Below are 48,768 nucleotides of genomic sequence, written 5' to 3'. Positions count from 1 at the left end.
TAATGCTTGATAATCTCCAGTGCTGGCTTTTCGTTGCAGCCATAGGTTGATTGTGTTTCGACTGATTTGAAAAACTTGCGCTGCTTCCGTTTTGTTCATCCCGTCTAACTCTATTGCCTGAATTACCTTCTGGCGTAAGTCGTAACTGTAAGGTTTTGGCATGAGCTTTCCTTGAGCTGAACGCTTCATCTGTATCTAGTTTTACTTTACTCACTAATTATACTGTTTGTCCTAACCGCCTTGGCGCTTGCTATACCATCTCCCGATTGCCAATTTAAACACAGGAGCGTCAACCGCAAAGGATTTTTCACTAAATCTTGAATCCGTTCTTTACCTGATTCTTTTAACGCAGTACATAACTGCTTTCCAGTTTCAGGAATAGCAGCGAACCATTTCTGAATAAATCTCTCTACCTGTTCTGGATAAGAAAAATCTAAACTGCGATAGATATCAAAATCATCAAGTGCATTAATGGTTCCATCCCACAAATTAACCCGACAGGTCAGCACAATTCGCACTTGAGAAATTAACCCCCCTCCACGAAATTGTCGTGCAATCTCCGTTAGAGGATTAGATGCGGACATTTCATCTAACCCATCTAACAACAGCCAGACATTCTTTTGATTAAACAGAGCAACAAAATCATCCTTCAGTTGCTTAGTGGCTTCAGCTTTACCTATTTTCTCAGCTACCTGAGTCAACCAAGACTCGAACAGATAAGATTTTAGTTCCTGACCTCGCAAATCTGCTAAAGATACCCAAATGACAATCGACTGGTCAATCTCACGAGATACCCAATCAGCAATCTGCTGTAATAGTGTTGTCTTTCCTGCTCCTGGTTCGCCAATAATCGCAATTCGCTTACCTTGACTTTTAGGCGTGTTTTTCTGTTTGAGAACTTCATCTAGAAAAACATTATGCTCAAATGTTTTGGTGATTTCTGTTTCTTTGTACAGTTCTGACCCCCGTTCTGGAGAAATATCACCTTGAGGCTTGGATGGTTTTTTGCGCTCAACTAATCCTAGTGGCACATAAACATCATCAACTTGCAGGGCGACTCCTTCAGTTGATGTCAGAGGATTTGTAGTTAGCTTGCGCCGTTCTACCAGTATTTCACGGCAGATTTTACGCCAGTCATCGGGAGTTAACTTTGTCCCATCCTCCCCTTGAGACGACTGTAGTCAAAACGTGAAGTTATTAGTTTGATTATTTATCTGTCCTTGGTTTACAACCCCGATTTTTTCTGCTAGCTGCGTCAGATTTTGAATGGTTGGCTGTTGAGACTTGAGGGTATTTTCGATTTCTTGAATTTTTTGAGTGAGTTTTGGTTCTGCTTTTGCTGCTGCTTCCACTTCCACAACTGCTTGAGCGATTTCTGGATCTTGTTCTGCTGCTGCTTTGAGTTCTAGCACTGCTTGACCATAATCTAAACGCTGCGGTTCATTTCCCTCTACAGCATTGGTGAGTAATGGCGATTTATTCTTCTGGCGGAGCTTTTCTATTAACTTACCACCTAGCGTCCATGTAGCATCACCAAGGTTTTCGCCGATTTTCTCCTGTGCTTTAGTCCAAAGTGTAGTTGCGATCGCAGTAGCAACAGCAGTCAGTGTTACAGTTACCATAAATTCACTACAAATTGAGTTGATGTAGAGATTGTTTCAATTGACACAAATGGTATCACGAAAAAGCTAGGCATCTGAAAAACCCAAATTTTTGCCAGTACCCTTTAACCCGCGCAGGCGGGTTTTGTCTGTGTAGCCGCGACTTCTAGTCGCCAGGATACTAATACCAATTCAATTAATGATTGCAGATTATGAATTATTAATTAGATGCTGCCTTCTCTGCAACATTACGAATTATTTCCTCCAGCGTTTGCAATAACTCTTGCTCGTTATAAGGTTTAGAAAAGTAAGCTCTAGCACCCAATTGCATCGCCAACTGCCGATGTTTGTTACTACTACGAGAAGTCAGCATGGCAACTGGAATATTTTTTGTATCAACGTCGGAATTCACCTTACCTAAAAATCCATAACCATCTAAACGAGGCATTTCAATATCACAAATTACCGCCTCAACCCTCAATCCGCTATGGAGTTTTTCTAAAGCATCTTGACCATCTTTCGCTTGCTCTACTTGATACCCGCCTTTTTCCAGAGTTAAAGCTAAGAAGCGGCGAACATTAATTGAATCATCTACAATTAAAATTGTGCCTTTCTGTTTAACCGATGCTGCTGATATTTTCTCTTCATCAAATATCAGGAATGGTGTTTTTAACCTTGCCGATGGTAATTGAGTACCTCTATGAGTTCGCCGATTTGTAGCAATCCAATACAGCAACTCATTAACATTAACTAGTGGCACTACTCGACCATCACCATAAATTGTGCAATTACTGAAGCCTTCAGGTAAAGGTATATTTCCCTCAACTTGACGTACAGCAACTTCTTGTTCACCCCAGCAACGGTCTATTTGGATTGCTACTAACTGATTATTGCCTTTGACTACTAACACGCTGTTACTATTAATTGCTGCCGGAATCTCCAACTCTGGGCTATCATAACGCAAGCAATTAAACTCTAAATAACGAGTCAGGCGAATTAGTGGCAACATATTTCCTTGCCAATTCAGAACTTCGCTACCTGCCATTTGCAAAACTTGCTCGTCTTGGAGTAAAGATATTTCTGAAATGACATCTGTAGGAAATGCCAATAGAATCTTGTTGATTTCTACCAGCAGAACTCGTGCAACAGAAAGTGTAAATGGCACTGATAGGGTAAAGGTAGTACCAACTCCGGGTTCCGTATCAACTTTGACATCTCCTCGAATTAATTTGAGGTTGTTACGAACTACATCCATACCGACACCGCGACCAGATAATGCTGTCACTTGCTCGGAGGTGGTAAAACCTGCTTCAAAAATGAGTGATAATAGTTCTTCATCACTAGCATTAGCCAGTAGAGAAGCATCTAATCCCATCGCTAAAGCGCGGGTGCGAATTTTCTCTAGAGAAATGCCCCAACCATCATCACGGATCGTAATCAGAGTGCGATTACTGCGGTGGGTAGCTTTAATTTCAATTAATCCTTGTTCTGGTTTACCCAGAAGGCGACGGGTGGCAGAGTCTTCGATACCGTGATCGAAGGCATTTCTTAATAGGTGCATTAAAGGTTCGTTTAATGCTTCTAAAATGCTGCGTTCAATTAAAGTATTACCACCTTCAATTTTTAACTGGACATTTTTTCCATACTCGACATTTAAATCGCGCAAAGCTCTCGGAAAACGTTCGACTAAATCAGATAGTGGCCGCATCCTAATGTGATTTAGTTTAGTCTGTAACTGTTTCGATGTTTTGTTGAGTTTACGAGCAATTTGGTCGGTATCATCAACACTGAGTTGCACATCAGTTGTGACTTCCTGAACTTGAACAATGGTTTCCATAACTTCCTGCGATCGCAGGTTTAAATCGTTATAGCGATCCATTTCTAAGGCATCAAATCCCCTATCTGTCTCTTGTGTTTGATGACCATTTTCAGCTTGCACCCTCACCCCAGCAGCTTGAGTGGAAATTTTGTCGTAAGCTATACGTAAATCCTGATTTTCGCGGTCGAGAACTTGGACTCGCTGGTTGAGGTTACGAACGAGTTTACGTAATCTTTCTAGTTGCGAGTTTAAGCCATTGCGCTGAACAATCAACTCACCAAATAAATCATTAATTTGCTCTAGTTGTTTGCTAGGAACTCGGACAGTATTTTCATGGATTTCCCGATCTTTAGCAACGCCAACTTGCTCTCCTTTATTTTCGGCAAATCTGCCCTCTGGAGGATTATTTTCTTTAGCAAATATTGTATTATGTTCAGTAACATTGACACCATTTACCTCATCAGCAAATTCTGCGTCTACAAACGTAAAATTAGTTGCAATTGCTTCATCTTTAATCCAAGTTTCTGGAGTGATTTCGGCTTGCCAAACAGATGTGTCAATCATATCTGGGTTAGCTGTATGTGTGGCAATCAACTTTGGTATTACTTCTGCTGGTAATAATGGCTGCGATCGCGTGTAATTACCCAACTCAATTTCTGTAGGTAAATTATCTAGTTGATTTGTCAATATCAAAGCTTGCGATCGCCGCCATGCTTGCAATGCTAACTGAGCAATTTCGGGAATGCGATTGCTGCTCACAGCTTCTAATTGCTGCGTTACTGACTCACAAAGCTTGGTAAAAGCTGCCAACTGAAGCATTTCCCCTAAACCGCCCAATTCAGCCGCCATGATGACTATTTCTTCATGCAAACCGGGCTGTTCGCTATCTGCCAATATAGATTCTAGACGCTGTAAACACCCTTCTACTTCTGTGCCAAATAGCAAAGGGATAACGTCTTGCCCATCCTCTGGGGATAGCATGGTGGAAGCATCTTCCGGGGTGGGGTCGCCCAAGCGATCGTGCAACTCATCAAAAATTGGATAACAAAAGGTTGCTAACCACGCATCTTCAACAACATTGCCTTCTGCAAGCAATTCAACAATCTGACGTAGCCAATCAACTCCAGATAGCAATAAACTTTGCAACTGAGTATCAATTTCTAAAGAATTTTTTTTAGTTTTTAAAACTTTAAAAGAATCTTCTAGACGATGAGATAAATCACTTAGCGATCTAAATCCCATCATCCCCGCGCCACCTTTGATAGAATGAGCAGCCCGGAGTGCAGCATTAATTTTATCCAAATCGATGCGGTTAGTAGTATCGATTTCCAACAATACCCCTTCTAAGGTATTTAAATAATCAATTGCTTCTTCCAGAAACTGCATCTGGATTTCTAATTCTTTGTCTTGTAACATAGTTTTTATCCTTAGTCATTGGTCATTAGTCATTGGTCATTAGTCATTGGTCATTAGCCATTAGTTAAAAGACTTCCAAATAAAAAATATCCAAAAACTACTCTCTCTTCCTCATTCCTCTGTGTTCTCTGCGTCTCTGTGGTTCGTTGGGTAATTTATTTCTTGGAAGTCCTTAAAAGACAAAAGACAAAGGAAAAATAACAAATGACAAACTTAACTAACCTTGAAAGTCTCGACAGTCTCTTGCAACTGTTGGGAAATCTCCACAGTTTGTTGCAGAGATTCGGAAACTTGGCGAGAAGAATCGCTGGTGCGTTGTGATATGGCAGCGATATCTTTCATCAACTGGCTGACACTTTGCGATGTTTCTACTTGAGATGCAGTTGCAGTGGAAATTGACTGCACTAGGAAATCAATTTGACACGATACATCCAAAATTTCACCCAGACTTTGTTTAGCCTCCTCTACGATGCGGGTACCTTCCACCACTTGGGTAGTGCCTATTTCCATTGCTTGCACTACTTCACTGGTTTCTCGTTGGATATTTTCAACAATTTGTTCAATTTCCTGGGTTGCTGCGGCACTTCGGACTGCTAATTCGCCGACTTCTTCAGCTACGACGGCAAAACCTTGACCTTCTTCACCTGCACGCGCTGCTTCAATGCCAGCGTTAATGGCAAGCAAGTTGGTTTGGATGGCAATTTGGTTAATTAAGGAGACTACACGAGAAATTTGTTGCGAAGACTCTCCCAAGCGTTTCACTTTTTTAGCAGTTTCACCAACGGTTTCGCGCAAAGACAGAATATTTTGCACTGTCAAATCCATTGCGTGTTCACTCTTGGTAGCAGTGTGAGCGGCGTGGTTAGCAACAAAGGCAGCTTTTTCGGCGTTTTCGGCTACGGCTTGCATCGATTGCGTCATTTGGTCAACAGCATCAAGAGTGTGGTTGATTTCAGCAGCTTGTGTAAGTGCTTCCTCTGCGAGATGGCGGATGGCTCCTTCGTTAGAGCCAATAGCACTATTCACATGGGTAGCAGCTTCTTGAACTTGGGTAACAATATCGCGCAGGCTTTCGACAATGGAGTTGAAAAAGTCGGCAACAGTGCCTATTTCCCCGGCTGTCACGTCTGCACGTACTGTTAAGTCGCCTCTGGCTGCACCTTCTACGTCGTTGAGCAATTGTAAAAGTTGCAGTTGCAGTGTTTCGTTTTGCTGCCGTTCGTCCTCAGAACCGATGACTGCAACATTCCTAGATTGCCCTTCAACGTCTAGTTCCTGTTCCTTTAAGACCTGCAATTGTTCGGCTATAAGGTTGATATTTGCACTCAATAACCCTAATTCGTCTTCTCTTTCGATTTCCAGACGGGTATTGAATTTACCTTGACCTAACTTCGCTAATGCCGCACTCGCATTGAGAATTGGCTGTGTAGTAACTTTAGCTAACCGAGATGCGATCGCACCGACAATCAATGCTGTCAGTGCTGTACCAATGCTGAAAATCCACAATAATTGTCTTTGTGGCTCAAATACAGTTGCGGTGTCTGTAGATAAAAGTACCTGCCAGTTTAAATCAGGTAAGCCATCTACCGTACTCGCTGGTACATAGCTAACTAGTTCTTGTTTTTTCTGAGTTTTAGGAACTTCTATAAAACTATCTAGCTTTTTGGCTGCCAACAGTTTCGGTAAATTAGAATACTCTCCCTTTGCCTCTTTCCCCAATAATGCCTGTTGTGGACTCAATAAAACTTTTCCCGAAGCATCGAGCAAATGGTATTGTTGTCCCTTGCCTAGGTAGTTTTTAATTACTTGCTCTAAAGATTTTACGGGCATACGTGCTTGTACCACGCCAATAGTTTGGCCCGTCCTTGTCTCTTTCACAGGTGCAGCTAGATAAATACTGACGACACCAGTATTTTTTGCTGCTTCCGGTTTGCTAATTATAGGAGTATCTTTTTGTAAAACGTTTTGAAAATAGGTACGATCTTTTTGATTGTCCAGGGGTTCGCCTGTAGATTGCACAATCAAGTTACCTTGGCGATCAAAAACAGCGACACTGTCATAAGCTTTGTAAACTTCAACAATGCGATTTAGAACTGCTTGCTTATCTAGAGTACTGACACCACTTTGCGAATTTGCCAAAAAAGGCAAACTTGATATTACCTGAATATCTCCGTAGCGTCCCAGCATGAAGCGGTTAACTTTATCACTTAAACCCGTTACTTCAGCTTGTTGAGATTGAGTAATTTGTTTAGTAACCGACTTATTGACAAAACCAAAAGCGATCGCGCCGATGGTCAATACTGGTATTGTACCGATTGCGATCGCGAAAATAGTCGCTTTCTTAACCAATCCCAGCCTTATAAAATAGCCAATAGCCTGATTCAAAGAAGAATTATTAGCAGTTTCAGTAGCCAGCTTAGTTGGTAGCTTTACGACAGTTCCAATACCTTTTTGAGATGAAATCAGTGATGCTCGATTTGGAGCGCTATTACCTTGATTCGTGTTGGTTTTATTAAACATAAAAGTAGTTCTCCTAAGTATGTGAATAAGAATACTAAAAATATTTTTTTTAGTAGTACACCCTAATCACTGCGGAGAATAGAAGACTGTACAATTGCCTGTCCATCTAATACCAGTAATATTTGTTCCTCTTGCACACCGCACCCACATAAATAAGGAACTAAACTGGATGCCACTTGTCCTATAGGAGAATGAATATCATCAACGATGAACTTGGTTGTACCTTTTATTTCTTGCACAACTAAGCCTAACACCAATGATTCCACTTGAATAACGATCACATTGTATTGTCGCAGTCGATAATCTAAAGATTCTAAATTGAGCATTCTTGGCAAATCAACAACCCAAATTATCCGACTCCGCCAATTCATTAATCCTAAAATGCAGGGCGGCATATTGGGCATCGAAGTAATAGATTCAACAGGCACAATAATTGCTTCTTGTGTATGCCTCATTGACAAAACAGCAGTAGTTTGTTGATTTAGCTGAAACTTTAGATAACCATCTGCCAAGTTATTTAAAGTTGGTTTTGAAGAAAGAGTAACGTTTGTACTAGTCATTGATTCAAATTACCACTGATTTAATAGTACGTAGGAGAAGTTCGCGGGTGTAAGGTTTAGTTATATAAGCATCTGCACCTTGCCTCATTGCCCACAAACGATCAATTTCTTGATTTTTTGAACTACAAACCACAATCGGCACTTTTGCAGTAATCGGATTTCTTCTCAAAGAACGACACAATTCAAATCCACTCATTTCTGGCATTACGACATCAGTAACGATCGCATCAGGTTTTTGTAACACCGCTTTTTCTAAACCCTCTTTTGCACCACTTGCTTTAATTACGTTGTAACCACTTTCTTTCAAATAATGGCTCATTAATTCCAATTCACTGGGAGAATCTTCGACAATTAGAATTGTGCCAAGCAAAGTCAGGCTCACTATTAAATCTCCTAAAAAATTAAATTAAACATATTTTGTTATTTTTATTTGCCTTGTTGAAATCAATCAAGATGCTTAAAAACCATTTTTAGCAATTCTGACTGGGTAAAAGGCTTAGTTAAATATCCTGATGATCTGACGATTTTAGCCTTTGCCCTGTCAATAAATCCCGTTCTACCAGTCACCATAATGATTGGTGTATTTTTAAAAGTTGAATGTTTTCTTAACAAAGAACATAGCTTATAACCATCTAAGCTTGGCATTTCCACATCTAGCAAAATCAGATCAGGTTTACTCCGCAGAATTTGCATTAAAGCTTTTACCGGATCGTTAATCATCACAACAGAAAATGTGTTTTCATCCAGAAAGTGTTTAATGGAATTCAAAACTGTTTGGCTATCATCAATGCAGGCAATTGTATATAGTTTTTTACCAACAGGTGGCTGAGTAGTTTTATTTTTTTCAGGAAGCTCAAAATTGATTGGTATCGGCAATTTTTGCCCAATTTTTATTTGCATCTGTGGCTTAAGTTGAGACAGTTGTGTTGTAGACAAAACTTGGGAACCCCCACCAGCCGGAATTGATGACTGGATATTTTGCCGATTTCTTAACTGCTTTTGGCAGTGTTCAACAAGTAATCGCAAGTCTAAGCGACAGAATTTTGGTAGTTCATCCAAAGAGCTTTCTGGACTGAATTCATAGCTACCTTCTTTTAAACATAGAAATGATTCCATTACTTCTTTTGCCAATTCATCTATCAGGCTTCCTGCCTGCACAGAAGTAATATAGCCCTGATTGACTAACCAACAAATAGCTTGGTAATCTGCATTTGGTATTGATTGATGTTCGTTCTTCGTCTCAAACATTAGCCGCATCTGCACGCGGGTGGCGCTGTTGAGAGCAGGAATTTGCTGGCTCAAACGCCGTAAGTGACTGTCAAGACGCTCAAACAGTTTATCTGAATAGGAGGCATAAGTAAGTTTACCGTCCTCTAGATAGATTGACCAAGAAACTATCCCGGTAAATACGCTTAAGCAACCTGTAGCACGCCGACTGGTTAATTGTGCCAACAGAGATAGCGGATGTAGTTTCTGGAACAACCTGTAGCTACCTATAGGAGTTGTGCTCATTTTCCTTTTACTTCAGCTAAATTCGATACGTGTAAGCTAAATTTGTGCAAAGTTATTCCACAATTGAAATCAAGTAAAAAGCATCAAATTTATGTATTTTAAAGTACATCGTTTGATATCTAGCTTTGTGGTGAAACTTAACGACAGTAACGTTATTTTCAGATGAGCAAATCTTAGTAAATTCGTAAATTGTGATTAATTTACTTACTTTTACTGAGATTTATAAACATCTTTCGAGAAATAAGACATAAAAATGTCAAGGCTAGATGAAGCCACTTTCCATTGAGTAACCCCAATATGACCACAGGAATAATACTGATTTTGTAAAGGTTAATATATTTGAACTTCTGTATTTACACTTAAATAAAATTTAGTCTTCAACTAGGTAAACACAATATGCAGCCACTTTGCATTGACTAACTTCAACTTGACCACAGCAATAATACTGATTTAGTTACAAGAATAAATTTATTTTTGAATATTCACACTTAAAAAGGTAGATTAAGCAGAATGCAAAACTTATCTTTTGTAGGATGTTTTACCGCCGAGAGTACGGTAGTAAAAACGCTCCAAATGGTGCGTTGCTTCTTTAACGCCCTCTATCGAAGAATGGAACTTATGTCATCGAAATAAGTAGGTAGGCATGATAAAACTGATATACAGCAGAATTTAGAATCCAGGAGCAAAGCCGGAGACGCTCCGCTTCTGGTTAGAATGGGCTACGTTCCGTTGCGCTAACAGAGCCAACGAAAATTGGAAGTTATATCATGTTCGGCAAATCACTTATAATATGTCATTGCGAATGCAACGAAGTGGAATGAAGCAATCGCAAAGGTTTGGGATTGCCGCGCTACGTTCGCAATGACATAAGTATTAAGTCGAACATGATATTATCTCTACGTTTCTGGAACTAGGAAAACATATTTTTATTTAAGTAACATTAAAATAGGCTGGTAAATATGCTTGAAGTTTTAACTCAAGTATCATTACCAGCCTAGATAAGGCAATTCAATTTGTTCAAAGTGCGGATGAAAGGACTTGAACCTTCACTCCTTTCGGAACTAGAACCTAAATCTAGCGCGTCTGCCAATTTCGCCACATCCGCATCAGTTTATTATCATACCATAAGAAATTATTTTTGGGAATAGGGAATGAGGGAGTAGGGGGAGAAGAATAACAATGCCCAATTCCCAATTCCCAATTCCCAATTCCCATTTACATGACTGCAACACGAGGCAGACGATGCTTGAAGCCACAGAGAATTTCCCAGGAAATAGTATTTAATTGTTCTGCCCAATCGTCTGCTGAAATTTGTTCTTTTCCCTGTTCCCCTAGTAAGGTGACTACTTCCCCTTCTTGGATATTAGGTATAGCACTCACATCCAGCATCAACTGATCCATTGTAATTGTCCCGATTTGCGGCACCCGCTGACCGCGAATTAACACCTGCATTTTGTTGGAAAGACTGCGAGGCACACCGTCAGCGTAGCCAATTCCGACGACGGCGAGGCGAAGTTCACGCGGGGCAATAAATTGATGACCGTAGCTAACAGCTGTTCCTGCGGCAATTGTTTTAACTTGGGTGACTCGTGCTTTAAGCTGCAAAACTGGCTTGAGGTCGATCGCATTTTGTAAATGGGTTGCTGGGTAGAGTCCGTAAACAGCTAAACCTACTCGCACAATATCGTAGTGCAATGCTGAATCTGTGAGTGTGGCGGCTGAGTTTGCCAAGTGCAAGCAGGGTGGTTGAATTCCCATTGCTTTGATTTGAGCGATCGCTTGCTCAAATCGTCTATGCTGTTCTTCCATTACCGTCGTATCAGGATCATCTGCTGTTGCCAAATGAGAATAAATACTGGCAATAGATAGATGTGGTAAGCGCTGGACTAACTGCACAAATTCACCGGCTTGCTGCCAATTAGTTCCCAACCTAGACATTCCTGTGTCTAATTTGATATGTACGGGCACTGGAGAACCATAATTCATCGATTCTAAAGTGTCGGAAAATACCAAAGCTTGTTTAGGGCTACTGAGTGTGGGCTGAAGTTTCCATTCTGCGATCGCATGAATCTGCTCTGTTGTATGAGTTGCCCCTAAAATCAAAATGGGCGCTTGAATCCCGCCTTCTCGCAATTGAATAGCTTCTGGAACTGTAGCGACTCCCAGCCAACTAGCTCCCGATTCGATTACAGTTTGGGCAACTGTCACCGCACCATGTCCATAAGCATCAGCTTTTACTACTGCCATCAACTGGGTACGCGGCGATAAAAACTGCACCAATTGCTGTACGTTATACGACAACGCCCCTAAATCAATTTCTACCCAAGCTCGTTGCGAAAACCACGCGTAGGTGTCGCACTGCTGATTAGTAATTACACCAGGGATTTGTTTGCGACTTAACATTTGTACTTACTCCTATCCCACCACAGCTATACTTTCAAGTTATTTATCTGTACACGCTCCTAAAAGCGAGATCAGATCAGATTAACTAGGAAGTTTAACCTTCATATTGGAATTGATACAAGATGTTGCGGTATTAAAGTAAAAATTAAGATTTGTGACTTAAAAGTGAAGAGTTAATGGAATTTAAGACTTATGCAAAAATTTTCTAAAACGAATGACACTAAAATAAGCGCAAACCCTTAAAATAATTATCTTTTGACCTTAAAAGTTCCATCCAAAGGAGCATGCCATTCAGCTAAAAACCATCTATCCAGATGAAAACATCGTTTTTTGCATTAAGCTACGGTAAGTTTTTCTTGCGTTTGGTTAGAAATTTTACTTCCTAACTCCTAACTTTTCATTCATAACTTAATTTCCGAATTCTTCCGAAAGTATAATTTATTATCATCTCCCTTGCAGGATGTATTTGTGTTAACATTTATGTAAAGCTAACACCCTGAGCGCAGATAAATGGGGAAGGTTTTAGTCTTAAACGCCTCTTACGAACCTCTCAATATAACGAGCTGGCGTCGCGCTGTCGTTCTGTTGATTAAGGGCAAAGCAGAACGCGTGGAACACAACGGTAAATTCCTTTACTCGGATTTCCCGTTGCCGACCGTGATCCGGTTGCGTCACTATGTACGTGTTCCTTATAAAGAAATTCCTCTGACTCGCCGAAATATATTGCACCGTGATGGTCATGCCTGTCAATATTGTGGCTACACAGGGGATGAGTTGACACTAGACCATGTAATACCGCGATCGCGCGGCGGAGGCGATAGCTGGGAAAACATTGTTACCGCTTGTGTCCGTTGCAATGTCAAAAAAGGCAGCCGGACTCCCCACGAAGCTCATATGCCTTTGCGTCATCCCCCTCGTCAACCTTATAGCAGCCTCTATTTCGAGGTGAGCAAACATCTTAAGAGTGGGCTGCATACAGAGTGGCAAAAGTATGTTATAGGTCTTTGAGCAAAAAAGTAGAGGGGTGCAAGGTCTTGCGCCCCTACAGTAAGATGTTTTTTTACTGAAAGTCCTTAAATTAGCAGAATTTTCAAAGGGGGGTATAAAACACGTATTATTCACCAAAAATAATTGTTAATTGCTCAATAGTCACAATAATGAGAATATTGAGCATAAGAATATTTCAAATATCAAGGACTAAGCCTAAAGTATAAAATAGAAAATATACCTTAAGTCAGAGAAAAATCCCGCTGATTAAATTTATGGAAGAGAGAAAAAACTCCTAAAACAGAATTATGCTGCCAGAGACAGCCTAATATACTAAACTTGCTTATTTAAAACCCCTGTACTCCTTTTAATGGAATTTAGTTGATTGTTGAGCGCTATTATTGATAAAAAATATACTTAGATATATAGTGCAATGTCTTGAGATTTTTGCGAAGATCATAATAATGTGGCTAAATTCAGTGAATTGCTGCTCGTAGTATTTCTGAATTAAAGGAGCCTCACACTTTAAAAAAGTTCCTATGTACTTGAATTCTCCCGTTACTCAATTTGAGAGTTTGTCGTTAAGCAAAGAGCCAAACCCAGAGGAACCTGAAATCGAGAAAGCGCCAGTGGAAGTTACCTTTAAGAGTCCGTCATTACCGCCATCGGTAGGTGAAGGAGCTATATATCTCAATCACCGTGGTAATTCTCTGGCACAACAAAAGTCAGAAGAACTGCAAAAAACCCTTCTGGCACATCGACATGATCGCCAACTGGTAATTCTGCAAGATTTTCCTGACCCTGATGCCCTTTCCTGCGCCTGGACTTACCAGTTAATTGCCCAGCAGTATGATATCAAATGTGAAATCATTTATGCTGGGGCATTAAGCCATCAAGAAAATATTGCCTTGGTGAGGCTGACTAATTTACCGATCCAACGCTGGACACCGCAAACCTTAAAAACCAAAGATTTGTCGTGTTATCAAGGTTTTGTATTAATTGATAATCAGGGAACCACTTCACAACTACTGTCATCGGTGCAGCAGGCTGGAATTCCCCTAGTGGTACTTATCGACCATCACAGTATACAAGGTGATCTGCAATCAGAGTTTGAGGATATCCGTCCTTATGTAAGAGCGACGGCAACAATTTTTACTCAATACCTGCAAACGGGATTATTAACATTAGATACCAGCATAAATCAACACGTCAAATGCGCTACTGCTTTGATGCATGGCTTGCGATCGGATACAAATCGGTTAATGCAAGCGCAAGAAGAAGACTTTATGGCAGCTGCGTATTTAAGCCGATTTTATGACGCTCAACTGCTAAACGCCATTTTACAAGCGAACCGTTCCAAGCGGGTAATGGATGTGATCGAGCGATCGCTCAAAAATCGTATCGTCCAAAATAACTTTTCCATTGCTGGGGTTGGTTACTTACGCTACGAAGACCGTGACGCCATCCCCCAAGCGGCTGATTTTCTCGTTACCGAAGAAAACGTTCACACCGCCGTAGTTTACGGTATTGTTCACGATGAAGACGAAGAACTAGAAATAGTCATTGGCTCCCTGAGAACCAGCAAACTCACCCTTGACCCCGATGAATTCATCAAAGAAGCCTTTGGACAAGATAGCGCAGGGCGCTTTTTTGGCGGTGGAAGGACAAGCGCAGGCGGCTTTGAAATTCCAATGGGCTTCTTATCCGGCAGCAACGAAAATTCCGCATACGCGAAAATGAAATGGGAAGTATTTGACACTCAAATTAAGCAAAAACTGCTGAGGTTGGTTAATCCGAGAGACAACCCCATTCAGTCGGAGTAGAGGGAACTCAAGGAGACGCGGAGAACTCCTAACTAATGCAGCAGTCAAAGTGTTTGTTCAGATAGCATCCTTTCCCGATTTTTGATAAAAGTCGGGAATTCGGGTTTTATGACGAAGGCTGAACTAAATCAAAGTTAACTTGCGCCTACCTATTTATTTGTGAAGAAGGAGCGCCATGAAGTTTATAAAACTCTAAATCTTGCAAACTCTGTATGAGCAAGAGTTTTATGCTTGGGTAGAGCAGACAGCAGAGCTTATCGCTGCGGGTCATGTTATCGCAGCACCAAAAGATGACCAATTAAAGCTTTATCTGACACAGCATTTGATTTATTGCGGTCTTATCGGCTTAGTCATAATTTGGCCATTCCTGATAGTCTCATTGCAGCTACAGCAATAGTGTGGAAGTACCCGTTTATCACAAAAAACCAACGGGATTACAGATTTATTCAAGGTTTAAACCTGTTGCCATATCCATAACTAGAATACCTAACGCCGCGTTGCACCGGACAGATCCCATATCAATGAATACGTAATAATGATTAAAATTAGGATAGGTTCATTGACAGCAGACGTAAATCCTAACTAAGCACGGGCTACGCCCTGTTACGCTAATAAAACTAAAAGTATGGAACTATATTTAATTCGTCATGGCATTGCCGAAGACAAGGGATTAGGCATCAAGGATGAAGAGCGCAGCCTTACCAAGGAAGGACGGCAAAAAACTGAGAAAGTTGCCCAGCAACTTGTTAAATTGGGATTAAACTTTGATTTGATTCTCACCAGCCCCTTAGTACGTGCCCGCCAAACGGCTGAAATCCTTATAGCAGAAAAACTAAGCTCCAAATTAGAGGAATCTAGCCACCTTGCCCACGATGGTCAAATTTCGAGTTGGCTAAAAGACTGGTTAGAGCCAAGAAATTATTCCCAAAATACCCAATTGGCACTGGTTGGACACGAACCTGATTTGACCAATTGGGCAGAAATTCTTTTATGGGGGGAAGTGAAAGGAAGCTTAGTCTTGAAAAAAGCAGGTATGATTGGGATAAAACTACTAGAAACAGGTTCTCCTCTGGGTCGGAGTCAGATGTTTTGGTTGACACCACCCAAGTACCTGCTATAACAGTTTTTCAACATTTCCAATTGTTGTAAGAAGGGCTACTGTTATAGCGACAATAATTTCTGGTAAGTTAGCTTGATCAGATATTTCACAAAGCGAATGGTGGTGCCATGATGGTGTGCGAATACAAGCCTGGTTTAGAAGGCATTCCCGCCGCCCAATCAAGTATCAGCTATGTTGATGGGCAAAAGGGAATACTAGAATATCGTGGCATTCGGATTGAGGAACTAGCAGAAAAAAGTACATTCCTAGAAACTGCTTATCTCTTAATCTGGGGCGAACTGCCAAGCAAGGAAGAATTGAAAGCATTTGAGCATGAAGTTCGTTACCACCGGCGGATAAAGTACCGCATTCGGGACATGATGAAATGCTTTCCTGAAAGCGGCCACCCAATGGATGCGCTGCAAGCCTCTGCTGCTGCTTTAGGGTTATTTTATTCGCTCCGGGATTTACATAATCCTGCCTACATTCGGGATTCAGTGGTGCGCCTGATAGCAACCATTCCCACGATGGTAGCAGCGTTCCAACTGATGCGAAAAGGCAATGACCCGATACGTCCCCGTGATGACTTAGACTACTCCGCCAACTTTCTATACATGCTCGATGAGAAAGAACCCGATCATTTGATGGCGCGGATTTTTGATATCTGCTTGATACTTCAAGTTGAGCATACAATGAATGCTTCTACTTTCAGTGCCAGGGTGACAGCTTCCACCTTGACTGATCCTTATGCTGTGGTTGCTAGTGCCGTAGGAACTTTGGGAGGGCCCTTGCATGGTGGAGCCAATGAAGAAGTAATTCAGATGTTGGAAAAAATTGGCTCCGTGGAAAATGTCCGTCCCTACATAGAGCATTGTCTGCAAACTAAATCTAAGATTATGGGCTTTGGACATCGTGTGTATAAAGTAAAAGACCCACGAGCCATAATTTTACAAGGACTAGCAGAGCAACTGTTTGAAAAGTTTGGGCATGACAAGTTTTATGACATTGCTCAAGAAATGGAACAAGTGGTAGGGGAAAAACTAGGTAGCAAAGGGATTTATCCCAATATTGACTTTTACTCAGGTTTGGTGTATAGGAAGATGGGAATTCCCACAGATTTGTTTACACCAATATTTGCGATCGCTCGCGTTGCCGGTTGGTTAGCCCACTGGAAAGAACAACTAGCAGAAAACCGGATTTTCCGTCCTACCCAGGTTTATAACGGTCGGCACGAAGTTACTTATACTCCCATTGAGCAACGGTAACTAGGGATGGGGCATGGGGCACGGGGCATTGAAAAGAGGCAGAGGGGCAGGGGGCAGGGGGGAAAACTCTTCTCCCTTATCTTCCCCTGCTCTCCTGCTCCCTCATCCCCCTTATCTCCTCAATAGCAATCTCAATGCCAACCATAAGTAGAAGTTCTTATCTCGCTTCAGGGTGGTCAAACCATCCAACGATATACTAGGCATGGGAATTGGCAACAAATTTTCAATCGGGCGTCATCACAGCAAAAATTATAAATGGGTGAATTTAGAGTTATTAATTCAAGTAATAGTTGTAACTCACCATGACTCGATGTCTTAAAGAGCGGAAACATGAATTCAGGAATTGACCTCCAAGGAACTTTTATTGAATCCCTCCGGGATTTAGGTATACCAGCAGGAACAGCCAAAGCGATTTGGATGCCGCTGCCAATGATACTAATGCTGATTGGGGCAACAGTGGGGGTATTAGTTGCTACTTGGCTAGAACGGAAAATTTCTGCCTCCGCACAGCAGCGAATTGGCCCAGAATACCAGGGCCCTTTTGGGTTGCTGGTGCCTGTAGCGGATGGTCTGAAGCTGGTATTTAAAGAAGATATAGTACCAGCCAAGTCTGACCCCTGGCTGTTTACTCTGGGGCCAATTATTGTTGTAATTCCGGTGTTTCTGTCGTTCCTGATTGTGCCCTTTGGACAGAATATCGTAATTAGCAATGTGGGCATGGGCGTATTCTTGTGGATTGCCTTGTCAAGCATTCAACCCATTGGTTTATTAATGGCTGGCTACGCATCTAATAACAAATACTCCCTCTTAGGGGGCTTGCGGGCAGCAGCGCAATCTATTAGTTATGAAATTCCTTTGTCATTGGCGGTGTTAGCGATCGCTATGATGTCTAACAGCCTCGACACAGTTGATATTGTCAATCAACAGTCTGGCTATGGCATTCTTGGCTGGAACATTTGGCGACAACCAATCGGCTTTCTCATCTTTTGGATAGCCGCCCTAGCTGAATGCGAACGATTACCCTTTGACTTACCCGAAGCGGAAGAAGAAATCGTCGCAGGCTATCAGACTGAATACTCAGGTATGAAATTCGGTCTGTTCTACCTGGGTTCCTACGTTAACTTGATTCTTTCTTCCTTACTAGTAGCAATTCTTTACCTGGGCGGTTGGGACTTTCCCATTCCCCTCAACCTGATCGCTGGTTGGCTGGGAGTCAGTGAATTAAACCCCGTATTCCAGATAGTAACTGCGGCTTTGGGGATCACGATGACCGTGTTCAAAGCTTATTTACTAGTATTTGTCGCCATCCTGTTGCGCTGGACAGTGCCACGGGTACGGATTGACCAACTGTTAGATTTAGGATGGAAGTTTTTGTTGCCAGTTGGTTTGGTTAATCTTCTATTAACCGCCGCCCTAAAACTAGCCTTTCCCTTCGCCTTCGGCGGGTAATGAGAGAGTTAGGAGTTATGAATTATGAGTTATGAGTTTTTAATTAACTCCTCACTTTTAACTTCTCACTCCTAACTTTTATCCCCTTAAAAGAGAGACACAAAATGCTAAAGTTCCTGAAACAAGTTGGTGATTACGCCAAAGAAACAGTACAAGCTGCGCGTTACATTGGTCAGGGACTTTCTGTCACCTTTGACCATATGCGGCGGCGTCCGATTACCGTACAGTACCCTTACGAAAAACTGATTCCTGGCGAACGGTTTCGCGGTAGGATTCACTTTGAATTTGATAAGTGCATCGCCTGCGAAGTTTGCGTTCGCGTTTGTCCGATTAACCTGCCTGTAGTAGATTGGGAATTCGACAAAGCCAGCAAAAAGAAAAAACTCAACCACTACAGCATTGACTTTGGGGTTTGTATTTTTTGCGGTAATTGTGTGGAATTTTGCCCTACTAACTGTCTATCAATGACAGAAGAGTATGAGCTTTCCACTTACGATCGCCATGAATTGAACTATGACAGCGTAGCCCTAGGTCGTCTGCCCTACAAGGTAACAGATGATCCAATGGTTACACCACTGCGCGAACTAGTTTACCTACCCAAGGGCATCCTCGAACCACATGGACTTCCCGCAGATGCACCGCGTGCAGGTGCGCGTCCAGAAGACCTGGTGGAACAAACAGAAAAATAAATGTCATTTGTCATTTGTCCATTGTCATTTGTTCTTTGTTATTTGACCAATGACCAATGACCAATGACCAATGACCAATGACCAATGACCAATGACCAATGACCAATGACCAATGACCAATGACTAAGGACAAAAAACAGTGAATCTAGCGGAAGGAGTACAGTTTGTATCGCTCGGCATACTAGGCGTGATGATGATTGGGGCGGCCATTGGTGTGGTGCTGTTCTCCAATATTGTCTATTCTGCCTTTATGCTTGGGGGTGTGTTCATCAGCATAGCGGGAATCTACCTGTTGCTAAATGCTGATTTTGTTGCAGCTGCACAAATACTGATTTACGTTGGGGCGGTTAACGTTTTGATTTTGTTTGCCATTATGTTGGTGAACAAACGAGAAAATTTTGTTGCATTTCCCAACTCTTGGGTGCGGAAAGTACTTACGGGTCTGGTCAGTGTAGGATTGTTTGGTCTTTTAAGCACGATGGTGCTGGCTACTCCTTGGGCTTACTCAGCTGCTCCTGTGGCAGGTGGTGAAAGTTCTATAGTTTTAATTGGAGAACATTTCTTCACTGACTTCTTACTACCTTTTGAACTGGCTTCCATTTTGCTGCTGATAGCGATGGTAGGAGCAATTATTTTGGCACGTCGCGAGTATTTGCCAGACCAAGTTACGCCATCCGATCTGCGGAAAACTGTTTTGACTTTGCAAGAACGCCCCAGAGAACTTGTATCAACAACCAGCGAAACAAAAGAGTAATATTTGTGATTTATAGCAATTATTATTTGGATGGAATATGTCGTAGGGGCGTACAGATGTGCGCCCCTGCCTACTGTATTCTGCCGAATTGAAAACAGCCATAAGTCGCAGATAAACAGCCAGACTTTTCAGGAGGGATACTTAGATTCATGCAACTCCAGTACTTTTTATTACTAGCAGCAGCTTTATTCTGCATCGGCATCTACGGTTTAATTACCAGCCGCAACGCTGTGCGGGTGCTGATGTCAATTGAGTTACTGCTGAATGCTGTTAATCTGAATTTAATGGCATTTTCCAACTTCCTCGACTCAACATTAATTAAGGGTCAGGTTTTCACAGTGTTTGTGATCACCGTGGCCGCAGCCGAGGCGGCGGTGGGTTTAGCGATCGTGCTTGCCATTTATCGCAACCGCGATACCGTCGATATGGAGCAGTTTAATCTCCTGAAGTGGTAATTGTGCGTGCAACTCAAGCAGGTAATCATTGCTTATAAAGCGCGGGATGCCCGGAGTAAACAATGGGCAGAAATCTGTGCTAAACAACTAGAAAGCCGCGAGTGCCAGGTGTTGATGGGGCCTAGCGGGCCGAAAGACAACCCCTATCCTGTCTTTTTGGCTTCGGCGGCTCAACCAATCGATCTCGCCTTGGTACTCGGTGGCGATGGTACTGTATTAACTGGTGCCAGACATTTAGCCCCAGCAGGCATCCCTATTCTGGGAGTGAATGTGGGAGGTCATCTGGGGTTTTTAACTGAGTCAGTGGAAGAGTTTCAGGATACTGAGAAAGTTTGGGATCGACTGTTTGAGGATCGCTATGCTATCCAACGACGGATGATGTTACAAGCTGCGGTGTATGAGGGTCACGGGTCTAATTTAGAACCAGTTAGTGAGCATTATCTGGCTCTGAATGAGTTTTGTGTCAAACCTGCCTCCGCTGACCGAATGATTACTTCAATTCTGGAAATGGAAATTGACGGTGAGGTAGTCGATCAGTACGTCGGGGACGGGTTGATTATTTCCACCCCCACAGGTTCCACTGGTTACACTGTTTCTGCTAATGGGCCAATTATGCATGATGGTATGGAGGCGATTACCATCACTCCCATTTGTGCAATGAGCCTTTCTAGTCGCCCCCTCGTTTTACCCCCTGGTTCTGTAGTGAGTATTTGGCCTTTGGGGGATTACGATTTGAGTACCAAGCTTTGGACAGATGGGGTTTTGGGGACTTCAATTTGGCCGGGACACCGCGTTGATGTGCGGATGGCAGATTGTCGGGCTAAATTTATTATTTTGCGCGAGAACAATTCCTACTATCAGACGCTACGGGAGAAGTTGCTTTGGGCAGGTACACGGGTTCACTACAGCAATAATCACCGTAATTAATTAAGTATTTTAGAGTGCATTTACCGCAGATTGCGATCGCATACCCGCCCTAAGCGATCGCAACAAGAACACCGCAAGCATCGCAACCAAAATTATTTAAGCCCCTGGATAAATCCAGGGGCTTTCTCAAGGGAAGCAAAGGAAGAATTAGAAAAAAATTCAATTTACATAATCCAATGCTGATATGCTTTACATGATTGTTGAACACTTTAAAAATGAAGATCCTCTACCCGTGTATCGTAGGTTTCGGGATCAAGGTCGTCTTGCACCTGAAGGACTGATTTATGTTTCAAGCTGGGTCGATGAGAAAATGCATCGTTGTTACCAGCTAATGGAAACGGATGACTCAACATTGATTGAACAATGGATTGCTAACTGGAATGATATTGTTGATTTTGAAGTCTATGGAGTGCTTACGTCCAAGCTGCTGAACGTGTTACTCCTTTGCTTTAGATTGATGTTGACTATATCATGTAGTGTCTTCATCACTAATCATGCGATCGCTTTGAGCCTCTGACGATGAATCGAATAATAAATGCTGGTTTTTTCGTTGCTTCTTAACCTTGGTTTTGGTCAGGACTAATTTAGATGCGACCGTCCTGATTTTGATTATTTTAACTGGCTGGTATTTATAACGTAGATCAAAGGAAAATTTTGTATCTTATTGCCAGATTTTTTAGTAATTAATGTCCATAATAAAAGCACTCCACCTTTAATCCAAGAAAGTAAAAAAGCTTTCTAAGGGATATTTTGTCGAAAACCGTCTCAATCACCCTTCGACACATTAATTCATAATGTGAGCTATTTGTATAGTGCCTAAATCCTAGTAGAATATTTTCGCAAATCTAAGTAGGAAGATAGATGGAAGTTTCTGGACGCAACATCAATTACCCACTGAATCCTCCTCCTACTCTTGAAGATTTTCCCGTCCTTCAAACTGAAAAATATATACTACAACTTGCTTCTACTGAAGGAGAATTAGAATCAATTTTTCGGTTGCGTTTTGAAGTTTTTAATCTTGAACTAGGGTTAGGATTTTCAATTTCTAATTTTACCCAGATGGATATAGATAAGTTTGATGCAGTTTGCCATCATCTAATCCTGATCTCCAAACAGACGGGTAAAACGATTGGAACTTATCGGATGCAAACCTATACAATGGCTTCTCAAAGACTGGGCTTTGATGCTGCCGATATATTTAATCTTAATGGAATTCCTAATTCTGTGCTTCAAGTATCAGTAGAAGTTGGGCGTGCATGTATAGCTAAAGAATATCGCAATAGTCAGGCACTTTTATTACTCTGGGAAGGGCTAGCAAATTATCTCATCTGGAGTAAAAACCAATATTTCTTTGGCTGTGCATCATTACTAACACAATGTCCTTGGCAAGCGACTTGCAATTATAATTATTTTCGGCATAATGGCTTGATGCATCCGAATATTTTGGTTGAGCCAAATCCCCAATTTTCTTTAGAATTGTCTCACAATTATCCAGATTCATATAATGTTGAAATTCCTAAAATTTTGCAGTCATACTTGAATATTGGAGCTAAAATATGCAGCCTTCCAGCTATTGATCGACAGTTTAAGACTATTGATTTTTTAACTATATCTAATATTGCAGACTTTGCTAGATGGCGTTATCCAAACCCTCTCAAAAAACCCCTACCACTGAGGATTTGCCACGATTAATTCCGCTGCTGCTGCGTTATTCAACGGACGCGAGAAAAAATATCCTTGTCCACATTTACAGTTCAACTTCCTAAGAAATGCTAGCTGCTCTTTTCTCTCCACTCCTTCGGCGGTCACATCCATACCTAATTTGTGCGCCAGTGTGATAATTGTCTCAATAATTTCTAAATTCTTACCATTAGCATCTATCGGGCTGACAAAGGAACGGTCAATTTTCAACACACTAATCGGAAAGCTATGGAGACGGCCTAATGAAGAGTAGCCTGTACCGAAATCATCAATTGATAACTCAATGCCCATATTCCGAAGTTCTGAGAGTGCGGCGTTTGCCTCATCACCATTTTCCAGAATTGCACTTTCAGTAATTTCTAACATGAGACTACCAGCATCAAGACCAGTGAAGTGCAAAATTTTCCCAATTTGCTCAATCAAATCCGGTTGAGAAAATTGTTTGACTGAGAGATTGACGCTGATTTTCTCTAACGAGTTTGTCGGATGGCTTACCCGCCAAGTTTGCATCTGACGGCACGCCTCATGTAGTACCCAGTAGCCAATCTTGACAATCAGTCCGGTTTCTTCTACTAAGGGGATAAAATCTGTTGGACAAATCAGACCGCGCTCTGGATGCTGCCAGCGCAGCAAAGCTTCAAAGCCTAAAATTCTGCCATCAGTGAGAGAAACAATCGGTTGGTAATAAACCTGAAACTCGTGGCGTTCGATTGCTCGCCGTAGATCGTTCTCTAACTGCAATTTAGCCAGAGCATTAGTATACATCTCTGGATTGAATAGTTCATAGCGTGCTTTGCCTAGCGCTTTGGCTCGGTACATAGCCGTATCAGCGTCTCTTAGCAAATTTTCTGGTTGGTCATAATCTACTGTCGAACTTAGGGCGATGCCAATACTTGCTGTTGTAAAGACTTCTTGCCCGTCAAGCTCAAGGGGTAATGCCAGTTCTTGTTGAATTCGTTCAGCTACTTTAATGGCATCTGACAGATTCTGGATTTCGTCAAGCAGGATTGTAAATTCGTCTCCCCCAAGCCGTGCCGCTATATCAGGGGGGGCTATGCATACTTCTAATCTATTTGCAATAGCAAGTAAAAATTGGTCTCCTTTTAGATGTCCTAGACTGTCATTGATCACCTTAAACCGATCCAGATCGAGAAATAGTACAGCAAATAAATAATTCTCCTGCCGTTTGGCTCGTTGGAGTGTTAATTTTAACCGCTCCATAAAGAAAGCTCGGTTCGGTAGACCTGTCAGTGCATCGTGAAACGCATTATGTAGTAACTGTTCTTCTACCTGCTTCCGTTCCTTAATTTCAGCTTCTAACTGCCTGTTAGCCTGTAATAGTCCAGCAAATGACTCTTGCAATTGAGTAGCCATTTGATTATGAGCCTGAGCAAGAACTCTTAGTTCGTTGATACCCTCTACTGTAACGATTTGGTCTAACTTCCCATTAGCAATTTCCTTAGAGGCAAAACTCAAACAGAGAATTGGTTGAGTAATCCAATGAGAAGTAATCACTCCTATGACTGTAGCTAGTATCAAGGCTTCTAAACACAGCAAAATAGTGGTTCGGGTGTTGGCTTGGATATACTCCATGAAGTCGGCTTCGGGAACCACCACGATAATCATCCAACTTAGCCCACAGTCGGCTGCAAAGGGCATTAAGTGTACGAATTGCCGCTTGCGATCAATTTCAAATTCTAGCTGCTGGCTAGAAGAAATGTTTCTAAAGCTACCAAATTGTGACTGCAAATACTGTGTTGTTAGGCGAGTGATCCGATCGCTGCTGGCGATCGCTCTGAGCCGTTTGTACGTTTTTTGACCTCTTTGATCACTCACAATGAAAGGTTGCTCCGCCGTTGAAGTTGCTACCAAATCTCCAGAATGCTCGACAATAAAGGTCTTTCCTGAACGGCCAATCTTTAAACTGTGTAAAAACTCATTCAGTTGCGAGAGAGATAACGTTGCATTCGTCACTCCAAGCAAAGTATTTGTCTGGTCATAAAGAGGTTGGGTTGCACTGAACGCTAGCCCTGGTGAAGAGAAATAGGGATAAATTTCTGTGCAAGTAGATTTACCTGCTTTCACGGCATTTGTGTACCAGGGGCGAGTGCGAGGATCAAAGATTTTGTTAACTTCAATTAACTTGACACGATTACCTTGATCATCTGTGGCATAAGTATAGTAATTGTTACCTGTTGATTGATCTCTTTTTCGGATGACTATTGAACCATCTTTAAGGCGATCAACCGAATGAATTTCTCCTTGTGTATTTGCAAAAGCGATCGGGTTTAAGGGCTTGAATAACTGTATTTGATGCCATAAATGGTGTTCTAAAATTTTTCCATTTTTTAAACTTAGCTCACCAACATGGACAGAATTGGCGTTAATCTGAGTGACGAGTTGAGGGATTTCTATGTAATCGGTGACATGTTGATGAATCCGAGTAGTAACTTCATTCCGCAGCTGAGTAGCAACCTCATTCACAGCTTTCTGACCATTTTTTAAAGATAAGAATGCTGTTAAGCCTACAGCAGCAGAGATTTGCAAGACGCAAGGTACTACAAGAGCTACACGGAGTGGTATCCTCAATAACCCTTTTGGAATCGAACGCAAGAAATTCTGCTGTGGCATCTGTGCGATCTTAGCCTCCATAGCTTAAAAAGCAAAAATTTATCTTTTAACAAAAGAAATATTTTTAATTTACTGATACAGCTACTTTAAACTGCTACCTCAAATTGTGATTACTTAATAATCTTGAGTGGCGCAGGCATCGCCCCTTCTAAACCCTGTCCTGGTTTGGAGGTGAACAATCCTTCGTTCAACCTTAGGCAATGCCCTTTTCACATGGTAGGAGAATTGAGAACTATAATCCGCAAAGCGATCGCTCAATGCACGATAGCTGTGGAGTTGCCTTACCACAGATGCGGCTACACTTAGTGTATTTTACACTTCATTGATCTCTCGGTTTTAAAACCAAGTCTAGTTTTGCGGGATTTGATACAACCTTGTCCATTTATTTTTGTAGTTAATAAAGAAGAGGTGTTGATTGCCAATCTTCCCAATCAAATTAAAGTACGGTTGGCAATGTTTAACAAATAGGCTTTGCTTGAAATCTTGGCAATGTCTAGGACGGGCGTAGCTGCGACACCTCATCCAATCCATTTGATTAGATGATTTGAGAAAATTTTTAAGGAAGCTTACTTATGCGCCATCTCAAATTTGCTCCGAGTTGGTTGCGATTTTTAATTATTTTCTTATTGGCGATGGGTATATTGTTTCGCTTTTCTAATCTTGATAGCAAAGTTTACTGGCATGATGAAACTTATGCCTCATTGCGGATTTCTGGTTACACAATTAATGAAGCAAAACAGCAACTTTTTAATAATCGTGTCATTGGCAGGGAAAGTTTTGCTCAGTTTCAAGGTGCAAATCCTGAAAATAGCTTGAATGACACAATTATGTCTTTGGCAAAACAAGATTCTCAGCATCCACCGTTGTATTACATAATAGCCAGATTGTGGATGGAAATTTTTGGTAATTCGGTGACGGCGATTAGAAGTTTATCCGCATGTATTAGTTTGCTAGTTTTTCCTTGTGTTTATTGGCTATGCCGAGAATTATTTAATGTACCATTATCGGTTCCTGGTGTAGCGATCGCACTCATGGCTATCTCTCCAATTCAGCTAGTATATGCCCAAGAAGCACAAGAATATATTCTTTGGTTGGTCACGATCTTACTATCTGGTGCGTCTCTCCTGAGAGCTATGCGACTAGAAGATCAGCTAGCAAAAAAACGACAACAACCAGATTTATTCGCTATCTGGAGCATTTATGCAGTAACGTTGACCATCAGCCTTTATACATTTATTTGGAGTGCATTTGTAGCACTTGCTCACGGAATTTATGTGATGATTACTGCCAAATTTAAATTTACTGAAACTGTTAGAAGTTATCTGCTGGCATCACTAGTATCTTTTTTAGCCTTCATACCTTGGATAACAGTTGTAATCGGTGAATTTTTTCAATTTTTGATTTCAGCAGATAAAACAACCGTGCAGCCACCTTTAATACCTATATTTTCATTTTTGATAATGCAGTTAAGCCGGATTTTTTTTGATATAAACCTAAGTCTAGAAAATACCTTAAACTATTTAATTGCAACACTTTTTTTGATTTTGGTAGGATATTCAATTTATTTTCTTTGTCACACAACTAACTATAAAGTCTGGTTTTTTATCATCACATTGATTGTAGTACCAGCACTACCACTAATAATGCCAGATTTAATTGCTGGGGGTATACGAGCATCTACTGAACCGTATTTAATACCATCTTATTTAGGTATTCAAGTGGCTGTTGCTTATCTACTAGCTACGCAACTTTATAATGGGAGCGCGTCACGCCGCAATACGTGGCATATAATCATGGCATTAATAATTATTTGTGGTCTAATTTCTTTTAAGGTGAGTTCCCAGGCAGAAACTTGGTGGAATAAGGGTATGAACTATGGAAATCTACAAGTTGCCCAAATAATCAACCAGAGTAATCGCCCACTTTTGATTAGTGATGCTTTAGGCAATAATTATGGGAATGTCTTTTCTCTAAGTTATCTTTTAGAACCAAAAGTGCGATTTCTGTTGGTGAATAATCAAAAAACTCCCAAAATTCCTAATGGTTTTACTGATGTTTTTTTATTCAACCCTTCAGACACTTGGCGCGAAACAATAGAAAAAAAGTATAAATTAAAGACAGATATTGTTTATAGTAATAAATATTATTCGTTATGGAAATTAGCTAAACCTCGTAAGTTACGCCAACGTAATATCTCACCTAATAATATATTAGCTGCTAGTTTATAGTACAGTACGGTTCAGTTAAGCATTTCTTTATTCTTTTTGCGTCCTACCCTGCGGGAAGCCACTTCTCTACGAGACGCTCCGCGAACGTGTCTATGCGTCCAACTCTTACGAGACGCTGCGCGTAGCTTGCTTCTCCGTAGGAGTATGCGGTTCGTTAAAAAAGCTGAGTTTGCAAATAGTTTTAGCCCTAACTGAACTGTATTGGTTTATAATATGGCAATTTACATATTATCTTTTATATTTGATGCAAGTAAATCAAAAGTAATTATAAGTAGAAAACAAATCTTGTATATAGTGACAATCATTACTTGCTTTAGAAAATAGAAAATTCTCACTTATAACTATTTATAGTTCATAAAAAACTTCAAATTTGAGAAACTGTCATTGCAATCACATTTACTTTTCTATTAAATAAAATTCGTGGCTTCAGCAAAATTTTAAATATCAAGAACAATGAATGTAATTCTCCTGGTGCATTCTGATGCTTCCATTGTCCCGGACGACAAAATAGCATTTCTACAAGGCGGCGGTGTTGATTTAAACTTACTGTTTTAAATCTGAAACGCACTCTAAAAAAATCATCTTTAAACCCAGTATTTACACCTTCGCAAGTTAGCCGTAAATTTTCTTCTACAATTTCTATATTTATTGGCTGATTGTCAAAGAAATATGCGGGTAACTTCTGAGTCAGAGCAATTTCCAGACCCGATTCAGAAATCATTGTAGTCACACCCCACAAATTCTGTTCGCCAACTCTTAACTTTACTATTCGCCGCAAATCAAACCATTCATACATATCTGCTTTTGGTACATCTATTAAAATTAAGAGGGTAATACCAATCATAATCAAATTATAAATGCTCCATAGCCAACCTAAATTAATACCTGTAATTTATTGGGAACTTTTTGACGCAATATCCAGATTTAGCCACAAACTAACAGCAGTAGCGACAAACAAAATTATGAGCGGTAGTGCTAAATTCCAATTAAAAATATAGCGACTATTCGCTATACCCTTGGGTGTGACTTGAAATCCTTTTGCAAAGGGATTAATCATTACTTGTATAGTATTTATTGCTAAAGGAAAACATATAATTAATGAATAAATATCTGATAGTAAGGCGGAACAAGAACGATAATTCAACCAAGAAAAAGCTGCTAAATTAACTAAGTAGTAAGGCAATAAAAAAAATAACAATTCTGCTGCTGTTGAACGAATGGGAATAACATCGAAAAAAGAATATACTAATGGGATAAGCAGAAAATAAATACGCGAAATATTGCCAAACCAATATAGCAATCCAGCTAAAGAAGCTAACCTTTGCATGAGGGTTAGCCCAGGAATTTTTAAAGGATTAGATTTAATAAACAGCGCCTGGAGTGTACCTTGTCCCCATCTTAATCGTTGGGTTGCATAGGCGGCAATATTTTCTGCTGCTAAACCGGCACTTAACTTTTCATTTAAATAAACCAAACGGTAGCCTTGAGCAGATAAGCGAATTCCTGTAAAATAATCTTCACTTAAAGATTCAATTACAAAATACCCAATTTTTTCTAAAGCACTTCTGCGAACGACAAAAGATGTACCAGCACAAATGGCACTACCTGAAGAATCACGACTTGCCTGAATTTGCCGATGAAATACTTCTGCTTCATGGGTGAGAACATTTTCTAAGCCTAGATTACGGGCTATGGGATCAACATTATAAAAGCTTTGGGGTGTTTGTACAAGGGCAACTTTTTCATCTTGAAAAAAGCCAACACTGCGAGTGAGGAAATTTTTTGTGGCGACAAAATCAGCATCAAAAACTACTATTAATTCTCCATTAGTTTTAGCGATCGCATGATTTAAATTACCTGCTTTTGCATAACTATTATCAGACCGTATCATATAGTTACAACCTAATTTCTCTGCCAATTTTCTCATTTCTAAACGATTGGTATCATCCAGGAGATAGATTGTTTTATTTTCATAATCTAATGCTTGAAAACCAATAATTGTCCGCTGCAAAATAAAAATTGGTTCGTTATACGTTGGGATTAAAATATCAATAGATGGTACAAAAATACCATTGACTACAGCGAGTGATTTCAAATCTGCTTCGCGGTGACGTTCTTTAATATTCAACATGAAAAATAGCTGTATAGTGTTATTGACTAGCATTAACATCTCTGCTATAAATAACCCTAGACTAAATACCCCATTCAACGGTTCTACTAAATTTAAGCTAGAGAGCGATCGCCACAGAACATACCGCAAAGTTAAAATGATTAAAATTCCTACTACTAACCGTTGCGACCAAATTCGGGGTTGTGGAGAGATTTTCATCACTACAAACACAGTTAGCAAGCATCCTACGGTGGGTAGCAGTAAATATTTGCTCTCTATTTTGGGAACTTCTAACCACATTGGTGGGTGCATTTGCCAGTAATTGAGTTGAGCAAAAACTCCACTAATTCTATCTTCACCAGCAAACCATGCTGCTACAATGATGCCAGATAATAAAATAATGCCTAATAAAATCAGCGTTGCTGTGTGGAATTGAATAACTTTCTTGGAAACAGTGTTTTTAATTGGTTTTAAGGTAAATTTTGACTTTGCCATTTTACCCTTTTTCACCTAAAATTATTCTGCGAAAAAAGCATTTAACCTAATTTTTGCGAGGTAGTTTTTGAAAAAATATGAGAATAAGTCAGAAGACATAATTCAGAATACCCCAGCAGTCAAGTTAGAGTGAAGAGTCACGCAGGAAAGAATTTTTCCTTCACCGCGTTTAAAATCGCTTGTTCTAAACCTCTCTTATATATCCAGTCCCACAGAATACATCTGCCTGAAGCAGAATGGATTCTGTATTCTTCTTCGCTAACAAAGCATTTCTAATAGTATTTCATAGTTAAAATTAATCTATGTGTTTTTAAATACATAGATTAATATTTATAAAGAGTCATAATCTTTTATAAGATATTCAAATATTTGTTTTATTAATATCAGCTAAAAATAGCGAAAATAAATCTTAAACAGATTCTCATCGGAAATTAATTTAAGTGGTGGTACGATGCTTTAAATTGTCCTTTGAGATGAATTCAATGATTCATTGAAAGGTGTTCTATGCAGATAACAGATTTTCTTGGACTTTTACATCCTGCGATCGCAGTTATATTTGTGTTTCCGCTCATCGGTACAGTGGTTAACTTTGCTTGGCAAACACGCCAACGCAGATTGCAACTTTTAGCCGGAAATAAGAGCAAAATTCCTCCGGTAGTGGGTGTAGAACATAAGCAGTTAGGTGAAAGGCTTACAAGTGCAGTTGTCGCATTAACTTTAATTGGATTAAGCTACCCTATTGGCAAAAATATTATCACAAATCAATTGTGGAATAAAACACCTTTTCAAGTTATTTTTATCCTGTTACTATTTGCTGCGACTATTGCCTCTTTAGTATTTCTTTTTCGGGCAAAACAGCGCTTGTGGCGGGCAGTTTTTGCAACTTTAGCTGGTGCAGGTTTAGTCATTTTAGGCTGTCAAGATGGAGTATACCGTCGTACTAATGAGTGGTATTGGTCACATTATTATATTGGTATGACCGCAGCACTACTGATGATTTTTTCATTAGCAATTGTTCAAGACATTTATCAAGATAAGTCCAATCGCTGGCGTATTATCCATACAATTTTAAACTGCATTGCTTTGCTGCTATTTATTGGACAAGGCATGACAGGGACACGAGACTTATTAGAAATTCCTCTGAGTTGGCAAGAATCATATATTTATCAGTGTGATTTTGCTAATAAAACTTGTCCAATGCCAAATCCTAAGTAACAAAATAGGCAGAAGGCAGAAGTCTCTTGAACTGCCCTCTGTCCCCTGTTCAACTATTATGAGAGCGTCTGAATTTGCTTGCCTAATCATTGCAATGGTAAAGTTACAGTTACTGTTGTACCAACATTCGGCTCACTTTCTAACTGAATATGACCACCATGTAGCTCCACGCATTTTTTAACTATAGTGAGTCCTAGCCCTGTTCCTTGAATTACACCCACATTACTAGCGCGATAGAAAGTTTGAAATAGACGGGTTTGGTCTTTGAGAGGAATGCCCATGCCCTGATCTCTTACCTGGAAAGTTGCAAGCCTATCTTTGCAAATCAAATCAAACCAAATAGTATGATTTTGAGGGGAATATTTGATGGCATTGGAAATCAAATTGGTTAAAATACAATTTAGTAAATCTTCATCCATTTGGGCTTGGGTCGATTCCCCTTGAAAAGTAAAGACAATGCTGTGCTGGCTACCTGCATTGAGTTGCAGAATATCTATAAGTTCATTACAGAAATTTTCTAAATTTAAAAGTGTAGGATTATATTCGAGTTTGGTTACTTCCGTTTTACTTAAGAACAATATCTCATCTAAGAGATGAAGCATCTGGTTGATAGCATTTTGTACTCGATCAAAATATTTAGTTCTTCGGTCATTAGTTAGTTTATCGTTGTTGTATTCCAGGATCTCTACAGCCGTCCGAATTGTAGTCATAGGGGTGCGAAACTCGTGGGAAACCATTGCTACAAAGTTCGACTTTAACTCGTTGAGTTCCTGTTCCTTTGCCAGCGCTTGACGGGTACGTTCTTCGCTCTCCCGTACTTGGTTGAGAATTTCGCTCCTTTCAATGGCATAACGAATGGCACGCACTAAGCGTTGTATAGTAATTTGATCTTTAACTAAATAGTCTTGTGCGCCTTCTGCTAATGCTTGCAGCGCTAAATCTTCATCATCAAGACCTGTTAATACCACAACTGGGATATCAGGTACTGCTGCCTGAAATTCTTTTAACGTGTCCAATCCAATAGAGTCTGGGAGGCTGAGGTCTAGCAAAACTAGGTCGAATCTGCGTTGACTTCGACTCACTATCTGAGAATTATCAAGGGTGGATGTAGAATCCCTGCTAGCCTCTATAGCCTCAGATAGCCGTTCAACATGTAACATCTCCCATTGTTCTTGATGTGCATGTAAAAATATCCGGTGCAGCAGATAGGCATCACTGGCACTATCTTCTACTAATAGAATGTGAATCGTGAGTTTTTCCATAGTACAGGGTTATATCAATTTGTTAGATAATTACCTGATTTTCTATTTCTTAGACAGTGATTAATTCTCTGGTGTTGTAAGCAAAAATTGAAATTTCCAACCCAATTACTTTGTTAGTAATGTTGCTGCTATCATCTTCAACCCAGTGCAAGTTGTTGGTGATTTGAGCATTTAAAAAGCCTTTGATGGTTAAGTTAGCATCACTAGGAGAGTCTTCAACTAGCAAAACTTCAATCGATCGCAATGCCTGACGATTAATCATGCAGTTATCAAGAGGTTATTAAGCTGAGATATAGTATATATACTAAAGATACCTTAATTTGCGTTTAAGGTAAAATATCGGTTAGCTTCGGCTCGTTCTCGAAGTTTTGGCCCTTCAACAATTTGCAAATATGCCAAACGAGCCTCAATGCTAGCGATCATTAATAGCGTAAATACGATTAAAAATATTGATTGGAAACCACGTCCAACGGTACGTGTATCTTTTTTGCTACCAATTGATGGAAACATAAGCAATAATTGACAAAATAACGTAAGATCACGGCATTCTACGGAAGATTATGGCTCAAATTGTCATGCAGAATCAGAGGGGGATAACAACTTTTCAGCCACTTGATGTTGAACTGCGTAATGTCTTCAAGTTTTTTAACCAAGAACCAGCAGTCAATGGAATCGATTTGGATGTCAAACAAGGAGAATTTTTTAGCATTTTAGGCCCCTCCGGTTGTGGTAAAACAACAACACTGCGCTTAATAGCTGGCTTTGAAATCGCTGACGCTGGCAAGGTGCTAATTCAGGGTCAGTCTATGACTAATGTGCCGCCTTACCGCCGACCCGTCAATACTGTATTTCAAAGTTACGCCCTATTTAACCACCTGAATGTCTGGAATAACATCGCCTTTGGGCTGCGGTTAAAAAAAATACCCAAATCGAAAATTGAAGTTAGAGTCCAAGAAGCTTTAAAGCTAGTGAAAATGGAAAGTTTGCGATCGCGCTTTCCCAATCAACTTTCTGGTGGCCAACAGCAACGGGTCGCTTTAGCAAGGGCTTTAGTCAACCGTCCTACTGTTGTACTACTGGATGAACCTTTAGGGGCGTTAGATTTAAAACTACGTAAAGAGATGCAGGTTGAGTTATCAAATTTACACAAATACTTGGGAGTGACCTTTGTGATGGTGACACACGATCAAGAAGAGGCATTGTCTTTGAGCGATCGCATTGCCGTGATGAACCAAGGCAAAATTGAACAAGTTGGCACTCCCAGCCAAATTTACGAACGTCCTCAGACATCCTTTGTTGCTGATTTTATTGGCGATACTAATTTATTCAGTGGTGAAATCGCCGAGGTAGACTCCTCTAATGTGCGAATTTCAACGAAAACAGGACTTTCAATTGTCATTAACCGCGCTGAAGATACACCAACTGAATTATCACAAGCGGTGGTAGTTTGCGTGCGTCCAGAGAAAATACAGCTTTCACTTTACCCACCCAATTTGCCAGCTAACTGCTTTGAAGGACGGCTGATCAACGTTATGTATTTGGGCACACACGTTAATTATGTTATGGAATTAACAAATGGTATTAGGATCAATGTTTTACAACCTAATACTTTTGGAATTTTACCAGACCGCGACACGCCGATCTACGCTTGGTGGGCAGAAAGTGATTGTTTCGCTATTACTCAATAACAATTTGTAATGATGAATTACTAATTATAAGAATCTGCCTTAATTGGTAAGAGGATCACAAATTCAGTTCCCTCACCTGGTACAGAATTTACTTGAATCGAACCCCTGTGTTTGTCAACCACAATTTGACGAGCGATCGCTAATTTTAATCCTGTCCCTTTCTCGACAGCTTTCGTTGTAAATAAATGGTCAAAAATCTTTTGTTTTGCTTTTTCGCTTTTTCCTTTATTATTATCTCTTATATTAATAACTAATCGCTGTTTATCATTGCTAACTTGAGTAATAATTGTGATGCAATTAGGGTTGAATTTTATCTATTCAAAACTACGTTCAATCTTTGATTCTTCCAAAGCCTCAATAGCATTTGCCAGAATATTCATAAACACCTGATTCAACTGCCCAGCAAAGCATTTTACTAATGGTAGCTGACCATATTCTTTGATAACTTTGATTTCTGGGCGGATTTCCGAAGGTTTGAGGCCCAACATCGCCCCAATCAATGGTTAGGGCGTACCTGCCAGTAATAAATAATTTTTTCCCTTTTACTCAGATAATATTTTTTTCTCCCCCTGCCCCCCTACACCGCGATAGGATATTTTTTTCGTTGGAAGTCCCTAGTACAGAAGTGCAGTTCAGCTTGCTATGCTGAATTTCCTTGATAATTTGACGATGGCTCACTTTGTTAATTTTTATAACTCAAGCTTGATTAAAAACCGTGCCTAAAACTGTCTGACAGCAGTAATTTATTAACAGTTGCACAGGTAGATACACTTAAGTTAATGTTTAAACTAGTTATGGACACTCCAATTAAAGGCATACCTAAAAGCAATTGGCAACAACACAGAAGATGATTGACTATTAACTTAATGACTAACAGACGCGAATTTTTAAAAGGGGTAGCAGCACTTTCTAGCTTATCTTTAGCTGGTTGTGGCTGGAAGCTGGCTGAAGTACGTGCTAATTCTAATACGAATGAGCAACGTGACCAACTTTATATTTTTACCTGGACACAATATACTGACAACCAATTACTAAAAACTTTTAGCACCCAAACTGGCATGAAAGTGCTGGCGGATGTGTATGATTCCAATGATGTCATGCTAGCTAAATTGCAAGCTGGAGGCGGTGGCACTTATAGCATCATTAACCCATCTGATTACATGGTGCAGAAGATGGTAGACAAAGGTTTGCTAACAGAAATAAATCGCGATCGCTTAATCGGTTTAGAAAATTTATTTCCCCGATTTCAAAATCCTCGCTATGACCCCAATAACCGTTATAGTATCCCTTTTAACTGGGGGACAACAGGTTTACTTTACAATTCTGAAAAAATTAAAGATGCACCACAAGACTGGGATTATCTATGGCAAAATCAAGAGCAACTCAATCAGCGAATGACCTTGCTTAATGATGTTCGAGAAGTTATGGGTGCAACCTTACGAATGCTAGGTTATTCTTACAACTCAAAAAATGAACAAGAAATCAAACAAGCTTATGAAAAATTGAAGGTTTTAAAACCTGCGATCGCACGTTTTGACACTGATGCTTGGCAAAACCAAATTCTCGCAGGAGATTTACTAGTGGCAATGTGTTATTCAGCAGATGCAGTGAAAATCTCTCAAGAAAATCCTAAGCTCAAATATGTGATTCCTCGTAGTGGTTCTTCGTTATGGACAGATACGATTGTAATTCCCAAAACAGCCCCTAACCAAGCTGGAGCTTATGCTTGGATTAACATGATTTTGCAACCAGAAATAGCAGCCCAAATCACTCAACGCTTGAATATTTCCACACCAAATAGCGTCGGATTTGAGCTATTGCCAAAAACTATACAAAATGACCTTAATTTGTTTCCCCCAGAATCACTTTTGACAAATTGTGAACGTGTTTCTCCTGTAGGGGAATTTGAAGAGGTTTACGATCGTTATTGGACTCAATTAACTAGTAGCTAAATAAAATAAGCAGGTCAGCGTAAATAATTATTCTTGGGATAAGGCAGGGGGAAAAAGGTTTTGAGCTTTGTTTACTTTTCTTTACAAAGTTTGGTTTGATTATGCCGACTTACTTAGTTAGAGTTAGGAGTTAAGAGTGATAAATTTTCCCAAAAATGATATTTCTAAACCAGAAGGATTGCATCGCCAACGGGTAAATTGGCTTCAACCATTGGTGTTGCTTGCACCATCTGCGATTTGGTTATTACTTTTGTTGGTGCTGCCAACTTTGATAATTTTTGAGTTAAGTTTAGTTGCAGACATCCGTCCAGGAGATATAGTTAATCCCAACGGATTCAAAAACTACATCCGAATATTTGACTCCCTGTACATACAAGTAATCGTGCGATCGCTATTTTTTGCGTTTGGCACTACAATAATTTGTTTAATTTTAGGCTTCCCTGTCGCCTATTGGATTGCTCAGATAGCACCGCAGCGTTGGCGAAATTTGCTGATACTAGGCTTTGTCTTACCTTTGTGGACTTCCTCATTACTTCGTTCTTATGCTTGGATTACAATTCTTCGTCCTACTGGTTTATTGAACAGTTTACTCAGCACTTTAGGCTTACCTACTTGGGAATTACTTAACAATAGTCAAGCTGTATTAATTGGCATGAGTTACAGCTTATTACCCTATATGGTTTTGATTTTATATGCTTCTCTCGAAAAATTAGACAAGCGGTTGCTAGAAGCAGCAGCTGATTTAGGTGCAAATCCGGTAGAAACTTTTTTCCAAGTGACTGTACCGCAAATTTTTCCGGGAATTGCAGCAGCTTCCATGCTTGTATTCATCACCGGCTTGGGGGATTTTGTCGATCCAGAATTACTCGGCGGTGCTTCTAGTATGACGGCGGCGCGGTTAGTTTATAACCAGTTTCTGGGAGCAACACAAAATTGGGGATTTGGTTCAGCTTTGAGTATGACGTTAATTTCGCTTGTTAGTATAGCGATCGCAATTTTAATTAAGTTTGGTGAAGCGACACCCAAACGCTAAACTTTTCATCACTTTTTGAGTTTTACCTTGTAAAGCAATTCATCTTTAATACGGTTAAGAATTGATGTTTCATCCAGGTTTGCCAAAATCCGGCTGATGACTGCTTTCGGCCCATCAGGGCCCCAAGTCGCGCCATTGGCTAAATAAACTTTGGTAACTTGTCCAATACCGTAAGAAGAAACACCAGCTACTCCCGCTTGGGTAATTGCCACCGATATATAAGGGCCAAAGGTAGCGCCTGCTGTAGCTGTTGCAGAGATGCCAAGTAAAGTTTTTAAACCACTCAAGCCCAAATTTGCCAACAATTCACTAGCACCGATGCCGCCCATACTCAGGGCAATTTTTTGTAATAATTGTACAGCCCCAGCTTCGGTCATAGAGAAGCCATAGAGCTTAGATAAACCCACAATCAGAGCAATATCAATTACCACACTACTCAGAATATCTACCACAGTTAGGGGATTAAGTGCGATCGCTAATGCCTTAGTCATCACAGCTTTCCAAATCAACTGATTGGCATTCTGTTCCCGAATCATCACTTTTCGCTCAACCAATTGCTCATTGACGATATCGGCATAAAGCATAGTATTGAGAGCAACCAAGGCTTTGCCCTCACGATGTAAAATCTCCAAGATTTTTAGCTTCAGTTCCTCAACTTGGGCATTCCCTGTACGCAACTGTATGCCCCTAGTCCCATCAGGACGACGAATTGCCGTCTTCACCAATGGCGATGCCGCAGCCATGACAATTTCTAGGGGTGTGAGTAATTCCCGCACCCTTTCATCCCGGATTTTATGGTAAATTGCCATCCGGTCTGCTTCTGGATACTGGTCTACTTTGTTAAACACCAGAATGATCGGTTTACCTGCTTCCCGCAACTGAGAAAGGGCCATATATTCTAGCTTCGTCATGTCGCCAGATATCACAAACAGAATCAAATCCGCTTGTTTGGCAATCTGTTCAGCTAACGCGGCACGGGTTGCACCATCTACTTCGTCTAACCCAGGAGTGTCAATTAATTCCACCTGCGATTGACCGACACCAGGGAGAGTAACTCGCAAAGCACGTTCAGTTTCTCCAATCGCCTCCTCACTAATACTCCAATTGACTCTTTGTGCAGCACGAGTGACACCATGCAAAGGGCCAGTTTCAAATACTGTTTGTCCAACCAAAGCATTTAGTAGCGAAGACTTACCACGTCCCACCATGCCAAAAGCCGCAATCTGTATCACCATGTGGTCTAACTTCCCCAGCATGGTTTCCAAATCAGCAATTTCCACCTCTAATCCGGTTTTTTCTTGGGGGGTGAGGTCGAGATTAGCTACCAAATTGTGTAGCGCCGTTTGTGCTTGTTTGTAGTTCAGTTCCGTTTGAATGTCTTCAAAACTGAAAATGGCACTATCCAGTTCTTCCTCCCAACTGAGAGAATTTGCGTCAGTGCTAGCAGAATCGTTTTGATGAGGTTCAGGCACGGGTAATGTTGAAGTCATATTAATTTAATTTTAGATTTTAGATTTTAGATTTTAGATTTTCAATACATCCCCTCTACTATCCTAGTTATTTTTTGCAAGGCTTTAGCGAGATGAGGCAGACCCAGCAGAGGGGAAAGGGAAGAATAATTTTTACCCGATGCCCCATACCCAATACCCAACTCGTAGACTAATAACTAACAAAAAGTCATAAACTGAAAAATGCATCTAAATAACGCGTTAGGATCTTGACTAAATTACCTGTGCGGAAAATCGTTATTGCCGGCAACTGGAAAATGTACAAAACCCAGGCAGAAACCCAAGAGTTTCTCCGAGGGTTTCTGCCTAACCTAGAGGAAACGCCCGAAAACCGAGAAGTGGTATTGTGCCCTCCCTTCACTGATTTAAGCGTTTTGTCTAAGACTTTGCACGGTAGCCTCATCCAACTGGGGGCGCAAAATATTCATTGGGAAGAATATGGAGCCTATACGGGTGAGATTTCTGGCCCAATGCTGACAGAAAGTGGTGTGCGCTTTGTGATTGTCGGTCATAGCGAACGACGGCAATACTTTGGTGAAACGGATGCCACCGTTAATCTGCGCCTCCGAACTGCTCAAAGGTTTGGTTTGACCCCAATTCTCTGTGTTGGCGAAACTAAACAACAACGTGATGCAGGAGAGACTGAATCACTGATTGCTCTCCAACTCGACAAAGGCTTGGTAGATATCGATCAAAATAATTTGGTGATTGCCTACGAGCCAATTTGGGCGATTGGTACTGGTGATACCTGTGAAGTAGCGGAGGCGAATCGAATAATTGGCTTAATTCGTAGCCAGTTGACTAATCCGAATGTATCAATTCAATATGGCGGCTCAGTCAAGCCGAATAATATTGATGAAATCATGGCTCAACCAGAAATTGATGGTGTTTTAGTAGGAGGGGCAAGTTTAGAAGCTGAGAGTTTCGCTCGGATTGTGAATTTTAAGCCAGTGTGATGTGCCTTCTTCTCGTTCCCATGCAGAGCATGGGAATGCCTACAGGGGAGATGCCGCCTTATATGGGTAAAAGGGTAAAGGTTAAAGGGGAAGGGGACAATACAGAACCTTTTCCCCTTTTCCCGAATTATGCAAGAAGTCTACTGCTTATTATGGGTAATTTGGCGGACATCATATTACATAACTAATGTAGATATATGCCAAGCAACTTGATGATTCGAGAACGCTGTTTCGAGTGGGGACAGCAGACTTATTTGATGGGCATTTTGAATGTAACACCTGATAGCTTTAGTGATGGGGGTGAATTTAACACTACCTCTGCTGCTTTAGTACAGGCGCAAGCACTGGTAACTGCTGGTGCTGACATTATTGATGTGGGTGGTCAATCAACTCGACCAGGGGCAAAGCAAATAACTCTGGCGGAGGAACTTGACCGGGTGCTATCGGTGTTACAGGTGTTAAGACCAGAAATTTCAGTCCCGATTTCTGTAGATACAACTCGCGCTGCTGTAGCCAGGGCATCTGTAGAAGCTGGAGCGGATATTATTAATGATATTTCTGGTGGCACTTTTGACTTAGAAATGTTGCCAACAGTAGCAGAGTTAGGTGTACCGATGATTTTAATGCATATTCGGGGAACACCACAGACAATGCAACAACACACTGATTATCAAGATTTGCTCGCTGAGATTTATAGTTTTTTGGCTCGGCAAATTGGGGTAGCAACTGCTGCGGGCATTGACCAGAATAAAATTATTATTGATCCTGGTATTGGCTTTGCTAAGAACTATGAGCAAAACTTAGAAATTTTTCGCCATTTGCGATCGCTCGCAGCACTCAATTGTCCTATTTTGGTAGGAGCATCTCGTAAAAGTTTTATTGGTCGGATTTTAAATCAACCAGATCCCAAGGCACGAGTTTGGGGAACGGCAGCAGCTTGTTGCGCTGCTATTTTTAATGGCGCTGATATCCTCCGAGTTCACGATGTTCAAGAAATGCGCGATGTTTCGTTAGTAGCCGATGCGCTACTAAGACAAGCTGTGCAGTTTGACTCTTAACTATCGCCGTTTTCAGATTTCCTGCCGTTGCTTTCTTGAGTTACTGACTCGGCAATCAACTCCTGAAACATTTCACTTGAGTTGGCTGGGTCTACAAAGACAATTTTGGCATTATTGCTCTCACCAAGTTTTTGGCTAGCATCCACGTAATCTTGAGCTACAAGATACCGGAGAATGTCCCTACTGTCAGGATTGGAACGTAGAGCTTGAGAAATGATTTGCACTGAAGCCATAGTTCCTTCTGCTTTCTTAATGGCAGCTTCCTTTTCCCCTTCTGCTTCAGTAATTAGCGCCCGTTTTTTGATTACTGCGGCTTGCTCCTCTTCTCTAGACCTTCGTACACTTTCAGGTAGAGTAATTCTCTGAATATCTAACCGGAGAATCTCAACTCCCCAATCTGCCGTTACATTATTCAATTGGTCTAAGATGGCTGAGTCCATCTCTGCTCTAGAGACGTTAGTCTGCTCTAGGGTATTCTGGGCAATGATTTCCCGGAGCGTGGTTGTGGTTATTTGTGTCAATGCTCCTTGCAGATCCTCAATTTCGTAAAAGCTTCTCACAATGTCTATAATGCGCCAGTATACAATAGCATCCACTTCTACGTAAATATTATCTTGGGTGATCACATTTTGAGGTTTGATGTCTGTAAACTGCTCTCGTGTAGTATCTTCCATCACAACCTGATCTACCAAGGGAACAATAAAGTTCAGCCCCGGCTTAAGTTTCCGATGATACCGCCCTAATCGTTCGACTAGGGCTTCATTTCCTTGATTAATCAGTTTTGCAGAACCTAAGGCATAACCTATAAGGGCTAAAACTATAGCAATAATTGGCTCCATGTATGCTCCTATTCAGCTTTTGGGAGAATTTAGTGTCAAAGATATGCTTCTAGCTTGTCATATCTTTGAGTTTAATGTTTTAAGTCTGTAAGTTGATGAACACCAGTAGCTTGTACATATAAGACTGTTTTGCGGAATGCGATCGCTATTAAAGCACCTCGATCAAAGGCTGGCAAGGACTACTTTATGTAATCAACATTACTTGTATTGGCATCTTCAGCTAGCCTGGAGTTGAATTCAGTGTATTAACGTAGGCTAGATTAATATAAGGTCAAATTTATTTTGATTTTAATGAAAAAATACATAGGTGTCCGTCCCTACAGCCAATTCATCATGTTGCACAGATTTGGGAAAACGATATGAGAATGCATTGGAAAACTTACATTAACTTTTAGTTAACGTGAGTTGAATTAACCTCTCGCTCTCTTGAACTTTAGTTCAAGACTGTGCCTCTTTAATTCGGAGAAACACAGGTTTTGTGTAGTAAAACCGGGAGAGGTCTTTTTATCCGACTAATTAGAGCTTGTTTGAAAAGTGTTTTGCTGTGACTTTAGGCACTTTTAGATCCCCCCTAACCCCCCTTAAAAAAGGGGGAAACCGGAGTCAAAGTCCCCCTTTTTAAGGGGAGCAAGTGCGGTCTTCTCCCAAGGGGAGACGCTAAAAGCGATGGGGGTTTCCCCCATGAGCAACTGGCGTGGATTTAGGGGGATCTAAAACTTTTTGCTACCAAAGGCAGTGGCAGCTAGACGCAAACGACATTTTAAATAAACCTGTTTGGTACTGGCGTTGTTTGAGGTTGTAACCTAAAACAGGCAACAGTGCGTAGGCGTAGCTCGTCGTAGACATCGCCATTATTCTTACAAAAATTAAGCAAAGTCTGCCGCACCCCTAATTAGGGTATAGATGAGTCACTTTCCCTTGCCCAGGCTGCGTTAAGGGCTTTATGTTGGTTGGATAGAGCAAGCTAAAATCGCTACTCATCAACCAAAATAAGCGCCTTTAAACATCGGTTAGCTTCCTTTCTTCTAGCTGATAGGGCAGTATTCATCCAACCCTAAGACTCAGAATTATTAATGGTGCGGCTATTACAAACATTCATCGCCTTTTCTACTCCCTGTTTGAGGCTTAGTTCAATACACTCAACCACGAACTGAAGTACAAGAGACATTTGCTGATTTTCAGCAGCAGAAAATCGTCCTAGCACATGAGAGATAGTATCAGAATCATCGTTATTAGCTGTACCTTTGGGTTTACCAATACCGATTCGCAAACGGGGAAAGTTTTGGGTACTAAGATGTGCGATCGCGCTTTTCATGCCGTTATGTCCACCAGCCGAACCAGATAAGCGCAGACGAGTTTTTCCCAAAGGCAAATCCATATCGTCATAAATCACCAGCACTGACTCAGGCGGCAATTTATACCAACTTGTTACCGCTTGTATTGACTGTCCTGAGCGATTCATATAAGTTAACGGCTTTAGCAAACGAATTTTACCTCCACCTGGGGCCATACCCTCGCCATACTCACCCTGAAACTTACGGTTTTCTGCTAAGGAAATGCGCCAAGAACGCGAAAGAGTTTCTAAAGCCGCAAAGCCGATATTATGGCGTGTTTGGTCATACTTGCTTTCTGGATTCCCCAACCCGACAATTAGCTGGGGAATCACCAAAGCTGGTTGCTTAACAGCTTCTGTCATTTTGCCTAGAGTCAATTGATATGCCGCACTATTTTAGTACTTTGTCATTAAGTGAGTTAGCGCGGTCTTCTTCCTTCGTGTAGCTTCTCGTAGAGAGCGTCTGGGGGTTTCCCCCATGAGCGACTAACTTTCTGTTGGGTAAGCACTAGAATGCTTAGAAAATAAGGACTAAAGTCCTTACTACGAACTTGCTTACCCATGAAGTTCAACTTGACAGACCAATTAGCTAGGTTGGGAAGAACTAGCAGTGTCCTGCTCAGATTTAGCAGGGTAGATTTGCTTAGGTTCCAATTCGGCAGTAGTCTTTACAACTTCTTCTAACTGTTCTGCTTCTTTTTGAAACTCGTTTTGAAAGTCTTTAGAAGCTTCTTGGAAACTACGAATTGTTTTGCCCACACTGCGACCAATTTCTGGCAGCTTCTTTGGCCCAAAGATTAACAGTGCTACTACCATAATTACAGCCATTTCCGGCAAACCGATACCAAATATATTCATTTTTTGTCTCCTGTAAACTATAGAACCACTACAGAAACTCACATATATAGTTAGTCTAATCGCAAATCGCAACTCATAAAAAAACCCGGGAGAACCGGGTGTAACTTAACTTGTTATCCAAACTTGATAGCTGTGTATCCGTTAACGTCCTAAACTCCGCCAATCGACTACTACATCCTCAACCAACAGTGTTCTATTGTAAAGTTGCAGAATAATTAGCAGAAATACAAAAAATAGCAAAATAAAAACAGCCATCACAGGGGTAGTACCCCAACCTGGAGCCACTTTCCCATATTCAGAGTTAAGTGGTTTCAGGATATCTCCCAACCTAGTCCTTTGCGCCATAGTTCACCTAAGATTACTTGCCAAAGCTTTTTTTAATCTTCTGTAATATTCTATAAGAATAGCACTCATCATCTATCTCTCAATTATGGAACCCGCAATAGTTCTTAGCATTTCTATGGCTGCCGTGGTGGTTGCCATCACCGGAATCTCGATTTATACCTCCTTTGGCCCTCCTAGCAAGGAATTGAACGATCCGTATGATGACCATGAAGACTAAAAGAGTCATTAATCATTTGTCATTAGTCATTTGTCAATGGTCTGTGGAAAACCACAACTGACCACTGACATAGCACTAGTTGATTACTCCAGCCTGGGATTAATCGCTGGGATTACCTTGAAACTGGCGATTTTCCAAGGCTGTATCGTCAAGTTTTGTTGCCCAGATGAGAATTCTGTAGTCGAGGAACGTTCTAACAAATCTACTGTATCTCCTAAATTCAACCCTAAATCGCTTTGCCAAGATAACTCGGCTGTTTCTCCGTGACATTCATAACATCGCAGAATTAACTGCTGTGGATTATCCTCTAATGGCTTGAAGGCCATCAAGATTAAATTTTCAGCTGATAAATCTAGAAAGCTCACCCCCAACCCCTCTTTACCAGCAGAGAGGGGAGGATTTTCGGGTGGGTTTTCATTACCAGGATTCAATATCACTTGCAACGGTATATTCAATTCATAGCCGCGCCGTACTGTATGTGCTGATTCCCAGCTACCAGCATGAGGATACAAGGTATATGTGAACTGGTGAAAACCTCTATCAGCCTCTGAGTCTGGCCAATTAGAACTGCGTAGCAGTGTCAGGCGAAGTTGATTTGATTTGCTGTCGTAACCGTATTTACAATCATTCAGCAAACTAACACCGTAAATACCTTCCTGTGTTTCTCCTGTCAAATCAGCCCAACGCAAAGCAGGGACTTCCCATTTTGCTTGTTCTATAGGGGTGGTTTGTGGTTTAGTTGAGCGGCGAATCGCGCCACAGGGAATTTCATAAGTAGCAAAGTCTGCTTCGACATTCAGAGGAAAAGCAGCTTTTACCAATACATGATTTTCTTGCCAATTAACGGTAGTAGCTATGTTCAGCAAAGGTAAACCAGCTTGTAGAATATAGTCTTGGCAAAATTCCGATTCACCCAACTGACGCACCACGCGCACACGGCTTTGCACTGGGCCTTGTTCTAACCACTGAATAGATTGAAGATTTGTTGAGGGTAAAGGATGTTGGGCATAATTGGGGTCAATATTCCAAGCATCCCAATATTGACCGCTATCTTTAAAAGCTTGTAATTGGTTCCCTGTGCCACTCAAAACTTCTCGCTGAGAAGTTTTATCAAAAATACTTGATAAATCTCCAGTATCAGGGTCAATGATAACTCGCAAGAATTCATTTTCTAAAATCCAGTCTGGCAGGAGTGGAGAGGATAAGGGGGATGTAGCTTTAGCTTCCCGCAGGGTGGGAGATGAGGGAGAAAGCCAAAATATGCGGTAGCCTACGGGTGGAATTTCAGTGGCGAGAAATAGTAGCGTTGATGGTTCAGATAATTGGGAGACAACCTCCTTTCCAGAAGTATCGTAAACCTGCCATTTTTCTGCTGTGGGTAAGACTACAGAGACTACCTCAGAACGCTGCCAATTGAGAGAATTGAACACGAAAATAGGCAAACTATCGGGTTTTGGTGGTTCTGATAGGGTAATGTGAGATGCGATCGCTAAAAGTGATTCTTGTAATATCTTCGTTCCTACTTGTTCCACTTGCTGCCATTCGGGTAAAGCATCTGTGTAAACTTGGGTAATTGAAGAACCAGGCAAAATATCATGAAACTGTTGAAATAACACCTGCTTCCAAGCTGCTTCGATTTCTGCTTTAGGATATGTTAGACCACAGCTTACAGTTGCCAAAGTAGCAAATAGTTCAGCTTCATACAATAAATTTTCACAACGACGATTCCAGCGTTTTTGATCTGCGTGGGTAGTGTAGCAACCGCGATGGAATTCGAGGTATAGTTCGTCATTCCAGATTGGGAAGGTAGAGGGAGCAGGGAAGGTAGGGGAGGCAGGGGAGGCAGGGGAGGCAGGGGAGGCAGGGGAAGCAGGGGAGGTAGGGGAGGCAGGGGAGGCAGGGGAGGCAGGGGAAGCAGGGGAAGCAGGGGGAGAATAATAACTCCTGCTTTCTGCCTCCTGCCTCCTGCCTCCTTTACTGATTTGCTGTAAATACTTTTCAGCTGTTGTAAATTCTAAGTCTGGGAAGAAAGGCGACTTTTGCCAGCGTTGGGCGGTTTCTAACATATCACGGGTGGGGCCGCCGCCGTGGTCGCCGACACCGGGAAGCCAGAGGGATTCTGATAAACCAGTTTGGGTTTGCCATTCAAGAGCGTAGGATGCCATTTTAACTGGGTCTATAGCTTCACCGATGGGTGCAGACATCAAACTAAAGACTTCGCTCCCGTCGGGCGATCGCCACCAAAAAGCCCCATAATCAAATTTAGTAGTATCATTCCACCGCAACTTCTGGGTGACAAAATACTCAATGCCGGCATTACCGAAAAACTGCGGTAAAGTTGCACAGAAACCAAAAGAATCTGGAACCCACACCACAGTTGAAAGCTTACCAAATTTTTCCTGAATGTAGCGCTGACCATACAATAGCTGACGGACTATTGATTCACCAGCAATGATGTTGAGTTCTGGTTCCACCCACATTCCGCCGATAACTTCCCAACGTCCAGCAACTACCTGTGCTTGAATTGCCTTAAATAAATCCGGGCGATGTTCTTCAATCCAAGCATAAAGTGCGGGAGTCGAATGACAGAAAATTAACTCAGGAAAATCTTCTTGTAACTTTAGAACCGACTCAAAAGTGTTTTGTGCCGCATTCCAAGTTTCACTTACCGGCCATAGCCATGCTAAATCTAAGTGAGCATGACCCAACAAGAAAATTTTAGATTTTTGATTCCCCCAACCCCCCTTGAAAAGGGGGGGTAATATATCAGATTGAATTAAATTTTGACGTAGAGACAAAAACGACTTTGCTAACTCTCCCTTCTCTTCCTCTGTGTCCTCTGCGCCTCTGCGGTTCGTAACCTCCCCCACCATCGCTGCCAAAACATCCAACCTCTCCGGCGCAAACTTTTCCAAATAAAGTTGCACCACAGCTAATTCATCAGCCACAAAACCCGGATCGGGATTATTATCAACAGTAGACTCATAAACTAGGAGCGATCGCACTAAAGCACCATCACAATGTCCCGGACTCACTAACCGCAAAGCTACAATAAACTCTTCCCCTGGCGTCACCCCTTGGCTAAGAAGCACTCTCGGCGAACAATCAAATAAATCACCCTCCAGCACTAACTTCCCATTCACATAAATCTCAGCAGAATCTGCCCACCAAACCAGTGCCACCCGCAAAGATAACCCAGCTACGGGATAACCCTGTAAATCTTGAGGAACCACCAATTTTTGCACAAGCCATAGCACTTTTTTCCCGCCTGTCCAAGCAATATGTTCTTTAGTATTCAATTCGACAGGTTGCCAATGAGACAAATCAGCAGCTACAACATCAGTAATAATCAGGTCAGATTCCTGATACAGCCACGTAGACTGAAGATTAACTTGACAGAAAGAGCGTAATTGCTCAATTGCTTGTGAGATAAATTTGGTCTGGGATTGAGAGACAGTCTGGGTCATATATTCGCTAATATGAGGTGTTGGTCGTTTTTATTGTTTGGCCCGAGTCTCACAACTTATACAAGACTTGAACTAAAAAATTACTACTATGTCTTCTGGTTCCTCTGGTCGTTATCAAAGCAGACTATTTAACTTTGTCCACCAGCAATCTCGGCGGGTAACACAACAGTGGGAACACACCTACCGACATTTGCAAGTCGCCACTAAGTGGGGCGTGGAGGTATTACTTTACCCAGTGTATCTACTGTTTCAGTCATCTGAATCATCTGGGAAAACGATACATACTCAAGAACCACAAACTAGACTAAAGTTACAACCAAATAATACCGATTTTCAGCCCGAAACTCTTCAAAATGCTGATAGTCCGATTCAAAATGTACTAGAAGCAGTTTATTCTCTGTCATCTGATGAAACCGCTTCCACTCCTACAAAAACATCTCAACATTTCAAACCTTTAATTTTTTTAGGAGTTTTTCGACCAAAATTCATTGGTAATAACGCTAATCTTACTGAATCATCAAATATTACAAACAATCAAGCCGTAAGCCCAAATCCTTCATATTTAGAGAATGCTCTCAAGCAGCATCCAATAG

General features: G+C 41.1%; 44 protein-coding genes and 1 tRNA gene (1 of these 45 cut by a window edge). 21 read left to right on the top strand and 24 right to left on the bottom strand.

Annotated elements, in window-relative coordinates; genetic code table 11:
* The 10 genes from H6G97_RS06900 to alr form a co-directional block, all read right to left on the bottom strand.
* Positions 1–162 (bottom strand): IS630 transposase-related protein (locus H6G97_RS06900; RefSeq protein WP_190938912.1); only part of this gene is annotated, 162 nt, incomplete at its 3' end.
* 44 nt (positions 163–206) lie between these two features.
* Positions 207–1,031, bottom strand: coding sequence for an NACHT domain-containing protein (locus H6G97_RS06895; RefSeq protein ID WP_338421601.1), 825 nt, complete (start codon positions 1,029–1,031; stop codon positions 207–209).
* 150 nt (positions 1,032–1,181) lie between these two features.
* A complete protein-coding gene (locus tag H6G97_RS06890) occupies positions 1,182–1,622 on the bottom strand; it encodes a hypothetical protein (protein WP_190939917.1) in 441 nt (146 codons plus the stop codon).
* 199 nt (positions 1,623–1,821) lie between these two features.
* Positions 1,822–4,836: a hybrid sensor histidine kinase/response regulator gene (locus H6G97_RS06885; RefSeq protein ID WP_190939916.1), complete on the bottom strand. Its 3,015-nt coding sequence runs from the start codon at positions 4,834–4,836 to the stop codon at positions 1,822–1,824.
* A gap of 213 nt (positions 4,837–5,049) precedes the next feature.
* Complete coding sequence (locus H6G97_RS06880; RefSeq protein WP_190939915.1) at positions 5,050–7,356, bottom strand: methyl-accepting chemotaxis protein; 2,307 nt, start codon at positions 7,354–7,356, stop codon at positions 5,050–5,052.
* Between the two features lie 62 nt (positions 7,357–7,418).
* Positions 7,419–7,916: a chemotaxis protein CheW gene (locus H6G97_RS06875; RefSeq protein WP_190939914.1), complete on the bottom strand. Its 498-nt coding sequence runs from the start codon at positions 7,914–7,916 to the stop codon at positions 7,419–7,421.
* Between the two features lie 4 nt (positions 7,917–7,920).
* Entirely contained in the window at positions 7,921–8,298 is a 378-nt protein-coding gene (locus H6G97_RS06870) for a response regulator (RefSeq protein ID WP_190939913.1), read from the bottom strand.
* 62 nt (positions 8,299–8,360) lie between these two features.
* Positions 8,361–9,428 (bottom strand): response regulator, encoded by a 1,068-nt coding sequence (locus tag H6G97_RS06865; RefSeq protein ID WP_190939912.1) that lies wholly within the window; start codon positions 9,426–9,428, stop codon positions 8,361–8,363.
* 1,023 nt (positions 9,429–10,451) lie between these two features.
* A tRNA-Leu gene (locus tag H6G97_RS06860) sits at positions 10,452–10,533 on the bottom strand.
* A gap of 110 nt (positions 10,534–10,643) precedes the next feature.
* Entirely contained in the window at positions 10,644–11,831 is a 1,188-nt protein-coding gene (alr, locus tag H6G97_RS06855) for an alanine racemase (RefSeq protein WP_190939911.1), read from the bottom strand.
* Positions 11,832–12,341: 510 nt separating this feature from the next.
* Here alr and H6G97_RS06850 point away from each other — a divergent pair.
* From H6G97_RS06850 to H6G97_RS06795, 12 genes are all read left to right on the top strand, one after another.
* Positions 12,342–12,839, top strand: a complete 498-nt coding sequence (locus H6G97_RS06850; protein WP_185584956.1) for an HNH endonuclease — start codon at positions 12,342–12,344, stop codon at positions 12,837–12,839.
* A 518-nt stretch (positions 12,840–13,357) separates the two neighbouring features.
* On the top strand, positions 13,358–14,641 hold the full coding sequence (locus H6G97_RS06845; RefSeq protein WP_190939910.1) for a DHH family phosphoesterase: 1,284 nt from the start codon (positions 13,358–13,360) through the stop codon (positions 14,639–14,641).
* A gap of 199 nt (positions 14,642–14,840) precedes the next feature.
* Positions 14,841–15,038: a hypothetical protein gene (locus H6G97_RS06840; RefSeq protein WP_190939909.1), complete on the top strand. Its 198-nt coding sequence runs from the start codon at positions 14,841–14,843 to the stop codon at positions 15,036–15,038.
* A 228-nt stretch (positions 15,039–15,266) separates the two neighbouring features.
* Positions 15,267–15,761, top strand: a complete 495-nt coding sequence (gene sixA / locus H6G97_RS06835) for a phosphohistidine phosphatase SixA (protein WP_190939908.1) — start codon at positions 15,267–15,269, stop codon at positions 15,759–15,761.
* Between the two features lie 107 nt (positions 15,762–15,868).
* The gene (locus H6G97_RS06830) at positions 15,869–17,005 is read left to right on the top strand and encodes a citrate synthase (protein ID WP_190939907.1); all 1,137 of its coding nucleotides are present in this window, start codon (positions 15,869–15,871) and stop codon (positions 17,003–17,005) included.
* Between the two features lie 330 nt (positions 17,006–17,335).
* Positions 17,336–18,454, top strand: coding sequence for an NADH-quinone oxidoreductase subunit NuoH (gene nuoH, locus H6G97_RS06825; protein ID WP_099102629.1), 1,119 nt, complete (start codon positions 17,336–17,338; stop codon positions 18,452–18,454).
* 104 nt (positions 18,455–18,558) lie between these two features.
* Complete coding sequence (gene ndhI / locus H6G97_RS06820) at positions 18,559–19,143, top strand: NAD(P)H-quinone oxidoreductase subunit I (RefSeq protein ID WP_190939906.1); 585 nt, start codon at positions 18,559–18,561, stop codon at positions 19,141–19,143.
* Between the two features lie 139 nt (positions 19,144–19,282).
* A complete protein-coding gene (locus H6G97_RS06815; RefSeq protein ID WP_190939905.1) occupies positions 19,283–19,897 on the top strand; it encodes an NADH-quinone oxidoreductase subunit J in 615 nt (204 codons plus the stop codon).
* A gap of 149 nt (positions 19,898–20,046) precedes the next feature.
* On the top strand, positions 20,047–20,352 hold the full coding sequence (gene nuoK / locus H6G97_RS06810; RefSeq protein WP_006199065.1) for an NADH-quinone oxidoreductase subunit NuoK: 306 nt from the start codon (positions 20,047–20,049) through the stop codon (positions 20,350–20,352).
* Positions 20,353–20,358: 6 nt separating this feature from the next.
* Entirely contained in the window at positions 20,359–21,279 is a 921-nt protein-coding gene (locus tag H6G97_RS06805) for an NAD(+) kinase (protein ID WP_100898810.1), read from the top strand.
* A 193-nt stretch (positions 21,280–21,472) separates the two neighbouring features.
* Positions 21,473–21,796 carry a DUF3303 domain-containing protein gene (locus H6G97_RS06800; protein WP_199349272.1) on the top strand — a complete coding sequence of 108 codons (324 nt, stop codon included), beginning with the start codon at positions 21,473–21,475 and terminating at the stop codon, positions 21,794–21,796.
* Between the two features lie 344 nt (positions 21,797–22,140).
* Positions 22,141–22,971 (top strand): GNAT family N-acetyltransferase, encoded by an 831-nt coding sequence (locus tag H6G97_RS06795; RefSeq protein WP_190939903.1) that lies wholly within the window; start codon positions 22,141–22,143, stop codon positions 22,969–22,971.
* Here H6G97_RS06795 and H6G97_RS06790 read toward each other — a convergent pair.
* Positions 22,945–25,632: a bifunctional diguanylate cyclase/phosphodiesterase gene (locus H6G97_RS06790; RefSeq protein WP_190939902.1), complete on the bottom strand. Its 2,688-nt coding sequence runs from the start codon at positions 25,630–25,632 to the stop codon at positions 22,945–22,947. The two genes, H6G97_RS06795 and H6G97_RS06790, sit on opposite strands and share 27 nt — an antisense overlap.
* A 551-nt stretch (positions 25,633–26,183) precedes the next feature.
* Here H6G97_RS06790 and H6G97_RS06785 point away from each other — a divergent pair.
* Complete coding sequence (locus tag H6G97_RS06785) at positions 26,184–27,839, top strand: glycosyltransferase family 39 protein (RefSeq protein WP_190939901.1); 1,656 nt, start codon at positions 26,184–26,186, stop codon at positions 27,837–27,839.
* 364 nt (positions 27,840–28,203) lie between these two features.
* Here the strand turns inward: H6G97_RS06785 and H6G97_RS52250 are convergent, their stop codons facing one another.
* Entirely contained in the window at positions 28,204–28,683 is a 480-nt protein-coding gene (locus H6G97_RS52250; protein WP_242054827.1) for a PilZ domain-containing protein, read from the bottom strand.
* Positions 28,684–28,731: 48 nt separating this feature from the next.
* Positions 28,732–30,444 carry a glycosyltransferase family 2 protein gene (locus H6G97_RS06780; protein WP_242054823.1) on the bottom strand — a complete coding sequence of 571 codons (1,713 nt, stop codon included), beginning with the start codon at positions 30,442–30,444 and terminating at the stop codon, positions 28,732–28,734.
* A gap of 504 nt (positions 30,445–30,948) precedes the next feature.
* Here H6G97_RS06780 and H6G97_RS06775 point away from each other — a divergent pair.
* Positions 30,949–31,659, top strand: a complete 711-nt coding sequence (locus H6G97_RS06775; RefSeq protein WP_190939900.1) for a DUF4079 domain-containing protein — start codon at positions 30,949–30,951, stop codon at positions 31,657–31,659.
* A gap of 86 nt (positions 31,660–31,745) precedes the next feature.
* Here H6G97_RS06775 and H6G97_RS06770 read toward each other — a convergent pair whose 3' ends face one another.
* From H6G97_RS06770 to H6G97_RS06760, 3 genes are read right to left on the bottom strand one after another with little or no spacing between them, the layout of a single operon-like run.
* Entirely contained in the window at positions 31,746–32,921 is a 1,176-nt protein-coding gene (locus tag H6G97_RS06770) for a hybrid sensor histidine kinase/response regulator (protein WP_190939899.1), read from the bottom strand.
* 49 nt (positions 32,922–32,970) lie between these two features.
* Positions 32,971–33,183, bottom strand: coding sequence for a response regulator (locus H6G97_RS51195; protein ID WP_199349271.1), 213 nt, complete (start codon positions 33,181–33,183; stop codon positions 32,971–32,973).
* A gap of 53 nt (positions 33,184–33,236) precedes the next feature.
* Positions 33,237–33,431, bottom strand: coding sequence for a hypothetical protein (locus H6G97_RS06760; RefSeq protein WP_190939933.1), 195 nt, complete (start codon positions 33,429–33,431; stop codon positions 33,237–33,239).
* A gap of 50 nt (positions 33,432–33,481) precedes the next feature.
* On the opposite strand from H6G97_RS06760, the gene H6G97_RS06755 reads away from it, so the two are divergent.
* Positions 33,482–34,609 (top strand): ABC transporter ATP-binding protein, encoded by a 1,128-nt coding sequence (locus H6G97_RS06755; RefSeq protein ID WP_190939898.1) that lies wholly within the window; start codon positions 33,482–33,484, stop codon positions 34,607–34,609.
* 20 nt (positions 34,610–34,629) lie between these two features.
* Here H6G97_RS06755 and H6G97_RS55330 read toward each other — a convergent pair whose 3' ends face one another.
* Positions 34,630–34,902, bottom strand: coding sequence for an ATP-binding protein (locus H6G97_RS55330; RefSeq protein WP_338421605.1), 273 nt, complete (start codon positions 34,900–34,902; stop codon positions 34,630–34,632).
* Between the two features lie 21 nt (positions 34,903–34,923).
* Positions 34,924–35,097 (bottom strand): hypothetical protein, encoded by a 174-nt coding sequence (locus H6G97_RS55325; protein WP_338421599.1) that lies wholly within the window; start codon positions 35,095–35,097, stop codon positions 34,924–34,926.
* A 378-nt stretch (positions 35,098–35,475) separates the two neighbouring features.
* Here H6G97_RS55325 and H6G97_RS06745 point away from each other — a divergent pair, with 378 nt between their 5' ends.
* Positions 35,476–36,561, top strand: coding sequence for an ABC transporter substrate-binding protein (locus tag H6G97_RS06745; protein ID WP_190939897.1), 1,086 nt, complete (start codon positions 35,476–35,478; stop codon positions 36,559–36,561).
* 139 nt (positions 36,562–36,700) lie between these two features.
* Positions 36,701–37,594 (top strand): ABC transporter permease subunit, encoded by an 894-nt coding sequence (locus H6G97_RS06740; RefSeq protein ID WP_190939931.1) that lies wholly within the window; start codon positions 36,701–36,703, stop codon positions 37,592–37,594.
* An 8-nt stretch (positions 37,595–37,602) separates the two neighbouring features.
* Here the strand turns inward: H6G97_RS06740 and H6G97_RS06735 are convergent, their stop codons facing one another.
* Positions 37,603–39,084 (bottom strand): GTP-binding protein, encoded by a 1,482-nt coding sequence (locus H6G97_RS06735; RefSeq protein ID WP_190939896.1) that lies wholly within the window; start codon positions 39,082–39,084, stop codon positions 37,603–37,605.
* Between the two features lie 242 nt (positions 39,085–39,326).
* On the opposite strand from H6G97_RS06735, the gene tpiA reads away from it, so the two are divergent.
* Together tpiA and folP are read left to right on the top strand one after the other, a co-directional pair.
* Positions 39,327–40,058: a triose-phosphate isomerase gene (tpiA, locus tag H6G97_RS06730; RefSeq protein WP_190939930.1), complete on the top strand. Its 732-nt coding sequence runs from the start codon at positions 39,327–39,329 to the stop codon at positions 40,056–40,058.
* Positions 40,059–40,255: 197 nt separating this feature from the next.
* Positions 40,256–41,116: a dihydropteroate synthase gene (gene folP, locus H6G97_RS06725; protein ID WP_190939895.1), complete on the top strand. Its 861-nt coding sequence runs from the start codon at positions 40,256–40,258 to the stop codon at positions 41,114–41,116.
* Here the strand turns inward: folP and H6G97_RS06720 are convergent.
* From H6G97_RS06720 to psbH, 4 genes are all read right to left on the bottom strand, one after another.
* The gene (locus tag H6G97_RS06720) at positions 41,113–41,955 is read right to left on the bottom strand and encodes an SPFH domain-containing protein (RefSeq protein ID WP_190939894.1); all 843 of its coding nucleotides are present in this window, start codon (positions 41,953–41,955) and stop codon (positions 41,113–41,115) included. The genes folP and H6G97_RS06720 overlap by 4 nt on opposite strands.
* Before the next feature lie 1,054 nt (positions 41,956–43,009).
* Positions 43,010–43,651, bottom strand: coding sequence for an aminoacyl-tRNA hydrolase (gene pth / locus H6G97_RS06715; protein ID WP_190939893.1), 642 nt, complete (start codon positions 43,649–43,651; stop codon positions 43,010–43,012).
* Between the two features lie 222 nt (positions 43,652–43,873).
* Positions 43,874–44,146: a TatA/E family twin arginine-targeting protein translocase gene (locus H6G97_RS06710; RefSeq protein ID WP_100901199.1), complete on the bottom strand. Its 273-nt coding sequence runs from the start codon at positions 44,144–44,146 to the stop codon at positions 43,874–43,876.
* Positions 44,147–44,287: 141 nt separating this feature from the next.
* On the bottom strand, positions 44,288–44,491 hold the full coding sequence (gene psbH, locus H6G97_RS06705) for a photosystem II reaction center phosphoprotein PsbH (protein ID WP_109011888.1): 204 nt from the start codon (positions 44,489–44,491) through the stop codon (positions 44,288–44,290).
* 85 nt (positions 44,492–44,576) lie between these two features.
* On the opposite strand from psbH, the gene psbN reads away from it, so the two are divergent.
* Positions 44,577–44,708 carry a photosystem II reaction center protein PsbN gene (gene psbN / locus H6G97_RS06700; protein WP_190939892.1) on the top strand — a complete coding sequence of 44 codons (132 nt, stop codon included), beginning with the start codon at positions 44,577–44,579 and terminating at the stop codon, positions 44,706–44,708.
* A gap of 83 nt (positions 44,709–44,791) precedes the next feature.
* On the opposite strand, the gene H6G97_RS06695 is transcribed toward psbN, so the two are convergent.
* Positions 44,792–48,175, bottom strand: a complete 3,384-nt coding sequence (locus tag H6G97_RS06695) for an alpha-mannosidase (RefSeq protein ID WP_190939891.1) — start codon at positions 48,173–48,175, stop codon at positions 44,792–44,794.
* An 88-nt stretch (positions 48,176–48,263) separates the two neighbouring features.
* On the opposite strand from H6G97_RS06695, the gene H6G97_RS06690 reads away from it, so the two are divergent.
* Positions 48,264–48,768, top strand: partial view of a hypothetical protein gene (locus H6G97_RS06690; protein WP_190939890.1) — the 5' portion only. 1,130 nt of this gene lie beyond the right edge of the window; the window shows 505 of its 1,635 coding nt (coding positions 1–505); it begins with the start codon at positions 48,264–48,266; the stop codon falls past the right edge of the window.

Origin of the sequence: Nostoc flagelliforme FACHB-838, assembly GCF_014698065.1 — a bacterium.
Lineage (GTDB): Bacteria > Cyanobacteriota > Cyanobacteriia > Cyanobacteriales > Nostocaceae > Nostoc > Nostoc flagelliforme_B.
Note: the sequence above shows the minus strand (reverse complement) of the source record. Positions and strands in the feature narration are given on the sequence as shown.

Bases quoted from the DNA above. Each gene is read 5' to 3' on its own strand.
- H6G97_RS06890 (WP_190939917.1), bottom strand. From the start codon at position 1,622: ATGGTAACTGTAACACTGACTGCTGTTGCTACTGCGATCGCAACTACA.
- H6G97_RS06885 (WP_190939916.1), bottom strand. From the start codon at position 4,836: ATGTTACAAGACAAAGAATTAGAAATCCAGATGCAGTTTCTGGAAGAA.
- H6G97_RS06880 (WP_190939915.1), bottom strand. From the start codon at position 7,356: ATGTTTAATAAAACCAACACGAATCAAGGTAATAGCGCTCCAAATCGA.
- H6G97_RS06875 (WP_190939914.1), bottom strand. From the start codon at position 7,916: ATGACTAGTACAAACGTTACTCTTTCTTCAAAACCAACTTTAAATAAC.
- H6G97_RS06865 (WP_190939912.1), bottom strand. From the start codon at position 9,428: ATGAGCACAACTCCTATAGGTAGCTACAGGTTGTTCCAGAAACTACAT.
- alr (WP_190939911.1), bottom strand. From the start codon at position 11,831: ATGTTAAGTCGCAAACAAATCCCTGGTGTAATTACTAATCAGCAGTGC.
- H6G97_RS06850 (WP_185584956.1), top strand. From the start codon at position 12,342: ATGGGGAAGGTTTTAGTCTTAAACGCCTCTTACGAACCTCTCAATATA.
- H6G97_RS06845 (WP_190939910.1), top strand. From the start codon at position 13,358: ATGTACTTGAATTCTCCCGTTACTCAATTTGAGAGTTTGTCGTTAAGC.
- sixA (WP_190939908.1), top strand. From the start codon at position 15,267: ATGGAACTATATTTAATTCGTCATGGCATTGCCGAAGACAAGGGATTA.
- H6G97_RS06830 (WP_190939907.1), top strand. From the start codon at position 15,869: ATGATGGTGTGCGAATACAAGCCTGGTTTAGAAGGCATTCCCGCCGCC.
- nuoH (WP_099102629.1), top strand. From the start codon at position 17,336: ATGAATTCAGGAATTGACCTCCAAGGAACTTTTATTGAATCCCTCCGG.
- ndhI (WP_190939906.1), top strand. From the start codon at position 18,559: ATGCTAAAGTTCCTGAAACAAGTTGGTGATTACGCCAAAGAAACAGTA.
- nuoK (WP_006199065.1), top strand. From the start codon at position 20,047: ATGCAACTCCAGTACTTTTTATTACTAGCAGCAGCTTTATTCTGCATC.
- H6G97_RS06800 (WP_199349272.1), top strand. From the start codon at position 21,473: ATGATTGTTGAACACTTTAAAAATGAAGATCCTCTACCCGTGTATCGT.
- H6G97_RS06795 (WP_190939903.1), top strand. From the start codon at position 22,141: ATGGAAGTTTCTGGACGCAACATCAATTACCCACTGAATCCTCCTCCT.
- H6G97_RS06790 (WP_190939902.1), bottom strand. From the start codon at position 25,632: ATGGAGGCTAAGATCGCACAGATGCCACAGCAGAATTTCTTGCGTTCG.
- H6G97_RS06785 (WP_190939901.1), top strand. From the start codon at position 26,184: ATGCGCCATCTCAAATTTGCTCCGAGTTGGTTGCGATTTTTAATTATT.
- H6G97_RS52250 (WP_242054827.1), bottom strand. From the start codon at position 28,683: ATGATTGGTATTACCCTCTTAATTTTAATAGATGTACCAAAAGCAGAT.
- H6G97_RS06780 (WP_242054823.1), bottom strand. From the start codon at position 30,444: ATGGCAAAGTCAAAATTTACCTTAAAACCAATTAAAAACACTGTTTCC.
- H6G97_RS06775 (WP_190939900.1), top strand. From the start codon at position 30,949: ATGCAGATAACAGATTTTCTTGGACTTTTACATCCTGCGATCGCAGTT.
- H6G97_RS06770 (WP_190939899.1), bottom strand. From the start codon at position 32,921: ATGGAAAAACTCACGATTCACATTCTATTAGTAGAAGATAGTGCCAGT.
- H6G97_RS51195 (WP_199349271.1), bottom strand. From the start codon at position 33,183: ATGATTAATCGTCAGGCATTGCGATCGATTGAAGTTTTGCTAGTTGAA.
- H6G97_RS06760 (WP_190939933.1), bottom strand. From the start codon at position 33,431: ATGTTTCCATCAATTGGTAGCAAAAAAGATACACGTACCGTTGGACGT.
- H6G97_RS06755 (WP_190939898.1), top strand. From the start codon at position 33,482: ATGGCTCAAATTGTCATGCAGAATCAGAGGGGGATAACAACTTTTCAG.
- H6G97_RS55325 (WP_338421599.1), bottom strand. From the start codon at position 35,097: ATGTTGGGCCTCAAACCTTCGGAAATCCGCCCAGAAATCAAAGTTATC.
- H6G97_RS06745 (WP_190939897.1), top strand. From the start codon at position 35,476: ATGACTAACAGACGCGAATTTTTAAAAGGGGTAGCAGCACTTTCTAGC.
- H6G97_RS06735 (WP_190939896.1), bottom strand. From the start codon at position 39,084: ATGACTTCAACATTACCCGTGCCTGAACCTCATCAAAACGATTCTGCT.
- folP (WP_190939895.1), top strand. From the start codon at position 40,256: ATGCCAAGCAACTTGATGATTCGAGAACGCTGTTTCGAGTGGGGACAG.
- H6G97_RS06720 (WP_190939894.1), bottom strand. From the start codon at position 41,955: ATGGAGCCAATTATTGCTATAGTTTTAGCCCTTATAGGTTATGCCTTA.
- pth (WP_190939893.1), bottom strand. From the start codon at position 43,651: ATGACAGAAGCTGTTAAGCAACCAGCTTTGGTGATTCCCCAGCTAATT.
- H6G97_RS06710 (WP_100901199.1), bottom strand. From the start codon at position 44,146: ATGAATATATTTGGTATCGGTTTGCCGGAAATGGCTGTAATTATGGTA.
- psbH (WP_109011888.1), bottom strand. From the start codon at position 44,491: ATGGCGCAAAGGACTAGGTTGGGAGATATCCTGAAACCACTTAACTCT.
- psbN (WP_190939892.1), top strand. From the start codon at position 44,577: ATGGAACCCGCAATAGTTCTTAGCATTTCTATGGCTGCCGTGGTGGTT.
- H6G97_RS06695 (WP_190939891.1), bottom strand. From the start codon at position 48,175: ATGACCCAGACTGTCTCTCAATCCCAGACCAAATTTATCTCACAAGCA.